The organism is Dehalococcoidales bacterium, assembly GCA_041656115.1.
In the GTDB taxonomy this organism is placed as follows: Bacteria; Chloroflexota; Dehalococcoidia; order Dehalococcoidales; family UBA5627; genus UBA5627.
The window spans coordinates 1-52,805 of the sequence record JBBAED010000007.1; the positions used below are offsets into that span (position 1 = coordinate 1).

Annotated in this window: 51 protein-coding genes; 20 read left to right on the plus strand and 31 right to left on the minus strand. The window is 43.1% G+C overall.

The window, feature by feature from the left end:
* The coding region (locus WC958_04945) for an ATP-binding cassette domain-containing protein (GenBank protein ID MFA5629576.1) at positions 1-381 on the minus strand (381 nt) is incomplete at its 3' end.
* Between the two features lie 184 nt (positions 382-565).
* Here WC958_04945 and WC958_04950 point away from each other — a divergent pair.
* From WC958_04950 to WC958_04980, 7 genes are all read left to right on the plus strand, one after another.
* Positions 566-1,480: an alpha/beta fold hydrolase gene (locus WC958_04950; protein MFA5629577.1), complete on the plus strand. Its 915-nt coding sequence runs from the start codon at positions 566-568 to the stop codon at positions 1,478-1,480.
* 26 nt (positions 1,481-1,506) lie between these two features.
* A complete protein-coding gene (gene recN / locus WC958_04955; GenBank protein ID MFA5629578.1) occupies positions 1,507-3,237 on the plus strand; it encodes a DNA repair protein RecN in 1,731 nt (576 codons plus the stop codon).
* A 513-nt stretch (positions 3,238-3,750) separates the two neighbouring features.
* Complete coding sequence (locus tag WC958_04960) at positions 3,751-5,040, plus strand: hypothetical protein (GenBank protein MFA5629579.1); 1,290 nt, start codon at positions 3,751-3,753, stop codon at positions 5,038-5,040.
* 190 nt (positions 5,041-5,230) lie between these two features.
* Complete coding sequence (locus WC958_04965; protein ID MFA5629580.1) at positions 5,231-5,842, plus strand: NAD(P)H-dependent oxidoreductase; 612 nt, start codon at positions 5,231-5,233, stop codon at positions 5,840-5,842.
* A gap of 396 nt (positions 5,843-6,238) precedes the next feature.
* Positions 6,239-7,444: a glycine betaine/L-proline ABC transporter ATP-binding protein gene (locus WC958_04970; GenBank protein ID MFA5629581.1), complete on the plus strand. Its 1,206-nt coding sequence runs from the start codon at positions 6,239-6,241 to the stop codon at positions 7,442-7,444.
* Positions 7,431-8,351, plus strand: a complete 921-nt coding sequence (locus tag WC958_04975; GenBank protein ID MFA5629582.1) for an ABC transporter permease subunit — start codon at positions 7,431-7,433, stop codon at positions 8,349-8,351. The genes WC958_04970 and WC958_04975 overlap by 14 nt, the downstream gene beginning before the upstream one ends.
* 87 nt (positions 8,352-8,438) lie before the next feature.
* Complete coding sequence (locus WC958_04980; protein MFA5629583.1) at positions 8,439-9,302, plus strand: glycine betaine ABC transporter substrate-binding protein; 864 nt, start codon at positions 8,439-8,441, stop codon at positions 9,300-9,302.
* A 221-nt stretch (positions 9,303-9,523) separates the two neighbouring features.
* On the opposite strand, the gene WC958_04985 is transcribed toward WC958_04980, so the two are convergent.
* The 8 genes from WC958_04985 to WC958_05020 all read right to left on the minus strand — a co-directional run bounded on the left by WC958_04985 (position 9,524) and on the right by WC958_05020 (position 19,028).
* On the minus strand, positions 9,524-10,057 hold the full coding sequence (locus tag WC958_04985) for an NADH-quinone oxidoreductase subunit B family protein (protein MFA5629584.1): 534 nt from the start codon (positions 10,055-10,057) through the stop codon (positions 9,524-9,526).
* Between the two features lie 13 nt (positions 10,058-10,070).
* On the minus strand, positions 10,071-11,651 hold the full coding sequence (locus tag WC958_04990; protein ID MFA5629585.1) for an NADH-quinone oxidoreductase subunit C: 1,581 nt from the start codon (positions 11,649-11,651) through the stop codon (positions 10,071-10,073).
* A gap of 9 nt (positions 11,652-11,660) precedes the next feature.
* Complete coding sequence (locus WC958_04995) at positions 11,661-13,142, minus strand: proton-conducting transporter membrane subunit (GenBank protein MFA5629586.1); 1,482 nt, start codon at positions 13,140-13,142, stop codon at positions 11,661-11,663.
* Positions 13,143-13,820: a hydrogenase subunit gene (locus WC958_05000; GenBank protein ID MFA5629587.1), complete on the minus strand. Its 678-nt coding sequence runs from the start codon at positions 13,818-13,820 to the stop codon at positions 13,143-13,145.
* The gene (locus tag WC958_05005) at positions 13,817-14,758 is read right to left on the minus strand and encodes an NADH-quinone oxidoreductase subunit H (protein ID MFA5629588.1); all 942 of its coding nucleotides are present in this window, start codon (positions 14,756-14,758) and stop codon (positions 13,817-13,819) included. Before WC958_05005 ends, WC958_05000 begins: the two co-directional genes overlap by 4 nt.
* Positions 14,755-16,692 (minus strand): proton-conducting transporter membrane subunit, encoded by a 1,938-nt coding sequence (locus tag WC958_05010; protein ID MFA5629589.1) that lies wholly within the window; start codon positions 16,690-16,692, stop codon positions 14,755-14,757. Before WC958_05010 ends, WC958_05005 begins: the two co-directional genes overlap by 4 nt.
* A 215-nt stretch (positions 16,693-16,907) precedes the next feature.
* Positions 16,908-17,816: a trypsin-like peptidase domain-containing protein gene (locus tag WC958_05015; protein MFA5629590.1), complete on the minus strand. Its 909-nt coding sequence runs from the start codon at positions 17,814-17,816 to the stop codon at positions 16,908-16,910.
* 168 nt (positions 17,817-17,984) lie between these two features.
* Positions 17,985-19,028: a hypothetical protein gene (locus tag WC958_05020; protein ID MFA5629591.1), complete on the minus strand. Its 1,044-nt coding sequence runs from the start codon at positions 19,026-19,028 to the stop codon at positions 17,985-17,987.
* A 279-nt stretch (positions 19,029-19,307) separates the two neighbouring features.
* Between WC958_05020 and WC958_05025 the strand changes: the two genes are divergently transcribed.
* The 4 genes from WC958_05025 (at position 19,308) to WC958_05040 (ending at position 23,339) form a co-directional block, all read left to right on the plus strand.
* Positions 19,308-20,093 carry a winged helix-turn-helix transcriptional regulator gene (locus WC958_05025; protein ID MFA5629592.1) on the plus strand — a complete coding sequence of 262 codons (786 nt, stop codon included), beginning with the start codon at positions 19,308-19,310 and terminating at the stop codon, positions 20,091-20,093.
* 185 nt (positions 20,094-20,278) lie between these two features.
* Positions 20,279-21,364 (plus strand): helical backbone metal receptor, encoded by a 1,086-nt coding sequence (locus tag WC958_05030; GenBank protein MFA5629593.1) that lies wholly within the window; start codon positions 20,279-20,281, stop codon positions 21,362-21,364.
* A gap of 91 nt (positions 21,365-21,455) precedes the next feature.
* Positions 21,456-22,523, plus strand: a complete 1,068-nt coding sequence (locus WC958_05035) for an iron chelate uptake ABC transporter family permease subunit (protein MFA5629594.1) — start codon at positions 21,456-21,458, stop codon at positions 22,521-22,523.
* A 15-nt stretch (positions 22,524-22,538) separates the two neighbouring features.
* Complete coding sequence (locus WC958_05040) at positions 22,539-23,339, plus strand: ABC transporter ATP-binding protein (protein ID MFA5629595.1); 801 nt, start codon at positions 22,539-22,541, stop codon at positions 23,337-23,339.
* Positions 23,340-23,568: 229 nt separating this feature from the next.
* Here WC958_05040 and WC958_05045 read toward each other — a convergent pair whose 3' ends face one another.
* From WC958_05045 to WC958_05085, 9 genes are all read right to left on the minus strand, one after another.
* Positions 23,569-24,036, minus strand: coding sequence for an Hsp20/alpha crystallin family protein (locus WC958_05045; protein ID MFA5629596.1), 468 nt, complete (start codon positions 24,034-24,036; stop codon positions 23,569-23,571).
* 240 nt (positions 24,037-24,276) lie between these two features.
* Positions 24,277-25,635, minus strand: a complete 1,359-nt coding sequence (locus tag WC958_05050; GenBank protein ID MFA5629597.1) for a PFL family protein — start codon at positions 25,633-25,635, stop codon at positions 24,277-24,279.
* Positions 25,636-25,679: 44 nt separating this feature from the next.
* Entirely contained in the window at positions 25,680-25,949 is a 270-nt protein-coding gene (locus WC958_05055) for an ACT domain-containing protein (protein MFA5629598.1), read from the minus strand.
* A gap of 162 nt (positions 25,950-26,111) precedes the next feature.
* Complete coding sequence (locus WC958_05060; GenBank protein MFA5629599.1) at positions 26,112-27,125, minus strand: acyl-CoA dehydratase activase; 1,014 nt, start codon at positions 27,123-27,125, stop codon at positions 26,112-26,114.
* An 11-nt stretch (positions 27,126-27,136) separates the two neighbouring features.
* Complete coding sequence (locus tag WC958_05065; protein ID MFA5629600.1) at positions 27,137-28,219, minus strand: hypothetical protein; 1,083 nt, start codon at positions 28,217-28,219, stop codon at positions 27,137-27,139.
* A complete protein-coding gene (locus tag WC958_05070) occupies positions 28,210-29,214 on the minus strand; it encodes an acyl-CoA dehydratase activase-related protein (GenBank protein ID MFA5629601.1) in 1,005 nt (334 codons plus the stop codon). The genes WC958_05065 and WC958_05070 overlap by 10 nt, the downstream gene beginning before the upstream one ends.
* 27 nt (positions 29,215-29,241) lie before the next feature.
* Entirely contained in the window at positions 29,242-29,880 is a 639-nt protein-coding gene (locus WC958_05075; protein ID MFA5629602.1) for a TetR/AcrR family transcriptional regulator, read from the minus strand.
* A 115-nt stretch (positions 29,881-29,995) separates the two neighbouring features.
* A complete protein-coding gene (locus tag WC958_05080; protein ID MFA5629603.1) occupies positions 29,996-30,343 on the minus strand; it encodes a cupin domain-containing protein in 348 nt (115 codons plus the stop codon).
* Positions 30,344-30,435: 92 nt separating this feature from the next.
* Positions 30,436-31,842 carry a metallophosphoesterase gene (locus WC958_05085; GenBank protein ID MFA5629604.1) on the minus strand — a complete coding sequence of 469 codons (1,407 nt, stop codon included), beginning with the start codon at positions 31,840-31,842 and terminating at the stop codon, positions 30,436-30,438.
* A 236-nt stretch (positions 31,843-32,078) separates the two neighbouring features.
* Here WC958_05085 and WC958_05090 point away from each other — a divergent pair, with 236 nt between their 5' ends.
* On the plus strand, positions 32,079-32,240 hold the full coding sequence (locus tag WC958_05090; GenBank protein MFA5629605.1) for a rubredoxin: 162 nt from the start codon (positions 32,079-32,081) through the stop codon (positions 32,238-32,240).
* A gap of 31 nt (positions 32,241-32,271) precedes the next feature.
* Entirely contained in the window at positions 32,272-33,462 is a 1,191-nt protein-coding gene (locus WC958_05095; GenBank protein MFA5629606.1) for an MBL fold metallo-hydrolase, read from the plus strand.
* Between the two features lie 77 nt (positions 33,463-33,539).
* Here the strand turns inward: WC958_05095 and WC958_05100 are convergent, their stop codons facing one another.
* The 4 genes from WC958_05100 to WC958_05115 all read right to left on the minus strand — a co-directional run bounded on the left by WC958_05100 (position 33,540) and on the right by WC958_05115 (position 34,970).
* A complete protein-coding gene (locus WC958_05100; protein ID MFA5629607.1) occupies positions 33,540-33,710 on the minus strand; it encodes a hypothetical protein in 171 nt (56 codons plus the stop codon).
* A gap of 131 nt (positions 33,711-33,841) precedes the next feature.
* The gene (locus WC958_05105) at positions 33,842-34,306 is read right to left on the minus strand and encodes a hypothetical protein (protein MFA5629608.1); all 465 of its coding nucleotides are present in this window, start codon (positions 34,304-34,306) and stop codon (positions 33,842-33,844) included.
* Between the two features lie 29 nt (positions 34,307-34,335).
* Entirely contained in the window at positions 34,336-34,611 is a 276-nt protein-coding gene (locus WC958_05110; protein MFA5629609.1) for a hypothetical protein, read from the minus strand.
* A complete protein-coding gene (locus tag WC958_05115; GenBank protein ID MFA5629610.1) occupies positions 34,608-34,970 on the minus strand; it encodes a DUF2089 domain-containing protein in 363 nt (120 codons plus the stop codon). The genes WC958_05110 and WC958_05115 overlap by 4 nt, the downstream gene beginning before the upstream one ends.
* Before the next feature lie 220 nt (positions 34,971-35,190).
* Between WC958_05115 and WC958_05120 the strand changes: the two genes are divergently transcribed.
* The 5 genes from WC958_05120 (at position 35,191) to WC958_05140 (ending at position 41,085) form a co-directional block, all read left to right on the plus strand.
* Entirely contained in the window at positions 35,191-35,451 is a 261-nt protein-coding gene (locus WC958_05120; GenBank protein MFA5629611.1) for an AbrB/MazE/SpoVT family DNA-binding domain-containing protein, read from the plus strand.
* Between the two features lie 306 nt (positions 35,452-35,757).
* Positions 35,758-37,980 (plus strand): ABC transporter ATP-binding protein, encoded by a 2,223-nt coding sequence (locus WC958_05125; GenBank protein MFA5629612.1) that lies wholly within the window; start codon positions 35,758-35,760, stop codon positions 37,978-37,980.
* Positions 37,980-39,878 carry an ABC transporter ATP-binding protein gene (locus WC958_05130; protein MFA5629613.1) on the plus strand — a complete coding sequence of 633 codons (1,899 nt, stop codon included), beginning with the start codon at positions 37,980-37,982 and terminating at the stop codon, positions 39,876-39,878. Before WC958_05125 ends, WC958_05130 begins: the two co-directional genes overlap by 1 nt.
* 250 nt (positions 39,879-40,128) lie before the next feature.
* On the plus strand, positions 40,129-40,428 hold the full coding sequence (locus tag WC958_05135; GenBank protein MFA5629614.1) for a zinc-ribbon domain containing protein: 300 nt from the start codon (positions 40,129-40,131) through the stop codon (positions 40,426-40,428).
* A gap of 234 nt (positions 40,429-40,662) precedes the next feature.
* The gene (locus tag WC958_05140) at positions 40,663-41,085 is read left to right on the plus strand and encodes a peptidylprolyl isomerase (GenBank protein MFA5629615.1); all 423 of its coding nucleotides are present in this window, start codon (positions 40,663-40,665) and stop codon (positions 41,083-41,085) included.
* Here the strand turns inward: WC958_05140 and WC958_05145 are convergent, their stop codons facing one another.
* The 6 genes from WC958_05145 to WC958_05170 all read right to left on the minus strand — a co-directional run bounded on the left by WC958_05145 (position 41,086) and on the right by WC958_05170 (position 48,350).
* Positions 41,086-42,006 carry an alpha/beta hydrolase gene (locus WC958_05145; protein ID MFA5629616.1) on the minus strand — a complete coding sequence of 307 codons (921 nt, stop codon included), beginning with the start codon at positions 42,004-42,006 and terminating at the stop codon, positions 41,086-41,088.
* 470 nt (positions 42,007-42,476) lie between these two features.
* Positions 42,477-43,172, minus strand: coding sequence for a phosphoribosyltransferase family protein (locus WC958_05150; GenBank protein ID MFA5629617.1), 696 nt, complete (start codon positions 43,170-43,172; stop codon positions 42,477-42,479).
* Between the two features lie 10 nt (positions 43,173-43,182).
* On the minus strand, positions 43,183-44,418 hold the full coding sequence (locus tag WC958_05155; GenBank protein ID MFA5629618.1) for an exonuclease SbcCD subunit D: 1,236 nt from the start codon (positions 44,416-44,418) through the stop codon (positions 43,183-43,185).
* Between the two features lie 75 nt (positions 44,419-44,493).
* Complete coding sequence (locus WC958_05160) at positions 44,494-45,843, minus strand: glycine--tRNA ligase (protein ID MFA5629619.1); 1,350 nt, start codon at positions 45,841-45,843, stop codon at positions 44,494-44,496.
* A gap of 32 nt (positions 45,844-45,875) precedes the next feature.
* The gene (locus WC958_05165; protein ID MFA5629620.1) at positions 45,876-46,487 is read right to left on the minus strand and encodes a hypothetical protein; all 612 of its coding nucleotides are present in this window, start codon (positions 46,485-46,487) and stop codon (positions 45,876-45,878) included.
* Between the two features lie 153 nt (positions 46,488-46,640).
* A complete protein-coding gene (locus tag WC958_05170; protein MFA5629621.1) occupies positions 46,641-48,350 on the minus strand; it encodes a multiheme c-type cytochrome in 1,710 nt (569 codons plus the stop codon).
* Positions 48,351-48,710: 360 nt separating this feature from the next.
* Between WC958_05170 and WC958_05175 the strand changes: the two genes are divergently transcribed.
* Positions 48,711-49,088, plus strand: coding sequence for a sigma factor (locus WC958_05175; protein MFA5629622.1), 378 nt, complete (start codon positions 48,711-48,713; stop codon positions 49,086-49,088).
* Between the two features lie 239 nt (positions 49,089-49,327).
* Here WC958_05175 and ccsB read toward each other — a convergent pair whose 3' ends face one another.
* Both ccsB and WC958_05185 read right to left on the minus strand, forming a co-directional pair.
* Positions 49,328-50,161 carry a c-type cytochrome biogenesis protein CcsB gene (gene ccsB, locus WC958_05180; GenBank protein ID MFA5629623.1) on the minus strand — a complete coding sequence of 278 codons (834 nt, stop codon included), beginning with the start codon at positions 50,159-50,161 and terminating at the stop codon, positions 49,328-49,330.
* Positions 50,162-50,187: 26 nt separating this feature from the next.
* The gene (locus WC958_05185; protein ID MFA5629624.1) at positions 50,188-51,498 is read right to left on the minus strand and encodes a cytochrome c biogenesis protein ResB; all 1,311 of its coding nucleotides are present in this window, start codon (positions 51,496-51,498) and stop codon (positions 50,188-50,190) included.
* 116 nt (positions 51,499-51,614) lie between these two features.
* Between WC958_05185 and WC958_05190 the strand changes: the two genes are divergently transcribed.
* Positions 51,615-52,238: an MBL fold metallo-hydrolase gene (locus WC958_05190; protein ID MFA5629625.1), complete on the plus strand. Its 624-nt coding sequence runs from the start codon at positions 51,615-51,617 to the stop codon at positions 52,236-52,238.
* Positions 52,239-52,242: 4 nt separating this feature from the next.
* Here WC958_05190 and WC958_05195 read toward each other — a convergent pair.
* On the minus strand, positions 52,243-52,805 hold a 563-nt coding region (locus tag WC958_05195; protein ID MFA5629626.1), incomplete at its 5' end, for a sodium/proton-translocating pyrophosphatase.

Sequence of the window (52,805 nt, forward strand, 5' to 3'; positions counted from 1 at the left end):
GGGCTCCCGGTCACTGATTTTGTTAAGCTCTAAGGGCAACATTATATTTTCGAGCACCGTAAGGGTCGGTATTAAATTAAAGAATTGGAAGACAAAACCGATGTTTTTACGGCGGAAAAGGGTTCTTTTTTGTTCGCTGAGGTTGGTGATATCAATTCCGTCGATAATAATTTTACCGCTGTCCAATTTATCGATTCCGCTGATAACGTTTAACAGGGTTGATTTTCCCGAGCCGCTGCGCCCTAAAAGCGCCACGCATTCGCCTTTGGCAAAATCGGCGGTAATGGATGTAAGCACGGGGTGAACGGTAAGCCCCCCGAAATAACTTTTACTGGCCTCTTGCAGAGAAATTAGCGGAGGTGTTTCCGTTTTTTTATTCATAACTTACTTCCTGTAATATTTTACTTCGGTCGGAATTAACAGCAATAAAACAAATATTGCCATATCATTGTAATTTGAATACGTTTTTCTTTCAACAACAAAGCATAATAATGTATAATCAAAGTGATATTGACAGGTCTTTTACGGCATGACCGTTGTGTGGTTTTATCGGAGGAGCTACAAGATGGTAGAGCGCGAAGTAGAATTTGAGGTCGCTGATGTTAATTTCTCCGCTACCGTTGCTTTACCGCAATCGGAAGGCAATTTCCCGGGTGTGGTTTTGATTCCCGGTTCCGGTCAGGTGGACAGGGATGAAAACGCCAAAGGATATCCGATAAATGCCTTTAAAGAAATTGCCCATTTTCTGGCGGAAAACAATATAGCCAGTTTGCGATACGATAAAAGGGGGGTGGGGAAGAGTGAGGGGGATTACTGGGGAACCGGATTCTACGATAATATTGCCGATGTTTCTGCAATTCTTTCATATTTCAGGGATTATAAGAGAATTAATTCCTCCAAATTATTTTTACTGGGGCACAGCGAGGGAGCAATTATCTCATCAAGGATGGCAGGAACCGGAACCGACGTTGCGGGGATAATTCTGCTTGCCGGAAGCTGCCAAAAGGGTGAAGATTTACTGAAGTGGCAGTCCCGGCAAATAGTAAAGGGGCTGAAAGGCTTTAACGCTTGGTTAATTAAGACCTTTCGCATTGATGTTGCCAAGGCGCAGCAGAAACAAATTGATATAATCAAAAAATCAACCAAAGACAGTTTTAGGATTCAGTTGATAAACAAAATAAATGCCAAATGGATGCGGGAGTTTTTGGAATACAACCCTGCCGATGACTTCCCAAATATCAAATGCCCCATACTGGCAATAACAGGTGAAAAAGATATACAAGTTGACCCCGCGGATTTGGAAAAGATGGCAAAACTGGCAACAACCGATTTTGAAAGCCATATCCTGCCCGATATTACCCATTTATTAAGAGCGGAAAAGGGCGAACCATCGATAGCTGCCTATAAAAAACAGCTGTCTATGCCTGTTGATAAAGAGATATTAGATTTAATTCTCGATTGGTTAAAAAAGAGGGTTTAAGCTGTAATTATTGCGGAGTAACGAATTTGCTGATTGAATTGAGAGTAAAAGATTTCGGAATTATTGAAGATATAAGCTGGAATCTGAGCGAGGGGCTAAATGTTATCACCGGCGAAACCGGTGCCGGCAAATCGCTGGTAATCGATGCCGTAGAGGCGTTACTTTCAGGGAAAATCGAAGAAGAAAATATCCGCTACGGCTCCGAAACCACTTTTATTGAAGGCCTTTTTGCTCTGCCCGCCAAACAATCCTCGCTTGAGGGTTTAAAGACCTTACTTACCGAAAACGGTCTGTCTGCCGACGATGATATGCTCGTAATCAGCTGCGAGCTTAAACGGCAGGGGCGCAGCGTAATTCGTATCAACCGCCGTGCCGTCCCGCGCAGTCTTTTGGCTCAGGTGGGGGCTTTTTTAATTGATATCCACGGTCAAAGCGATCATTTGTCGCTCCTTAATACCGATTACCATATCGATTTTCTGGACGGTTACGCCCATGCGCTTGATTTAAGAAGCAAATACTTTGCGCTGTTTAGCGAGCTTTCACAGGTGGAGTCGGAGCTGAATTTATTGGCAAAAGCCGATAGGGATACCCTGGCTCAGGAAGAACTGCTGCATTTTCAGGCCGATGAAATCCAAAAAGCGAAATTAAAGGAAGGCGAAGACACCGAGCTTGAGCAAGAACTTAAAATTATTTCCTCTGCCGAACAGTTAAAAGCATCCACCCGTGAGGTTTATGCGATGCTTAACGGCGATGATTCCGCGTCGGATTTGGCGGTACTGGATTCCTTAAACAACGCCATCGGTATTATGAGTAGGTTAGTTGACCTTGACCCCGCATTAAAAACGGAACTGGAGATGCTTGAAAATGCCCTCCCCGAAGTGGAGGAGGCATCACGCGGTATTCGCAATTATTCGGACAATACGGAATTTGATGCGGAACGCCTTGCCGAAGTTGAAGAACGGATTGAACTTATCAGGAATCTTAAAAGAAAATACGGGTCAACTATTCCCGATATATTGCGTTACTTGCAGGAAACGGAGAAAAAACTGGGTAAAATTTCGAACTCCGCAGAGCGTATCGAAGAGCTTAAAAAGCAATCGGAAGCGCTCCGGCAAGAACTGGAAAAAGCGGCATTGGAATTATCTTCAATGCGCACCCAAGCGGCACAAGAACTGGCCGTGAAAGTTAACACCGAACTTGCCGATTTAAGAATGGAGCAGGTCAAATTTGAGGTTTCCGTTAAACAAAATAAAGCCTCGGAAAACGATAATTATAAGTTTACGCGCAGAGGCATTGATACTGTCGAGTTTATGGCTGCCACCAACCCCGGCGAGCCGGTAAAACCGCTGGCAAAAATTGCTTCTACCGGTGAAATATCGCGCTTTATGCTGGCATTAAAAAGCGCGTTTTCAACCACGGATGATATCCCTATTTTGGTTTTTGATGAAATTGATATTGGTGTCGGAGGGCGCTGCGGGGAAGTAATCGGTGAAAAATTATGGGCGCTTGCGCGCGGCAGGCAAGTTTTGTGTATCACCCACTTACCGCAAATTGCCGTTTTTGCCGATGTTCACCATACCATTCGCAAGAATACCGACGGTTTGCACACTTCAACCACGCTTGAAAGCCTCAAAGGTGAAGACTTAATCCGCGAGCTTACGGTGATGTTGGTCGGTTCCGACTATTCGGAGGCTTCGGTCAGGAGCGTTCAAGAATTACTGCAAAAAGCAGACGATTGGAAAAAAAGGCTCGGTTAGCTACTTATCTGAAACGGCTGTCTGACAACTCAATCAGCTTTTATTTTTGCAAATAATCCACCCATAAAGAGATAAATATCAGCGGCTGGTCTTCTTTTTTATAATCATACGTAAAAGGCAGATAATGATACGAGTCCGAATTTTCTCCAATACAGTAATACAGTTTTACCCTAAAATACCTATGTTATATATACTTTAACTGCAATAAAGTGTCAAACGTGTTACAATGTAATATACAGCAGAGTGTTACAAAAACAGCTTTCTTGCCTGCTTGCTGCTTGTTATTGGTTCAATCCTTTTGATTATCCGCTGTAAAAAAGCTTTTGTTCTCTGAATATCTGATTAAAATCTCTGTTCGGACGAACTACATCGATAGTAATAATGCTATTTAAATAACCTTTATTGGGGTCGTCGTTTGCTTTTTTAATTTTAAAAACCGAAATATGGTATTTATTGTATTCCATCGGATATTTAAAGAAACAAACCGACAAAAAATAAAAAAGGAGGTAATGTATGGTACAAATTTATTTTGTTAGTCCATATAAGCCAATAATGTGCGGCATTGCCGATTACACCGAATATGTCATAAAAGAATTACCGGACAGTAACCGGGGGGTGTTATCTTTTGATTTAAAAAAGCTTAACTCACCATTGTTACTTAACCGAACGGAAAATAATGATTGCGTTTGGTACGGTATTCCCGGCGCGCAAAATATAAGTGCTTCCACGCTGATAAAGGGTTTACAGGCGCTTCAATATCAGCCGGATAAATCCGTTTTATGGTTCCAGCATGAATTTGGGATATGGCCTGACAGCAAGAGGCTCATAAATACCTTAAAAAAGATTGATATCCCCAAAATAATTACGTTTCATACGATTCATTTCCAAAGCAAGGAAACAGTGTCGGGAATGCGTAAAAAACAATACAAATTCTTAAAAGAAATACTCCCGTTGGTCGATGCCGTAACGGTTTTTAGCCGAGGTGCGTTTGAAGCGGTGGTTTTCGCGTTCCCCGATTATGCTGACAAGGTGCATATACTGAAACACGGTATTCACTTATACCCCGGAATTAACCAAATGAGTACCGCGGAGGCAAAAAATCGGTTTAAAGATTACATTATTCATGATTTGGTTGCTGATATGGGGGTTAAAAAACGCCTTCTGCGTGAACGTGTTTTCCATGAAGACGGTCCGATAGTGATCGGACAAGCGGGATTTTTGGGGAAACACAAGGGATCCGAAACTCTTTTTTCTTTCCGAGATAAACTGCAAAATACCGTGCCGAAACAGAGGATAGTCGGCGTTCGTATGGGAGGCTTGAGAGATAAAAGACAAAAACAACATGTTGAGAAGCTCAGAGCATCTCATAGCGGTAAGAATAAATTTATTGTTGAAGCTTGGTTACCGCCGAACATTCTACCGTTGGCGCAACGTGCGTTCGATATTAATTTTTACTGGCCGGAGCACTGCACTCAAAGCGGGGTGGCGGCGCATGCCCTGGGGGCGGGGGCGCTAATGGTGGGGCGTGATTTGGAAGGATTTGGTGAGGTTTTAAAGCAAGCCGGAGGTATAGTAGGGCAAGATTTATCATCCGTTACGGAAAGAAGCAGAGAATTATTGCTGCAACCGGCATTAAAAGAAGAAATGGCTGAAACTTCACTAAGCTATGCTCAAACGTACTCTTGGAAAAAGCAAGCCAAAAAACATCTGCAAATTGCCGCTAAAGCATTGTCAGCATATAAACCGCTGAAAAAACAGCGCGTGTTTGACCAAGTATTATCCGCGTTTAAAAACGGGCTGTAAGGCTTATATCGGCGGATAGGGCTGCGGTTTGTTTAAATATGAAAATCGCAGCTCTTCATTTACTATAATATTGCAACAAGTAGTCTGTTTTCGTTTTAAAACCTCAGAAAAATTGACAAGGCGTTATCCTAGATTCTATCATCTGCGGGTATCTAACCAAGTAAAATTAATGAAACAAGGTGTATTGAAAGTGACTGAAAAGCAAAAACCATCGGCAGTTTTATGTGTCGGAGGCAGCCCCAGGGCAGGCGGGAACTCCGATATCCTGATTCAGCACTTTCTTACCGGTATTCGCTTAGGCGGGTCGGTTGCGGAAACGGTGCAGTTAAGGGATTATAACTTTCAATCGTGTACCGGTTGTGAACAATGCCGCAAGGATAAAACTTGCACCGGTCTTTCGGATGATATGGGGCTTATTTATCCCAAGTTTGAATCCGCAAAAAGTTTGGTTTTAGTTTCTCCGGTGCACAACTATAATATAACCGCCATAATGAAAGCGTTTATTGACCGCTTGTATTGTTATTACGACTTTGCGGCTAAAAGGCCGGGCGAATGGTCCACTCGACTGCAAGGCCAAGGCAGGAAGGCCGTAATTGCCGTTGTGGCGGAGCAAAAAACATTTAAAGACAGCGGGGTAGATCCGGCTTTGCAAGCGCTGAGGCTTCCCTTTGAAGCCTTGGGATATGAAATTGTCGCAGAACTGCCGGTTACAGGGGTCTTTCATAAGGGCAGAATCCGTAATTACCCCGAAATCCTCGAAAAGGCCCGCCAAATCGGTATAGAACTTACCTCTTCGGTTTGAACTAAGGTTGTTTCTTTTAGGTTTACTCCTCTTTATTAAGTCCGCGGCCACTCATATGTTTTACATAATATCACAAATTATAGTTCATTTTTAATCGTAAAACCTTAAAAAGGGTTGACAATGCATTGTCGGCGGGTCTATCATAAGGACCAATTAAGGGGGAAAGTATAACAAAAATTATATTTAAAACTTAATAATTGTATTTTTAATCTTTTTTAACTTCTTTTTTCCGAAATAAACTCGGTGTCCGTTCAATATTCCATCCGATATTAAGGGTGGTGATTCAAAGCGATTTTTCGTTCACTGTTTCTGATTTCAATGGTTTTAAAGCCGGTCTTTTTGCCGTGATGGGGTTTTTTGCAGTATTCCGAGTAGTTTTTAAAGGGTATGTGTATTATGACTGCAAAAATAAAAGCCAAAAATTTGGTCAAAATTTACGGGGATAAAACCGATAAGGCATTGGAATTACATAACCAAGGCCTCTCGCGGAGCGAAATTATTCAAAAAACCGGTTTGACCGTTGGGGTCGCCGGAGCAAATTTTGAAATTGCCGAAGGTGAAATCTTTGTTCTTATAGGCCTTTCCGGCAGCGGAAAATCCACACTGTTGCGTTGTATCAACGGCCTGCTTATGCCAACATCCGGTTCTCTTTTGGTAGACGGCAGGGCGGTGGATAAAATGAAGCCCGAAGAGTTACGCAGGCTTCGCGGTGAAAGAATAAGCATGGTTTTTCAACATTTTGCTCTTTTGCCGAATCGTACCATTACCGATAATGTCGCTTTTGGGCTTGAATTAAGAGGCGTTTCCCCGGAAGAAAGACATAAAAGGGCTCGGGAGGCATTGGCTGTGGTTGGATTGGAAGATTGGAAAGATAAATTCCCCGACGAGCTTAGCGGCGGTATGAAACAGAGGGTGGGGCTGGCACGGGCGCTGGTGATGGATGCCGATATCTTGCTAATGGATGAACCGTTTAGCGCATTGGATGCCCTTATCCGCGCCGAAATGCAAGAGGAATTAATTACTCTGCAAAAAGAAATCAAAAAAACCGTCGTTTTTGTTACCCACGATTTGGATGAAGCGTTAAGACTGGGTGACAGAATTGCGATTATGCGGGAAGGTGTAATTGAACAAATCGGGACAGCAGACGAAATACTTTCGGAGCCGGCCAACGAATACGTTGAAAAATTCTTACAAGGAATTGACGTTTCAAAAATACTTGATGCCAACAGTATTTCCGGCTGGCCTCGAGAAATAATTCGCAAAAGCGAAAGCGTTTCGGTGGCTTTGCATAAAATGAAGAAGGCCGACAAAGAATACCTTTTTGTATTGGGTCCCCGAAATAAACTGATGGGAATAATCTTACGTGACGATATTTTAAGGCTCTCCAAAGCAAAAAAGATTAACTTTGAGGAAGTGATTAAAGAAGCCAGCACGGTATTATCCGATACAATTATGAGAGATGTATATCACGATTTGCGTAATGCCGAACAAGATTTAGCGGTTGTTGATGAAAACGGTCGGTTTTTGGGCGTTATTACCCACAATATACTGCTGATGACCTTGGATGAGCGGAAGGGAGGTAACGGAATTGCCGAGTCTTGAGTTACCTAAATTGCCGTTAGGTGATGCTATCGAGTGGCTTGTCAGATGGATTATCAAAAATCTGGGCGTAATTTTCGATTTGATGAGGGTAGTGCTGGATGCCATTACCGGTGTTTTAAGTTCAGGCTTATTATGGGTCTATCCTTTACTGCTTATTATCATATTCTCCTTACTTACTTGGCTGTTTACCAACAAATTAACCGCCGTTTTTAGTTTAATCGGTTTGTTACTGGTGTGGAATATGGGGCTTTGGCCGCAAATGATCAACACTTTGGTTCTTGTGGTTGTTGCCGTTGTGATTGCGCTGTTTATCGGTATCCCCACTGGAATAATGATGACACGCAGCCGTAGACTTGAAGGGACAATGACCCCGATTCTTGATTTTATGCAGACTATGCCCGCATTTGTTTATCTTATTCCGGCGGTGATGTTATTTGGTATCGGGGTGGTTCCCGGTCTTTTTGCTACGGTTATATTTGCCGTGCCGCCGCCTGTGCGGCTAACTTATCTTGGCATAACACAGGTACCGGAAGAAACAAAGGAAATGGCAATTTCATTTGGCGCTACCGATCGGCAGGTGCTAACAAAGGTTGAATTACCGCTTTCGCTGCCCAGTATTATGGCAGGCGTTAACCAGTGCATCATGCTCGGTATTTCAATGGTGGTTATCGCTTCGATGATTGGCGCCGAAGGGCTTGGTGCAGTGGTAATGCGTTCGGTTAGCCGGCTTGATTTGGCACTCGGTTTTGAAAGCGGGCTTGCCATTGTGGTTTTAGCAATGGTTCTTGACAGGGTTAGCCGCAATATCGGCTCGGGTAAGCCCACTCCTTTATCCGCAATAATTGAAAGATATAAAGACCGCAAAAAGGGTCAGAAGGAAATAGAGCAATCGGCTGAAGAAGCTTAATTAAATGATTGCATAGAAAGGAGGGGATGACGAATAGATAAAGTTTCCGTAAGGATAACCTAAAACTATTAGAAAGAGGAGGACAACATGTTCAAAAAAATCGGTTATTTAATGGCAGCAATGTTTGTTGCCTTGTTTTTATCGGCCGGAATGTTAGTCGGCTGTGATTCAGATTCAAAAACTATCAAAATCCCCTATGTTCAATGGGCTTGTGCCGAAGCTGAAGCCCATCTGGCTCAAGTAATTTTAGAAGAAATGGGCTACAAAGTGGAACTCAGTGTCGTCCAAGCCGGCGTGATGTGGACATCAATTGATACGGGCGATGCGGACGTAATTACAACCGCCTGGCTCCCTTTTACCCATGCCTCTTATTGGGAAAAGTACGGTGATAATTTAGAAAAGCTTGGAGTTTTATTCGATCAGGCCGTACTGGCTTTGGTGGTACCGTCTTATGTAGATATCGATTCAATTGCCGAACTGAAAGATCATAAAGATCAGTTTCAGGGGCGCATTGTCGGAATTGACCCCGGCGCCGGCTTAATGGAAGCAACGCGCAATGCCGTTATGCCGACTTACGGGCTCGAAGATTGGAATCTTATTGAATCCAGCGAAGCGGGAATGATTTCCGAACTCGAACGTGCGATAAATAAAGGAGACTGGGTGGTTGTAACCGGCTGGGCTCCGCATTGGAAGTTCTTTGCTTATGATTTGAAAATGCTTGAAGACCCCGAACTTGCTTTGGGCAGTAACGAAGACATCGCTATTATTGCCAGAAACGGATTTAGTGCGGATTTCCCCGATGCGGCGGCATTTTTATCTAATTGGCATATTACCGCAGATCAGCTTGGCGAAGTCATGTACATGATCAATATCGAAAAGATGGATCCTGCGGAAGCTGCAAGTATTTGGGTTGAAGACAACCGTGCCGTTGTTGATAGCTGGTTACCGTAGAGTTGTTATTATTTTAGAGAGTGATTTTAAGAGGGAGAGCTTAGAGCTCTCCCTCTCTTATTTTAATTTTTCATAAGGCTTTTTGGCGATATCGTTTCTCTATTTGCCAAAGCAGACTGAATCGGATTTTGTAAGCTTTTTATCCGGGAAATTCCGACCCATCAATAATCGGAAATACTTTCTAACGGTATTATAAATTCACTAGTCTTACAGTGAACGTCCTAACTCTTTTTTCGATTTTGTTGTTTAATTGCTTCTGTTAGAGCCAGTAATCCCTTCATAATTTCGAGTGGGGTGGGGGGATTACCGGGGATTTTAATATCAACCGGCAGTATTTTATCGGCACCGCCAAGAACGGCATAGCTGTCTTTATAAATACCGCCGTCGCAAGCATCATCCCCGACGGCGATTACAAAGCCGGGTTGCGGCATGGCATTGTAGGTCTTTTTTACGGCCTGTGCCATGTTGTGTGTAACCGCTCCGGTAATTACAATTACATCAGCATGCCTGGGAGAGGCAACAAAAGATATTCCGAAGCGTTCAATATCATAATGGGGTGTTCCAAGGTTATTTAATTCGATTTCGGCGGCATTGTCGCTGCCCGAATCAAGCTCACGGATAGCAAGGCTCCGCCCAAAAATGGAATCTATATTTTCTTTAAGCTCAAACCCCGTTTTTTCAAAATCGATTTGTTCCGGGCTGATATCTTCCGCTACTTTGCGTCCGAAAAAGTTTTTAACAATATTTAATGTCATGTTCGATTACCTTTTATAAATCGTTTCCGGCATAAGATAAATTCATGCTCTTATTGATTACCGGGAAATCGGGAACGATATCTCCGATTACGGCATGCTCAATCGCCCACCAGTTGCAAAAAGAGGCGGTGGAAACCTTGTAACGGTTGATAACACCGTTTCTGATATTTACCCAGTGTAAGTTTTGACCTCTGGCAGCTTCTACGGCAGTTAGAGAAAAACCGTCTTTGTTGGAACATCTTTCCCGGATGGGGCCTTCGTTTAAATTATCCAATACGTTATTGATAATATTTAAAGAACTTTTGATTTCATCGGCTTTAACCGTAAACCGGGCCAGCACATCCCCTTCTCTTTTCGAAGGTATTTCAATTTTTACTTTGGCGTAGTTGGCGTAAGGGTGATTGCGCCGCGTATCGATGGCGGCATCCGAGGCGCGGGCTATCGGTCCGCTTAAGTTAAGAGAGTTTACCAGTTCGTGCTTAACAACGCCGGTTGTATCAAAGCGATCAATTACCCATGATGAATCATAGGCTGTTTTGAGAGCTTCATTAAAATCTTTTCTGAATTTAACCAGAAATTTCTTAAAGTTGTTTAGCTTGGCGCTCTCAATATCTTTTTTAAGCCCGCCGGGGATAATAAACCCTTTCAAAAAACGCGAACCGGTCATTAACGAATTATAACGCAGTATTTGCTCCCTTAGAATAAAAAGCAGGTTGGCGCCAACCGGATAAGCCACATCAACCTGCATTCCGGCCATGTCTCCGAGGTGGGAATAAATGCGTTCCATTTCAAGCAGCATCATTCGCAGCCATACCGCCCTTTCGGGAATCACACATTCGTTGATTTTTTCTACAGACATTGCAAATGCGGTTGCGTTGGCGGCGCTTTCATCGCCGCTGATACTCTCGGCAATTGCCATGCAATCTGCCGGGTTTTTATTTTCAGCCAGTTTCTCAATCCCGCGATGTTTATAGAAATGGCGAATTTCCAAGTTGAAAATTGTTTCACCCATTGCCCCAAAACGAAAATGCCCCGGTTCGATAATGCCGGCGTGTACCGGCCCGACCGGAATTTGGTAAACACCTTCTCCGCTGACTTCTTTAAAGAGGTATTCTGTTCCTTTCGGCTCGTTATAATCAAGCTCAAGCGTTTGGTTTTCAAAAGATTTTAACAGCGGATGAAAACTGTCGGGATAAACTTCGTGCAGGAACAACCTTCTGGTATCAAAAGCCCCGTCGAATTCAATCCCGAATCCGTCTTTGATTTCACGTTCAAAATAGCAGGCAATCGGGAAATCCGATGCAATTGAAGTGGCGTGTTTATCCGGCAGATTGATTGCAAGGATTAAAAATTCATGCACGTTATGATTTTCAAAGGTATAAAAGAGGGTCAACCCGTTATGTTCATCAAAGTTTTCCGCCGCCCAAATTGCGGTAAGCCCCAATAATTGCTGGCTTTTAATAACTTGCATCGTTTCGTCAAACGACCCGGCATCCATAATAATGTAATCTTCGCCGGGTATAGCCTGCCTTAAAACGCACTTTACGTTGCGCGCTTCTAATGTTCTTTTTAATATTGTTCCCAGTGTATTCATATATTCTCTTTAAAAACCAAGAATTCCGCTGATATCCAACAGTATATTATTTAACCACGAAGGAATATACAAACCCATTGCGATAATCAGACAGATTGTTATTACTATCGGCACCTTCATATTGCTTGGAACTTGGTATGGTTGAATCTCCTCCTCCGTTTTTTGGTTGAAAGCCCTGATGAAAAAGAGCACAAATCCAACCGCAACCAACAGGAAGCATACCAATAAAACAACAAAAGCCGGGAAAGAAGCCGAAACAAGAACACTTAAAATATTCCATTTGGCCAAAAATATGGGAAACAAAGGAGTGCCGATAATCGCAGCGCCTCCCAGTATTAAACCCCAGCTTGCCAGGGGCTGCAGTTGGAACGGTTTCTTAATCATATCAAATTTATTGCTTTTATACTGGCGGCGGAATATGCCGGCACAGAAAAAGAGCAGGGTTTTAACAAGCGAGTGGGTGAATTGAAAAAAGAGCATCCAAAACAGGGCCACCGGAGCCCCGATTCCAATTGATACAATCATAAAGCCCATGCTTTCGATACTTGAAAAGGCCAATAACTTTTTGGTGTTTGTGCGCGCAAGGATACTAAATGCAGCGATTATTACCGTAAGAAGCCCAATAACCAATAAAAAGTTCTTTAAAAATTCACCGGCGCCGGCTAAGTTGCCGATGGCATATAACCGCAGAATACCGTAAACGCCCAGGTTTAAGACTATCCCCGATACAGCGGCTACAATAGACGGAGCTCGAGCGTAGGCAATCGGAATCCATGTGTGGAACGGCACTAACCCTGATTTAGCGGCAAATCCGATAAATAAAAAGATAAAGGCAAAACTAAGAATTGAAGGATCAACGGAGTGTGCGATATCCATTAGGGTCGTCCAGTTTAGGCTGCCTCCGTCAATCACTTTTTGGCTTAGCGTAAACAGAATAATAATTCCGATAAATCCGAAAATCATCGCGGTAGAAGCTATAAAGATATATTTTAATGCGGCGAGGATATTCTCCCGGGCATTTAAAGTTACTATTAAAAAGGCGGTTATGATTGTACTTAACTCGATAAATATCCAAAGCAAAGCGATATTGTTGGACATAAAACCAAAAACAAGCAGCAGTTCAAGCAGGCAAAAGGCGGCATAGAAAAACTTTAAAACGATTGCATCGAGGTCTCCGGCTTTAATTAAACCGGAAACATAACCGCGTCCGTAGAGTGAAACAAGCAAAAAGACAATCGTTGTAATCAGTATTTCGTAACCGGAGAGCGCATCAATATAAAAATATTCGTTATCAAATAAAGTTATCGGAAGGTCGGCGGCAAAAATTAACCATAAACTTATCCCGAAATAAATTACAGTGTGGATAATTGTGAACAGGCTCAAAGAGCAGTTATCCGCTTGATCGGTTTGTTTGCTTTTCCAAAACGATAACAAGATACCGATTATTAACAGGGTCGGAGCGGCAAACAGAACCGGAATCCAGTTTTCCATCTAGTCCTCAAACTCCAATCCGAATTTAACCAGCCTGCGGTGGAAGGACTCAATGCTTGAATCAATCCCGAAAGCCATAACCGTCGAAATAAGAATAACTATAAAAAGGTCAATCATTACCAATAATTCAATTATAAAAGGCATTTCCGCCATAAAAAGACTAAATAAAAGAACGCCGTTTTCCATAGTCAGATACCCTGTAATTTTGGTGAGGATTTTTTTACGGCTGAAAATTATCATCATTCCCATCATTACCAGCGATACGCCGATAACTCCTCCAAGTAAAAACAGGGAATCTTCAAACAAGGTTGCGGCAAAGTTTTTAAAAACAAAATAGACCGTAAACATCAGTAAAGCACTGATTATTATCGAGCTTGCGGGGGTAAGGTAATAAAATTGAATATCCCTTTTGACTGCCATTTTTTTGAGGCTTTTATGCAAAAAGAGGGGGATAAAAACCGTTTTTACAATAAGGGTCAGCAAGGCTATAAAGAGCAGGTTGAGCGTTCCCGTATCGATAAATAAAACAACCGCCATTATTGCCAATATAAATGATTGGATGGCATAGATTTTGAAAAGAGAGGTGAGCGACCTCTGGGTAATAATTAATACTGCCGTTCCCAATACGAAAACGAACAACCCTCGAACTATATCATTAAAAATAAGTGTATCTATCATGTCAGCAACTCAAAAACTATAATAGCAAACGACAGGAAGAAAACGATCATAAAGAAATCGGGCAAACGGAAAAAACGAATCTTGGCAAAAGATGATTCAAATACCCCGATTAGCACCGACAATATTACTGCTTTTAATGTAAAAAGAGCTATTGATATCAATATTCCGATCGGTGTGATTTCTACGGCCAGCCCCCACGGGAAAATGATATTGATTAACAAAGCCATTAGTATTAATTGTTTAATACCGTAAGAAAGTTCGGTTAATGCCAATTTGGGGCCCGTTTGCTCCAGAATCATAGCTTCGTGAACCATTGTAAGTTCTAGGTGTGTTTCGGGGTTATCGACCGGCACCCTGGCGGTTTCCACAATCAATATAATAAATAAAGAGAAAGCAACCAATATTAACGTCGGATATTGGGCCACGGAATTATCAAGTACCGTTTCAAACATCAGCGGAATATCAGTGCTCTTTAAAATAAAAGCCATTGCGGCGCAGGCCATTAGCATCGAGGGTTCAATAATGGATGCAATTGTCATTTCGCGTGAACTTCCCATCCCGCCGAAAGCGCTGCCTGCATCAAGACCGCCGAGCGCCATAAAAAAGCGGGCGCATACCATCAGGTATAGGAATAAAATAATATTGCCGAAACCGCTTTCCTGTGCCGGAATAAATACAATCGGCACGGCTATCGATGCGACCAATAAAAAGGCGATATTCAGATAAGGGCTGATGCGCATAATAAAAGAAGACGTATCGGAATAGATAATTTCCTTCTTAAAAAGCTTAAACAATTGGAAGTACGTTTGTAGTAACGGCGTCCCCCGGCGCCCCTGGCACATTGCCTTCACCTTTTTAATAAGGCTCATAAATAAGGGTGCCAAAAGCAATACGAATGCGGTATTTAAAACGATGTATAAAATCATATTCCAGCTCATAGCCATACCCCCGCCGTGATAAGCACCAAAACAATTGCAACAAAGGCATAGACTATAAAGGTTTCCAGATCTTTATTATGCTTTTCCGAAATAAACGAGGCAATTCTCATTACAAAACGCGCAAACGGTAAATAAATGCGTTCTTCAAAAAATTGCAGGGTGCTGATATGCGCTTTTGTACTTTTTGTAATACTTTTTGCTTCATCAAAATATTCTTTGTCGTTCGTTTTTCTTGTGCGGAATATTAAGCGAAAAATGGTAACAATCGGCTCCGAAAAACCGGTGGCGGTATATTCCATCGCCTCAGTTTGTTTTCGAATGCCGCAAGCCCAAGTTTCTTCGATTCTTACCGGAACGCGGGCAAGTTTAAGGAACCCGATTAGTATCAGCGTAATTAAGAGTAAGAGAATACTTACCGGCAGCAGGTTAGGTATCGGGATATCAAAACCGATGCCTTGAATAATCTGGTAAGAAAATACCCCCAAAACAATACAAATAAATGCCAAAACAGCCGGTCCGCCCAGCATATTACGCGATACTTCGGTTGCTCTGCCGGCTTCCCTTGAGCGCGGTTTGGCTAAAAATACAATTCCGAAGGCCTTAACAAAACATGCGGCGGCCAGTGCGCTCATTAGTGCAAATGCAGCCAGCCCGACAACCATTGCAATTTCAACGACCGCATTATTTAATTCGAACGAACCGAGATACGCCTGGAAAATCATAACTTCGCTGGCAAACCCGTTCAAAGGCGGCAGGGCAGAGATGGCGCAAGCTCCAATCAGGAATAAAACAGCGGTAAACGGCATTGTTTTGGCGAGCCCGCCCATTTCCTCAATATTGCGTGTCCCCGTTGCCTGTACTACCGAGCCGGCGGTCATAAATAAAAGGCTTTTAAAAACGGCATGGTTAAATGTATGGAACAGGGCGCCGACCAGGCTTAAGTTGGCTTGTATTTCCAGCCCGTAGTAATTGAAAATGATATACATTCCCAACCCAAGGACAATAATTCCGATGTTTTCAATGCTGTGATACGCCAGCAGCGTTTTGAAATCATGCTCTTTGAGGGCATAAATAACACCCAATACCGCCGAAATTGTACCGAAGGCAAGGAGAATGAACCCCCACCACAAGTCCGGTTGCAGGACATCAAATGTAAAGCGGCATAATCCGTAAATAGCAACCTTAAGCATTACCCCCGACATTAGCGCCGAAATGTTTGAAGGGGCTGCGGAGTGGGCATACGGCAGCCATTTGTGGAACGGAATAAGCCCGGCTTTGGTTCCAAACCCGATAAAAAGCGCCGCAAAGGCAAGCCCTTTAGCGGCATCCGGTAAAACGGCGGCATTTTTAATATCAAAAGTCCCGCTGTATTTATAAATAACCAAAAAGGCGATAAATAAGAAAAGGGTGCTAAATTGGGTCATTACAAAATAAAAGATGCCGGCTTTTTGTGTTTCGGCTTTTTCTCTTTCGTGCATTACCAGAAAGAACGATGAAATCGACATTATCTCCCAAGAGAAAAGGAACCCGAACATGTTATCCGAAACCACGACCATAATCATGGCAAGGATAAAAAGAGGCAGCAGTGCGGCAAAGATTTGTCTTCTTTTACCGGTAGCCCCGTGCTCTATGTAACTGATTGTATAGATAACCGTGCAAAAACCGACGATTCCGATTAAGCCGGTAAACAAAGACGATAACTTGTCCAAATGAAAGCCGAAAGAGAGCCCTTCGGTAATCGAATAAAAGGTTCTGCCGCAATCAGTGTCGTTTAAAAAGCATAAAACGGAGGAAATTGTGATACAGATAAGCCCTGATAACAATATAAAAAAACCGATACGGCGGTTGTTCCTGCCCGATTTTTTAATTGTAACAAGCGAAAAAACGCAACACAAAAGTAAAATAGCGCATCCGCTTAAAAAAAGAGTTTCCATTAATTACGTTATTTGAACCAATCAAAGGGGGAGGACTAATCCTTGAGGTCTCCTTTAGTCATTCAATTACAAACTTCACGTCCTCGCAATAATTCTAAGCAAAGCCAATTACGTTGTCAAATGCATTTGCGATGCGGAATATTTTTTATTCCGAATGTTTTTAAATTTGCGGTAACCCCTTTTATTTTTAGCGGCAAAAGGCCGAAAAATTATGATTATGCTTGTAACAGCTCATTTATAACGGATAAGGCGTAATCAATGTTAATGGCATAACCCATCCCCTCCACCCCTATGGCGGATATTTTGGCATTTGTAATCCCGATAACTTCTCCGCTCATGTTTACCAGCACCCCGCCGCTGTTACCGGAATTGATTGCCGCACTTGTTTCAATCAATTCTTCCAATGGTTGCCCGTCAACATCGATTGAAACATGAAGCTGCCCGATAATCCCTTCCTTGGCACTTACCCCCATATCGAGGGAATTACCCATTGCAACCACCCACTCGCCGACAGCCAGCTTAGAGGCGTTGCCGATTTTTAAAGCCTTAAGAGATTCGGCATCTATTTTGAAAATAGCGATGTCGGCCGATTTATTGTAACGAATTGTAGTAAGATCAACATCGTAAACGGTGCCGCTGTCAAGCGTAACCTTAATGGTATCCATTCCTTCGATAACATGATAATTGGTAACGATAATCCCGTTATCGTTAAATATCCAACCCGAACCGGCGCCGGTAACAACATAATCATAAGTGAAACTGCCCCAGCCGTATTTGTAAACCTTGGTTGTATTGATAGCTACAACCCCCGCCCTCACGTTTTTAACAACATCGGCAATGTTTTCAAGTACGGGTTTGGTGGTAACCTGTTCGCCCAGATTATCAATTACGGTTTCCAGTTCGGAGATACGGTCGTAAAGTGATGCTAACTCTGAAATTTCACTTTGAATTGCAGATAACTGCCGATTAACTTCCGTTAATTGTTGTTCCAGCGAGCTTATTTGTGTTGCTTTGTCTTTAATTTGCTCGCTTTGATTCGAAAGCATTGAAATTCCGATTAAGCTAACGATAATCAGTGTAATTGTAATCGGTAAAAGCAGCCATTTAATAACAGAATTATTCATATTTAACTCCCTTGGATTAAAGACGAATCGGTGTTTTCGATTAAAAAAAGTCGCGGTTTATTGCCTGTTTATGATTAAGAGCAGGCTAAAACTAAAGGTTTTAACTTCAATCGTACTGCCTTAATTATTATAACAGAGGCAAAGCAAGTATTGAATTTAAATGGGTAATCAGATTACCAATAATAACCCGATAAGTGATAATGCCGCAATAGGCGGCAGCGCCGGCATCGGTTTACCTTTGAGTATAAACGATTGAATCAGATAGGCGCAGATAAGGCCGACCAGCGCAAATGCGGAAACCAAAAAAGCGGAATTTAGGCCCAGAGCAAAATAGACCGCCGAGGTTAAAAGAAGCGGGAAGCCGATATCTCCGCCGCCAAGAATTGAATGATTAAAATGTTTAGGTGTCTCGGAAGCATCAATCTCCTTGCTTTTGGGGCTTCGTAAACTGTCTTTCCATTCTTTGATTGTTGCCGGCAGGACAAAAGCCGGTAAAGTTTCGGACATTTCCATTTTTTTGGCCATCCAAGTCATAAAACCGAAACGGACAGCCAAAAAGTCGTAAAGGGCAATTACAAGAATTATAATCATTGCCGTCCACGGGGATACAAGGCGTCCGAAAACGGCGCCGAGGCTAACCATTGTCAGAATTAAAATAATGTTATGCAGCCAAATGCGAGGCATAAAGAACCATAAAACGCCGATTAAAGCGGCAATGATAATCGATGGAATCAGCGGCATCCAAAAAACTTGTACAATAAAGATGCCCCAGCTAAACAGGAACGCAAAGATTGCCCTAAACAGCATTTTAAGCGCCGATAGGGGAATTACAAAAAGGATTACCGCCAGTACAACTACCACCGCAAAGAAATAAATTAAAATTGCTCCCAGCGACGAAAAAAGAGGTGTTTCGCCTTCTATAATCGTTATTATTTCGGTTACTTGCGTTTGGGTGGCGGTGGTGGTGATAACGGAGTTTGAAACGGTAGCGGTTGTTTCAACGGTTGTTACATTGGTTGTTGTTGAGGTTGTTGTTGAGGTTGTTGTGGTCGGCCATATTATTATGTCTTCAGGTTGGCTGGGGATAATTATATCGTGTTTTTCGAGGTAGGCTTGCTGCTGCATAACAACACCAAAGGTAATCGCTTGGGCGACAATAAATATAAAAATACCCCAGTAAACGGGTTTGATTTTCAAGTTTTTCAAATTCATTATGACCTCATTCTAAATTAGCGGTATCAAAAAGTCCATTTTTACAAATAAAAAGACCATGGATAAAAATCCATCGGTTAATTTCCGCTCCAAGTAAAATTAAAGAGTTACCCTTACGGACTTTGTCGTTTTAAAAGGGAATAAAGGTAAAATATACACAATTTATTGCATTTATTCCAAAAATGCGTTGTTTTTTATAAAAGAACCGTTATAATAAAAACGGATTGTTTCTCAAAAGGTTAGCCGTTTTTTATAAAATTGAGACAGATGGGGTAATTTATGATGATAGAAGTACTGCGCAGTAAAAATCAAACCACTAAACTCCAAATTCTGGTTGAAATAGCTGATAAAGGCCCCGATATCCAACAGCGCGAGATTGCCAAAGAGTTGGATATTACCCCGCAGGCAGTCTCCGATTATATCGCGCAGATGGTAAATGAAGATCTATTATTAGCGCTCGGACGTTCCAGTTATCGGCTTACAAACGAGGGTGTCAACTGGGTAATTAAGTCGTTAAAGGAATTGAATGCGTACAACCAATATATTCAAAAAGCGGTTAACAACATATCGATTTGTGCCGCTTTGGCGGAAGTTGATTTGGCACAAAACCAGCAGATATCATTAAAAATGAAAAACGGGCTGCTTTACGCATCTTCCGGGGAAACCGGCGCGGCAACCGGTTTTACGGTGTCGGCCGCAAAAGCAGGGGAGGATATCGGAATATCCGGAATTGAGGGCATTGTTCCGTTGGAAGCAGGGGAAGTTGTTATTTTTAAAATCGCGGATATTTCCCGCGGCGGATCACGTAAAGTCAATTACGAAACATTAAAAAAATATGCCCAAGAAAACGATATTATTGCCGGGCTTGGCATTGAATCTTATGCGGCTCTTTCCAAAATAAATGCCGACTATTGCCGCTACGGCGTTGTGGAGGCGGTTGTCGAAGCCGCTAAAACAGGGCTTAATACACTTGTTTGCTGTGTGGAAGGCGAATTGGATGGGCTGGTGATTCGGTTGGAAAAAGAAAAAATCCGTTATATTTTGGTTGCCGAATCAAGTTTGTAAAAAAACTCAATTAACCGTGTTGGCCGTCGGTTTATATCCCATAAACAGACGATAGGTTTACCCTAACAATATCTGTTTGCCTCTCTTTTTTGACCCTCCGCCGGAACTTGACAGCTGCTTTGCTTCCCTTTATAATCAAGTGCAATTGATAATTATCAAAATTTCTTTATTTCCAGGAGCCTAATTTGAGAAAGTTTACCAAGTTTTTTGTCGTAATCGGCCTTATTGCCGTTATGGCAATGTCTGTCCCTTTCTTTACCGGCTGTGAGGCGGAAACGGTAACCACAACCAAAACCACAACGGTAACATCAACATCTGCTGCAACCGTAACTTCTGTATCTACCGAAACCGTTGAGAACACTGTTACATCTATATCAACTGTTACCGAAACATTGGTTTCGACTGTAACCGGGGTGGTGCAGTTAATTTCCGTTATCGACGATGCCGGTGTAACTTACACGTTTGAAAAGCCCGTTAATTCAATTATTTCGCTTTCTCCGACGATTACCGAAATGGTTTATTTTGTAAATGCCGGAGATACGCTTATCGGTCGGACCGATTATTGCAGTTATCCCGAAGGAGTAAATCAAGTTGAAAGTATCGGCGGATATTTCGACCCCAATAAAGAAAAAATCCTGCTGTTGGATGCCGATGTGGTTTTAGCCGACAGCATTCAATGTACAACCGGTGACGTGGAATGGCTGCAGTCACAGGGGGTAACGGTTATTGTTCTGGCGCCTTCCGATATCGAAGGTGTTATGCGAGATATTATATTAATCGGTGAGATTACCGGTAATAAAACCGTTGCCACAGATGCCGTAGCAGGGCTTAAGGCAAGAATAAACGCCGTTACCGATGCAATTAGTAATGTTAACGAAGAGGATAAACCCTCGATTTTACATATTACATGGCACGATCCTTTATGGACAGTTGGTGAACATTCGTTCTTGGATGCCATTATCAATATGGCCGGCGGAATTAATATTTTTGCCGATGTAGAATGGGATGTGATGGTAGATTTGGAGCAAGCGGTAGCGCGTAATCCGGATTTTATTACTATAGTATCGGACCAAGGCAGCCGAATTTCTTATGATTATGTTACTGCCGAAGATTCGCCTTTTAAAGCAACCAATGCCTATCTTAACGATTGTGTTTTTATGGTGGATGCCGATATTGTAAGCCGTGCAAGCCAGCGTATTGTAGATGCCTTGGAATTTTATGCCAAGCTTTTCTATCCGGAAATTTTTTCTAATATCTTAATAACCGAGTAAAATTGAATTTGTTAAAATACCCTGTCACCCGAATATCTTTTGCGGGTGGCAGGGATAATCTTTTCGGCTTAAATTAAATCGGCGGTATATTATGGTAACGGCAAATCAAATAAACGCATTAACAACCGCAAAGCGCAAAAGAAGGGTGATTGCCGCTCTTTTGCTGTCGGTTATTTTGCTTTTGGTAATCTTTTTGGCGGTAAGTATCGGCAGTTCTTCTATTCCGTTTTCGACAACCGTCGGTATTATATTATCAAAAATCCCCTTTCTTTCCGTTGAAAAAAACTGGGGCGGAACGACAGAAACGGTGATATTAAACCTGCGTCTGCCGCGTGTGTTATTAGCCGCCCTAACCGGTGCGGCGCTTGCTGTTGCCGGTGCCACTTATCAGGGGCTCTTTCGTAATCCGCTGGCAGATCCTTATTTAATAGGCGTATCACAGGGTGCGGCGCTGGGTGCCGTTATCGGTTTTTTGCTTCCTTTGGGAAGTTCCGCTTGGAGCCTTAACTTTGTTTCGTTATTTGCCTTTGCCGGCGGTCTGGGTGCGGTGTTTTTGGTTTATTCACTGGGGAAAGTCGGTAAAAGCCTGCCGATGACAACGCTTATTTTGGCGGGTGTTGCCCTTGGGGCATTCCTTGCGGCGATTACATCTTATCTTTTAATTACCAGCGGCGAATCTTATCATGGGATGTCGTCGTGGTTGCTTGGCGGTTTTTCATCTCCGAAGTGGGTCCATGTTTGGGTAACACTGCCGATTATAATTTTGGGGGCTCTTTTTATATGCCTCTACGGACGCACATTAAATGTAATGCAGTTTGATGAAGCTCAGGCGCAACAGCTTGGTATTAATGTTGAAAGAACCAAACGAATCTTATTGGTTGTGGCGACTTTAATTACCGCCGCCGCCGTTAGTTTCGGCGGTATTATCGGGTTTGTCGGGATTATAATTCCCCATGCCGTACGTTTAGTTTGGGGGCCCGATTTTCGGTATCTGCTGCCGCTTTCTATCCTGTGCGGCAGTATTTTTCTTATTCTTGCCGATCTTTTGGCAAGAACTGTGATGCCGCCAACCGAAATCCCGCTGGGGATTGTTACCGCATTCTTTGGGGCGCCCTTCTTTTTGTATTTGTTAAAACGTAAGAAAAAGGCTGTTTTTTAGCTTAAGGGAAATATTGTGCAGAAACTACGCTTAAAAAATGTTACGCTAGGGTATGAGAAAAGGGTTGTTTTATCCGCAATCGACCTAGAAGTCGCTTCGGGAGAACTTTTGGGGCTTGTCGGACCCAACGGCTGCGGAAAATCGACGCTTATTAAAGGTATAACGGATGTTATTCCGCTTCAAGGCGGCGAAATTTTCTTTGATGACAAATCGGTTAGTAATATGGCGCGCAGTGAGATTGCCCGTATAATGGCCGTTGTTCCCCAATCCGCCTCTTTGCCGGATGCGTTTACCGCTTTTGAGGTAGTGCTAATGGGGCGTACTCCGCATATGAAATTCTTGGAATACGAAGGCCCGAAAGATATTGAAATTGCCGTAAAATCAATGGAGATTACGGATACCCTGCATCTGGCGGAACGCAGGGTCGGAGAGCTTTCGGGGGGCGAAAAACAGCGCCTCACGATAGCAAGGGCTTTAACACAGCAGCCGAAAATAATCCTTTTAGACGAACCGACATCCAATTTGGATATTAATTATCAGGTTGAAACCTTAGAACTGATTTTGGGGCTTTGTAAAAAAGAGGGGATTGCGGCGCTTGCCGCTTTGCATGACCTCAATTTGGCGGCACAATTTTGCAACCGAATTGTAATGCTGCACAAGGGGGGCATATTTAGTGCAGGAACCCCCAAAGAAGTTGTAACCGCCTTGAATGTTAAAGAGGTTTACGGCGCCGATGTCTATATTTCGGAGCATCCCGTTAATAAATTACCGGTTACGCTTATTACCGGTAACCGCTCAAATAACAACAACCTCTAAGATATTCCGCTCAGCTCTTACTTTTCCTAACAAATCGCCTTCATCTTTCAAAGTAAGCGCTCTCGAATTATCCTAAATCAATTGACATAGCCGATATAACCATCGTAAGTCTCGGAACCGATATTTTTAACCGATTACAGGTGGGTTTTAGAGGGCATTAAAAAAATCAGCCCGGCTTATCGTCGGGCTGATTTTAGGGAGGAATTAGGAAAAAGATCTGCTTGCCTGATTATTCAGCGCTTGCTTCAATTGTTTTCGGCTCGCTTTCAACTTTAACCTGAATTTGCTTCTTCTTTTTCTCTTCGGCTTTGGGCATTACGATTGTTAAAACCCCGTTGCAATAAGAAGAAACAACTTTTTCGGTATCAACGGTATCGGGGAGTCTGAGCGCTCTAAAGAACGAACCGAACGGCCTTTCTTTAACAAGATACTCAACCTCGCTGTCCGCTTCGGGTTTTCTCTCGGCTCTGATAGTCAGAACGTTATCCTCAATCGCCACATCGATTTCTTCGGGTTTAATCCCCGGTACGGCGGCGCTAACAACAATATCGTCGTCCTTTTTGAAAACATCAATCAGTATGTTCCAATCTTCCGCCTCTTCACGGTAGGCAGGTAATCCGCCGATTCGCCATAATCTGTTCATCATGTCCTCCGCTTGTTTTAATTCCCTGTAAGGGTTCCATCTTTGAAGTGCCATATCTAAAGCCTCCTCTTGTTTAATCGTCTCAAAATTAGCAATCTCAATCATCGATTGCTAGAATTATTATACAGTACTGATTATGATTTGTCAATGCTTTGATAAACAATTATTAAGTATTAGAGGCGAGAAATGCGTTGTGAACAGCAAAAGCGGATGGTTTGCGGTGGGAAAAATAAAAAATGTAAGCAGCTCTTACGGAGCTGCTTACGCTAATCTCTGATGTAAATCCGGTTTGTTTTAATTCCTCAGGCTGTGGATGGGGGCGGGGATTCGTCCGCCTCTGGCAATAAACGCCTCGCTCGAAAACCTGTTAACAGCCATTACCGGACCGCCGCCCAAAAGACCGCCGAATTCAACAATATCGCCTACGGTTTTACCGGGGGCGGGAATGATTCTGACTGCTGTGGTTTTGGTATTAACCATACCGATCGCGGCTTCGTCGGCAATAATGGCGGAAATAGTCGATTCGGGGGTATCTCCGGGAACAATAATCATATCCAAACCTACGGAGCAAACACAGGTCATCGCCTCCAGTTTTTCGAGGCTAAGGGCTCCGACTTTAACGGCTTCAACCATTCCGGCATCTTCGCTTACCGGAATAAAGGCCCCCGAAAGTCCGCCCACCTGAGAGCTGGCCATCGTACCGCCCTTTTTAACCGCATCATTTAGCAGTGCCAATGCGGCGGTAGTTCCCGGTGCGCCGCATCTTTCCAAACCCATATCTTCCAAGATATTTGCAATGCTGTCGCCGATAGCCGGTGTCGGGGCCAAAGAAAGGTCAACAATGCCAAAAGTAACCCCCAAGCGTTTTGACGCTTCGTTGGCGACCAGTTGTCCGACACGGGTAATCTTAAAAGCGGTCTTTTTAATAGTTTCGGCAATCTCGGTGAAATCGGCGTTCGGTGAAATCTTTTTTAAGGTATTATGCATAACGCCCGGTCCGCTTACCCCGACATTGATAACGCACTCCGGTTCTCCGATTCCGTGAAAAGCCCCCGCCATAAAGGGGTTATCTTCCGGGGCGTTACAAAAAACAACCAATTTAGCACAGGAAATCCCCGAATCTTTTGCTGAAAGCTGAGCTGCTTTTTTAATTACTTTGCCCATTTGGGCGACGGCATCCATATTAATCCCGCTTTTAGTGGTGGCAATATTTACCGAAGCGCAAACCCTTTTTGTTTCCGATAATGCTTCGGGGATAGAATCAACAAATTTTCTGTCTCCGTCGGTGTAGCCTTTATGCACAAGCGCGCTGTAACCGCCGATAAAATCAACCCCTGTTGTTTCGGTGGCTCGGTCCATCGCTCTGGCAATCTTAATATAATCGTTTCCCGCACCTTCGCCGATAACGGAAATAGGGGTTACCGAAATACGTTTGTTGGTAATGGGAATCCCGTATTCCTTTTCGATATCTTCGCCGGTTTGCACTAATTTTTCGGCTTTACGGGTTATTTTGTCGTAAACGCGTAAGGCCAGCGCATCCATATCGTTATGAGCACAGTCCCTTAAAGAGATTCCCATGGTGATGGTCCTGATATCCAAACTCTCGTTGGATATCATTTTAATTGTTTCCAAAATCTCGTAAGTATTTATCATCCCTTACTCCCTGTCGGCTTGCTATCCTTTTAACTTGGACAGTATTATATTTCGTGCATTGCCTTAAAGATATCTTCGCGTTGAATCCTGATTGAAAGCCCCATTTTCTCACCTTGATCATCCAGGTTTTTTGATAACCGGTCAAAGGTGATTTTGGGATTGGATAAGTCTACCAGCATAATCATTGTGAAAATATCTTGCAGGGTCGTTTGAGTGATATCCAGGATATTGACATTGGCCTCCATCAGAATATTGCTGACGGCGGCAATAATGCCGACTCGATCTTTCCCGATTACCGTAATAATACCGCGCATTTCTTTCTCCCCACAATGTTGATGGATTCAATTATACACTAAAGAGGGGATATTCGGCGATGTGCCGGCCATATTGGGGCAATCGAAAATAATCTAAAGGAATGATTTTCCCCAAAAAGAATGCCTTGGCGGTTAAAATCTTATCGCAACGGGAATAAAACACTAATTGGTGATTGCCAAATCTTCCAATTCTTCCGCAATATCATCGGCAGCGGGGGCATACTCCCATTTCTCACAGCGGCCGCCCCAACGTGCCAAAACCTTCCCATCCAATTTAAGCTGAGCTATCTCGCACTGGTTCGGGCAACCGGAGCATATAAACGTTGTTGTTTCGTAAACAATATCACCAATCGAAAATCCTTTGAATTTGGATTTTTGGGCGGTAGCTTTATAGTTTTCCCAAGCGATGATTGCCGCGCCGATTGCTCCCATTACTTCATGATGCTTGGGAACCATTATTTTCGTCCCCAATTCCTCTTCAAAAGCGCGGACAATCGCCTGGTTAAAGGCAACCCCGCCTTGGAAGATAATCGGTTCTTCAATCGTTTTTCCGAGCCCGACATTATTAATATAGTTGCGAACAAGCGCTTGACATAATCCGTAAAGGATATCCGAAGAGCTATGCCCCATTTGTTGCTTATGAATCATATCCGATTCGGCAAAGACGGTGCACCGTCCGGCAATACGAACGGGGTTCTTGCTTTTCATTGCCTCGGCGGCAAATTCTTCGATTTTAATCCCCAGCCTAAGCGCTTGGTGATCCAAAAAACTGCCTGTACCGGCGGCACATACCGTGTTCATTCCGAAATCGGTTACAACGGAATCGCGTATAATTATAATTTTGCTGTCCTGTCCGCCGATTTCCAAAATAGTTTTTACATCGGGATAAAAATGAGTGGCGGCAATGGCGTGAGCGGTTATTTCATTTTTAATAACATCGGCGCCGATAATTTCTCCGGCCAGGTAACGCGCACTGCCGGTGGTTCCGGCCCCCCCGATTTCATAGCCCGGAGGAACCTCATCACTCATTTCGCGCATCAGTTTTTGTATCTGAACGATTGGTTTGCCGCTGGTCGGGATATAACGGTGGGCAATAAGCTCCATATCCTCGTTCATTAAAGCACATTTTACGGTTACCGAACCGACATCAACCCCAATAAATAATTTCTTTTGCATTGTTCCTCCAGTTAACGGTTAAGGCGTCCCGCCTTTTTAATTGCTATCATATCGGTAAAAGCCTCAAGCCTGGTTAACATTCCGGCTTGGGACGTTTGTTCATCACAGTAAATTGCCAGAACCGGCAAGTCTTCCTTTGTTGATGGCATTATACACTGGGCGGTACCCTCCGGCATACATGTAAAAGGCGCAAGATGAACCATACCGTCGTAAACCCCGGTGCTAATTACCTTTTCGCCCACCGTTTCCCAACCGTCTCCGCCGATATCTCTTTTGAGATAGGGCATAGCGGCTTTATGGACGTCGCGCCATTGGTCAAGCCCGAGCGGGTTAAATAATAATCCTTTTTTGACCCAGCGTGAAAGATAAAGGCTGCGAGTGGTTGCGACCCCGAGTTTTCCGAGTTCCAGTTCTACGTCCATATTGGCATAGGGGTCAAGCACAACGTATATTTCGCCGACAACAAGTATTTTTAACGGTTCGTAGTCCGCTATTGCTTCGATTGAACTCATTTCTTCGCCGTACTCTTTAACTACCGCTTTAAGCGAGCGGTAATCCGAGGCATCGTCAATTGCCTGCAAGCTTTTTCGGTAAATCGGGGTGGTTGTTCCCTTTACCTTTTCAACGGCGCGCATATTGTTTGCCAGGATTTCCATATCGTCAAGGGCGGTTATTTTGGCTATTCCGAACCCAAGCGCCGCAATAACCTTACGCCAAGGGGCATTGTTGGAGACACTCCTTAAGAGATTTAAAAATCCTTTAAGTTTTTCTTCCGAAAGCCCCGTAAGCATCATTTTAACGTCATAACCCATATCGCGCAGGATTTGCTCCTGAACCTTAAAATAGTATCCCATGCGGCATGTGCCGTGTCCGGTTACGTTTAGGATATGGTCCGCTCCAAGCTCTGCGGCTTCAATCATATTCCCTAAGTTAAGTTTGAAGGGGATACATACACCTTCGGGTGAATATTTGGTTGCCAGAGAAAGCGTCCTTTTATTGCATTTTGGCGGTACCACATAATCCACTCCCAGCGGGTCAAGCATGGCTTTTACGGCTATGTAAGCATTGCCGATATGAGGGAAAGTTATGCGCATTTTTCGTTCCTCGCTTTTGCTCTTTGTATCATATCTAAAAACGCTTCAATTCGGGTTACAACACCGGCCTCTGCGGTGTGTTCTTCTACGGTTAGCCCCATAAACGGGATTCCTTCGTCCCTGGCTTGCCTTTGTACTAAGTTCATCATCAGCGAGTCGGGGCCGCAGGCAAAGGCCATTATGCCGATTATTCCGTCAACTTTGATGCGCGTAAAATAATCGCCGGCGCCGACAACATCTTCTTCGGATTCCCAATAATTTTTGGCAAGCCCGGCAAATTGGGTATGGTTGTTATTATCGGAATTATGCGCTTCATCGGCCATTTCGGGGGTAATAATATTGGCTCCGGTTGCGCGAAGTTTTTTAATTAAATTATGGCTGACTTGCTCGTCATACAGTATGTATGGGTGTCCGGCAATTCCGATAGTTAATCCGCTATGGTTTTTTTGCGTTACTTCAATTGTCTGCTTGTTTTCCAAAAGGCTCATTGCCTCTATTCTTGTAAGGTGATCCTTAGCGGTAATTTCATGATAACGTTTATGTACCTGCCAGGCATATTCGGCGGCTTTTTTAATCTTAAACGGGTTTTTGGTAAAGTGTTTTCCGAGGGAATATATTTGCCGGTACAAATAGCGTTTGCCGCGGCTGTAATCAAATTCAATTTCCAATATTGGGGGTACGCCGGGAACTACCGCCTTGGCCAAATCGGGCAGCGCTAAAAAGCGGGAGCAATTATAAACCTTTTTGGCCGTACTGCGGACGACCGGAATCAAGATTTTATCGCACTTATCGCTTAAGGAAAGAACATGCCCGATAAAGACTTTTACCGGTAAACAGGTGTCGGAAACAACCAGCAAGGCCCCTTGTAAAATCAGTTCTTGGTTAGTTTCTTCCGAAACAACAACCTCGGCTCCGAGTTGTTTTAAAAAAGTACTCCACATCGGAAAATACTTGTAGTAGAGCAAAGCTCTGGGTATTCCTACTTTACAGCTCATTTTTTCCTCTCGATATAATGTGAAAAATTAAACTGTAACAATGTCCGGGCAGGCATCGTTACCTTCTATTCCGTCTAAAAAACTGTCTACCGATTCTTCGATAAACCGTTTATCACTCAGATTGCTTGATTGGAAAGCATCTTTGGTGAAATTAAACATCAATATAATGGCAAGAATGCAGCGGGCAGAAACCTCGGTGTTATGAGGTTTTAATTCGCCGGTCTCGATTCTTGACAATAAAAACTGCTGCAATATTAATGAACATTCGTTTGATAAATTACCCCAAACCCTTTTAACCTCGGCATTCGAGTGGGCTTCCTGTAAAAATATTTTGGCGGCATCGTTTTCGCGTGTAAACATACTTGAGAATTCGATGGCGATATTCTTTAAAACCTTACGGCACGGTTCTTCCGGGTTTGTTAAAATTGCTCTTAATTGCGGCAGAAAACTGTGTTTTTCAACTACCGCTTCCAACAGTTTTTCCTTGCTGGGGAAGTAGTGATACATAAGCCCGTCCGATATACCGGCACTGCAAGCAATATCTTTGACTGTAGTCCCCGCAAAACCCTTGTGCGCAAACACCGAAAGAGCGGTATCCAGAATTTGGGTGCGCCTCTCTTCCGTTTGGATCTTTCTTAAGTTAGGCTTTGTTTTATTCGTTTTCATTGAATTAGCATTCAATGAAAATGTTAGCATTCTAAAGGTGTAATGTCAAGACCGGACGCTTAAAATAGTTATTTACTAAGTTTGTTTGAATTCTGTAAAACTTTGGGGCTGTCTTCTATTCAAAATCCTTGGGAACGCCGCAAATCATTACAAAGTCATCGGTCGCCGAGGTGTTTTTATACTGATGCTTTTCATTCGCCAAAACCAGCGCAAAATCGCCTTCTTTTACGGTAAACTCACCGTTTTCGGTAACCAGCGCACCCTCTCCGCTTATTACATAGTTCATATGTTCGTAGGGGTGGATGTGGTAGGGGGTATGTCCGCCCGGGCTAACCGTAAAAACCCTAAACGAAAAAACGGGAGCGCCGTTTTCCCTCGATAGCGGTATTTGTTTAAATACGTCTTTCGCTCCTTCCATCTGAGCGGCAAACTTTGTGGTTTTAGCAAGGTTGGTTATGTACATAATCCCTCCAAAAGCAGTCGGTGTTTACAAATAAATTATATCGCTATTATCGGTAACAAACAACAGAAAAGGCTTTCGGTCAAATGTTGTGGCTAGCGGTTATTAACAATGGTTAGCTCGTAGAGCGGTCTGAAATCGGGGTCGCGAAAAACTAACGTACATTCATTGTTTTCAATAGTTATATCAATAAATGCGTATTTGTTTTCGGAATTCCAAATACTAAAAGGTGAAATATAGGTAGGCTCAGGCTCCGATAAACCGCCGAAGGCGCCGCAGACGGCATAGGTAACCCCGTTACTTTCCAATACCTCTGTTTTGTGGGCGTGCCCCGAACAAACCAGGTCAACTTTGTATTTATTAAAGATCGGGGTAATTTTATCGATTGTTTCTTCGTTATCGAACCATTCCCATCCGTAGTAAGAGATTCCCGAGGCGTAGTAAAAGCCGTGGCTTAAGATAATAGTCCAATCATCGGCGGATATACTTTCCAGTTCTTCTTCCAGCCATTGCGCCTGTTTAGCGCTAAAACTCTCTGCACTCCATTCCACATCCAAGACAAAAAGATGAATATTTCCCATATCAATTCTATTCCATAAACTCGTTTTTTCGTCCGCACCGATTTTTGAGGGAGCGACATATTTAAAGTGATTGCCAAACCCCGCAAACAGGGTATCGTGGTTGCCGGCGGCATAGACGGTGGGGATATTGGCGGTAACGGAATTAAAAGAATGCAGGGCTTGGTTCCATTGGCTGCTTACAAATCCGTATTCAACAAGATCCCCCAGGTAACAAAACAAATCAAAATTGTTATTCGGGTTAGCAATTGCGCTAAGCATCGCTTCCGTTAAATCGTTGCGCGCATCCGATGCTCCGTAATGCGCATCAGAGGCAACGGCAAAGTGCAATTGTTCGGGCTTTGGTGTTGAAAAATAGATTGGGGTGTTATTATTAAGCCGATAAAAATAATCGGTACCCGGTTTTAAATCGGTTAATTTAAAAAAGTGTTTGTTGGTTCTTTTATCTTCGGTAAGCGTGATAATATTGTCGTCATTACCCCACGTCAGGCTCATTTCGGCGGTGGTTTTTGCGGTTGTGAAATAGATTGCCATATCAGGGATATTGTATTCTCCGTTACTTCCGGTTAAGAGGAGTTGGGGCGGGGTATCAACAAAGCGCGGTGAAAATACCCCGCTTAAAGTTGAAAACAACAGAATCGGTAAAATTACAGCCGGAATTGCAAGTGTTACGGCCGGTATCGATAATCGGAGGAGCCTTCCGCCGTTTTTTCTAACCTTAATCCAGATGTATAAAAGCCCCAATATCGGCAGAATCAGAGCAATTACCCCAAAAACCGCAAAAACAATCTTAAAAAATCCGTTGACATGGTAAAGCCCGTAGGTTCCGTGTTGGGAAAAGGCCCATATAAAAAAGATTATAATCAAAAAAGAGCCGATAAAGGCGATAATTCCGGGGAAAAACTTTTTCAAAACTTGTATCATTTGGTTAATTTAATCCGTTCTGTGTGAGCATATAGTAGGGAGAATTGAGATTTGTGTCAAGAAAAACATTGCCAACGGTAAATTATATTGCATAACTAATAAAAAATTTTTTCTCAAACGTGTTTAAAATCACATTTTACGGGCGCTTATTTTGGTATATTGTTATTAAGGAACAACAAGGGTAAAATATAACCTGCGTAATCAAAATAAAACAGTCTTTAAGGAGTAAGCTTATAATGTCAAAATATGTTTGTATTGCTTGCGGTTGGATTTATGACCCCGCTCTGGGCGACCCCGACAGCGGAATAGAGCCGGGAACGGCGTTTGAAGATATCCCCGACAGCTGGGTTTGCCCTGTGTGCGGTGTATCAAAAGATATGTTTGAAATAGTTGATTAAGAACATCAATTAAAAAACAAGGAGGGATTTGATGGTAACTCAGATTGCGGAAAATGTTTATTGGGTCGGTGTTGTGGATTGGTCGTTAAAACATTTCCACGGGCACGAGCTTTCCACTCATCGCGGGTCGTCATATAATGCTTATCTGATTATTGATGAGAAGGTGGTACTCGTTGATACGGTGTGGACCCCGTTCCAGGACCAACTAATTGAGAATATACGCGAGATTATCGATCCTGAGAAGATTGATATTGTTGTTGCCAATCATGCCGAGATTGACCATTCCGGCGGGCTTCCGGCCATAATGCGCTATGCCAAAAACGCCACGGTTGTAGTATCACAAAAGGGCAAGGAAAGTATCGAAGGGCATTTTCACCAGCCGTGGAATTTCCAAACAGTCAAAACCGGCGATAAAATCAATATCGGCAAACACGATCTCGTTTTTGTTGAAGCGCCGATGCTGCACTGGCCCGATAGCATGTTTACCTATTTAACCGGTAAAAATATCTTGATGCCCAATGATGCGTTCGGTCAGCACTATGCCACTTCGTCGCTTTATAACGATGAAGTTGACCAGGAAGAACTTTACGAAGAAGCCTTAAAATATTATGCCAATATTTTGACGCCTTTCAGTAAGCTGGTGTTAAGAAAAATCGACGAAGTTCTGGCGTTGGGGCTGCCGGTTGATATGATTGCCCCCAGCCATGGTGTGATATGGCGCAAAAACCCTTTACAGATTGTTGAGAAGTATCAGGAATGGGCCTCACAGGTACCTGAGCAGAGTGCCGTTATTGTTTACGACACAATGTGGGAGGGGACACGCCATATGGCTGAAGCTATCGGTGAAGGGCTTGCCGCAGAAGGAGTCCCTTACAAGATATTCCATGCCGGCTTAACCGACAGAAACGATATTGCTACCGAATTATTTAAAACAAAGGCAATCATTGTCGGGTCGCCCACTTTTAACCAGGGGGTTCTGCCGACTTTAGCGCCCGTTTTAGAGGATTTAAGGGGCTTGAAGTTCCAGAATAAAATCGGAGCCGCTTTTGGCACATACGGCTGGAGCGGGGAAAGCCCCAAAATTATTGAAGAACATCTTAATAAGTGTAATATTGCGGTTGTTGCGGAAAGCGTAAAAGCGAAATGGCAACCGAAGCCCGAGGAACTGGCACAGTGCCGCGAAATGGGAGCGGCGGTAGCTAAGGCCGTTAAAGCAGAATAAAATCTCCGTAATAAAAAAGAAGTGTTTAACATTAAAAAAACCGTGCAAAACGCACGGTTTTTTGTTTTCCGGTTGAGTTAAGAATCCATTTTATAAATATTATCGCTTACGGTAACACACTCCTCGGACACCTGATGGCAGTGCGTTGCAACTTGTTGTAAGTGATACGCCTCGGCGTCAAGGCAATTGGCAAGCAGTTTCATTTTTTCTTCGTATTCGGCGAAAGCTTTTTGAATAGTTTCTAACAAGTTAAACCTTCCTTTTACGCTGGTTTGTTTTAATCCGATAAAGCCTTCGGATTAAATAAAAACCCGCCTCCAAAAGGTGGGTTTTTACGATAGTGAACAAATATACAACGGAATATTAAGCGCTGTCAAATTTATTCCGCATAAACCCTTACAACGGTATTTTTTCTTTTGTTTTTACTTTCGACGTTGACTTCAAGATCTTCCAGTGCGGTTATCAGTTCTTCGATGTTCTCCGGTTTAATATTACGCAAGTCAAACTCAATCCCTTTTTCTTTTAAAGAAGAATCTATTTGAGAATAGACGGCCGGCGGAATAATCGAAGTCAGCTTCATGCCTGCTCTGATAAGTGCAATCGGCACACGGATATTAACGTTGTCGTCTGAATCTTCATCGTCTGAGTCTCCGTTATCCGCTGTGCGGTAATTAGGGTTGGGGATAGTTTCAACCTTAACATGTAAATATTTAAGATTTTTAGGCGATTTTATCGGCTCGGCGCTTTCCGTTTCATTATCCACCAGTAAAAGCAGCCTTTCCGCTTCTTCGGCGCTGATTTTATTTGCAGCCAGCATTTCGAGTATTTTTCTTTTATTATTCATTGTTATCTCCTTACTGATTTTATTGTTAATTACCGAAAGTAGAGTTCCAATTCGTCTTTGCCTTTTATATCGATTTTTAAATCTTTGAGATTACATAAAACGGAATATATTCGCGGCCCCAATTGGAGGAGCGGCTTACCCCAACCGAAAGGGTAGAGTACAAGCGCAATAATTAGTACAAGCGGCGACAGTATTAACGCTAAGGGGGCAATAATTAACCACACTAAAAAAAGAGGCAGCCAAAGATTGATATTTGTTTTGTTGTTAACCATTTTAATTTTTATAAACAGCGGCGGGATAATCATTTCTTTAACTTCTCAATGGCCTCATCGGCGGTTATTTCCCCGCGCTCAAGCCTCGCCAGTATTTCCTCTTTGGAAGAAACAGGAAGAGTTACCGTAAATTCAAATTGCGCCGCGATTTTGGTTAAGCGATTTTTAACGGTCGGGTAGCTTATTCCAAATGCGGCTTCCATTTCTTTGATGGAGCCGTGGCATCGTACAAAAGCCATTACAAAAACCTGATCCTCGGCGGATAATTTTGCCAGAGGAGGTAATTCAAACTCACCCGTTATTTTGATGTTTTTGTTGGGGAGTTTTACTTGTTCAACCAAGAACAGATTATTGCCGGTTAACTGTGTTAACTCTATCCAATCCTGTGCCATCTCAACCTCCTTTATTTCGGGGTAAAATTAACTTGTTTAATTATATGTTAGCATAAATATTAAAAAAATCAATACATAAATTAAAAATAACAATAATTTGGGGGTATGTTTTGAAATTATTTGTATTTGCCGGGAAATGTACTTATAAATATGTACAAAATATGAATAATATGATATATTTGATAAATCAAATAATAAGAGTTGTCGAGAGGGTTTTGGTATGGAAGATAAAGATATGAAATGTAAGGAGCATAAATTTTACGGCTCTACAACGGTTGGTGAGCGCGGACAAATCGTAATTCCGGCTGAGGCTCGCCGTGATTTGGATATAGCCCCTTCGGCTAAATTACTGGTTTTTGGCGGGCCGGGAGGCGAAACCTTAATGATTGCGCGTGCCGATTCAATGGCAAAGTACATAACGAATGCCAAGGATTTAATGACGCGTATGGAAGAGCTAATCGCCAAAGAAGAGGGAGAATAATAAATAATTTTGCCGTCCCGGAATCGTTTGATAGTTTTTCGCCGATGGCGCTTACAATATGTCTTTAAGGTTGGGAGTTTACACAGTTCGCTTTTACTGTGCGGGGTGTTTAAAGGCCGATACGATAAACAAATTGTTATCGCTGTTGTTCTTGCCCCCGAAAAGGTTTAGACTGTTTTTTATTCTTCCGTTACTCGAACCGTATTCTTTATTTACCGATTGAAATATAATTTTAGATGACTCAAATTATACATGTGAATCTTCCCTGTACAATTTTTATTTAAAAATAGAGGCTATTTGAAATAAATGTTAAAACTGATTAAGCATCTTAAGCCCTTTGGTTGGGTGATACTTACGATATTCGCGCTCTTATTCGGTCAGGCAATGAGCGACCTTTCATTACCGAGCTATATGTCGAAAATAGTTGATGTCGGCATACAGCAGGGCGGTGTCGAAAAGCCGGTTCCGGAAGTTATCAGAGAAGGCGAGTTTAATAAAATAACCCTTTTTATGACCGACGAAGACCAAGAGTTTGTTGGAAACAACTACATTTTACTCGACAAACAATCACTTTCCGCAGATGATTACAACAAATATCTAAAATCTTATCCCGCGCTGGCCTCGAATCCGCTGTATAAACTCAACACAAAAAATAACATTACAATTGATCAGCTGGGCGCTATCTTTGAGCAAGTTATACCGGTGGTGGCGGCTATTGAACAAGGCGGCACGGAAAACTTCCCCGGCGACGTTTGGCAAATACCGGAAGGCACAGACCCGTTTGAGGTAATTGCCGCACTGCCCCCTGCGCAGTGGGAAGTCATGCGCGATACCATTCTTGATAAGGTCAATACGGCACTTGAGAGCGTGCTTAAGCAGTATGCCATCGCCTATATTTCGGCCGAATATAAAACAATCGGCGTGAACGTTAACAGCATGCAGACTGTTTACATGCTCAAAATAGGGGCTTTAATGCTTTTATTAACCCTTGCCAGCGCAGCTGCTTCAATTGCGGTCGGTTTCTTGTCGGCGCGCGTTGCGGCAGGGCTGGGACGCAATTTGCGCAAGCAGTTATTCGAAAGGGTTGAAAGCTTTTCCGGTACCGAATTTGACAGGTTTTCGACAGCTTCCTTAATTACCAGAACAACCAACGACATAACTCAAATCCAGATGCTGATGGTGCTGCTGTTCAGAATTGTCTTTTATGCCCCCTTATTGGGCATCGGCGGCGTAATTAAGGTAATCGGAACGGATAGCTCAATGCTTTGGATTATCGCCGCGGCGGTGGCGGTTTTAATGACGTTAATGGCAATTATTTTTGCGATAGCATTACCGAAATTCCGTATCGTTCAAAAATTGGTGGACAGGCTGAATTTGGTAACACGCGAAATGCTTACCGGCCAGATGGTGATTCGTGCTTTTAATACTCAAGGGTATGAAGAATCCAAATTTGATGTTGCCAATAAAGATATCACCAAGACCAACCTTTTTATTAACCGCATCATGGTCTTTATGATGCCGGCGATGATGTTTTTGATGAATGCCGTGATGATTCTGATTATGTGGGTCGGATCGCACCAGGTTGATATCGGCTCAATGCAGGTCGGCAGTATGATGGCTGTTATGCAATACGGAATGCAGATTATAATGGCGTTCTTGATGATTTCAATAGTATTTGTGATAATGCCGCGTGCCAGCGTTGCCGCAACAAGGGTAACCGAGGTAATTGAAACGCAGCCGACAATCAATGACCCTCAAGAACCGCAAGTATTTGACGAAGATTTTAAGGGTATTATCGAATTTAAAAATGTATCGTTCCGTTATCCGGGCGCCGAAGATGACGTATTAAAAAATATTACATTTACCTCAAAGCCGGGCCAAACGACGGCCATTATCGGAAGTACCGGAAGCGGTAAATCGACCTTAATTAATTTAATCCCCCGTTTTTATGACGTTACCGGAGGCAGTGTTACCATTGACGGAATTGATGTGCGCAGCGTAACACAACACAATTTGCGGGATAAAATCGGCTATGTTCCTCAAAAGGCGACACTCTTTTCGGGCACCATCGGCAGTAATATCCGTTATGCCGATGAAGATGCCACGGATGAAGAAATAACCAAATTCGCTAAAACAGCTCAAGCCCTTGATTTTATTTCCGAAAGCGAAAGCGGTTTTGAGACTGCCGTATCGCAGGGTGGGGCTAATCTCTCGGGCGGGCAGAAACAACGTTTATCAATCGCACGGGCTTTGGCGAAAAAGTCGCAAATATACCTTTTTGACGACAGCTTATCAGCCTTGGATTATAAGACCGATAAAGCCCTTAGAAAAGCAATGAAAAAAGGAATGTCGAATGCCACGGTTCTGATTGTAACCCAAAGGGTCAGCACCGTTATGAACGCAGACCAAATCGTTGTTCTTAATAACGGCGAGGTTAGTTGTATCGGGACACATAAAGAATTAATGGAAAAGTGCAATATCTACCAAGAGATTGCCTCGTCTCAATTGTCGAAGGAGGAACTTCTGTAATGCCTGAACAGAATCGACAAAACGGGACAAACTATAACAATTCCAAGAGAACACCTCCGATGGGCGGCAGGGGTTTTGGCGGAGGGCCCATGCACGGGGCGGGGATGGGGGGTGAAAAGCCGAAGAGTTTTAAGAAAACCATGAGGACTTTCTTAAGATATTTGAAGCCGTACCGCTTTTCACTGATTTTAGTGCTTATTTTTGCGGTTGCCAGCACCGTCTTTACTATAGTGGGGCCCAAACTTTTCGGTAACGCTACCACCAAACTATTTGAAGGGGTGATGGCTAAGGCAGCCAATATTCCCGGGGCGGCAATCGATTTTAACTATATCGGTAACATTGCCCTTTTGCTGCTTGGTATCTACCTTTTAAGTATGGCTCTCAGCTATATTCAAGGCTATATTTTATCGGGTATATCAATGAAGGTGACTTATAACTTCCGTAAAAATATAGCCGAGAAAATTAAACGGGTACCGTTTAAGTATTTCGATAAAAGCAGTCATGGTGACGTTTTAAGCCGTGTTACCAACGATGTGGACACCGTAAGCAATACCTTAACCCAAAACCTTTCTCAGATTGTAACGTCGGTTACAACGATTATCGGTGTTTTGGTGATGATGCTCTCCATTAGCTGGATGATGACATTGGTTGCTTTAATTGTAATCCCTATATCGTTGGGGTTAATTGCCGTGGTTGTCAAAAGATCTCAAAAATACTTCAGGAAACAGCAAACTTATTTGGGACATGTCAACGGCCATGTTGAAGAGATGTATGGCGGCCATATCGTAATGAAATCGTTTAACGGGGAAGAAAAATCAATTCAACAGTTTGATAAGTTAAACGAAGAGCTTTATGATTCCGGCTGGAAATCACAGTTCTTATCGGGGATGATGATGCCGATAATGAATTTTGTCGGTAACTTATCCTATGTAGGGGTGAGTATACTTGGCGGGTATTTGGCTGCGAACGGAACTATTAAAGTCGGTGATATTCTCGCCTTTATCCAGTATGTCAGATCCTTTAACCATCCTATAGGACAGGTAGCAAATATAGCTAATATATTGCAGTCTACGGCTGCGGCGGCAGAACGTGTATTCGAATTTTTGGATGAAGACGAGGATTTGCCGGATCCCGTTGATTTTACAAAATTAGCGCAAGTTAACGGAGACGTTTCCTTTAATGGAGTCCGTTTCGGATATACACCGGATAAAGAAATCATTCATAATTTCTCGGTTGATATCCGCTCCGGGCAAAAGGTTGCCATTGTCGGGCCAACCGGTGCCGGTAAAACGACACTGGTTAAATTGCTTATGCGTTTTTACGATGTTGACGGCGGTTCTATTTCAATTGATGGCATCGATATCAAACAATTTAGCCGCGAATATTTAAGGGACATGTTTGGGATGGTGCTCCAGGATACATGGCTCTTTAACGGTTCTATTCGGGAAAATATAAGTTACAGTAACCTTGTGGCAACCGATGAAGAGATTGTTGCCGCGGCAACTATGGCGAATGCGGATCACTTTATACGCACTTTACCGCATGGTTACGATATGGAATTAAACGAAGAGTCAAGTAATATCTCACAAGGAGAAAAGCAGTTACTGACAATAGCCAGGGCATTCCTTGCCGACCCCAAAATACTGATTTTGGATGAGGCGACCAGTTCGGTAGATACAAGAACGGAAGCTTTAATTCAGAAAGCAATGGAAGATTTGATGAAGGGTCGTACAAGCTTTATTATTGCCCATCGGCTTTCGACTATCCGTAACGCCGATGTAATTTTGGTAATTAGTAACGGAGATATTATAGAGCAGGGGACCCATGCGGACTTAATGGCTGCCAACGGTTTTTATGCCTCCCTTTATAACAGTCAGTTTGAGGGGGCCGAAGTTTAACAAGCAAGCGGTGTGAGGCGGGTTTTGCTACCGCTTCGCACCGCCGGTTGACAATATAGAATAATTATTATTGACAAATAAAGCGGATTATTGTATTCTGATTTCGGTGGTTATAAGTTAGGTCATTATGTACTATATTTCTATTGCAACAGTTTACTCTTCAAATTTCCCCAACGTACGTTCATTGAATTATTTACAAGTAACGGATGACCATGACCCATGCCAACTAATATAAGGAAGGAGGTCATCCATGAGCTTTACTGAGAAATCCATTGTATGCTCTGATTGCGGCGCTACTTTTGTTTTTAGCGTTGAAGAGCAGGAATTCTTTGAGTCAAAAGGCTACACCAATGAACCGAAGCGTTGTCCTACTTGCCGCCAGGCTAGAAAGCAAGAGCGTCTTGGGAATAGTGGTGGGTTCGGTGGCGGAAGACGTCAGATGTTCCCGACTGTTTGTGCAGAATGTGGTAAAGATACGGAAGTTCCGTTTGAACCGCGTGGCGACAAACCGGTCTATTGCAGCGACTGCTATAGAAAGAACAGAGCCTAGTAACTAAGAGTTGGTTTATTATACAGGGGCATACCTATAAAGTATGCCCCTTTTGAATTTATAACGGCGGTTAAAACAACAAGCGGACAAATAGTTTGCATATACGGTTGTGTGTTATACTTGTCTATTAAATTAAATAATGTCGTAATCCTCAGGTGTTCTTTATCCAAGTATTGCTTTCGGAATGCCCTTAACGGGACGGCTTTGTTTAAAAATATTTTAAGGAGCGATTGAATGGCAAATAACGGCAGTGTTGTAAGAGTTCATTATACCGGAAGGCTTGATGACGGGAGTGTTTTTGATTCTTCCCTAAACCGCAGCCCTTTGGAATTTAAACTGGGCAGCGGTCAAGTTATCCCCGGCTTTGATGAAGCTGTACTGAGTATGAGCGTCGGTGAAACGAAAACCGTTACAATCCCGGCCGAACAAGCTTACGGGCCGAGGCATGAGGAATTGATATTGGTGGTAGAGAAAGAAAAACTCCCCGCCGAATTAAACCCGCAAGTTGGCGATAAACTGCAGATGAGGCAACCCGATGGAGCCCCCGTTACGGTTGTTGTTACTGAAATAACCGAAGATGCGGTTACCTTGGATGCCAATCATGATTTGGCAGGAAAAGATTTAACGTTTGAGTTAACTCTTGTAGAAGAAAAATGACTATATCGTAGCTTCTTGTTTATTGCTTAAAGTTGGCACTTTTTCGAATTTTTCAAAAAAGGATGCGATTCGATCAATATACCCCTCAGGGTCAATCCCAAAAGTCTTGGTATGTCCGGCATTCGGGACGTACCAGACTTCATCCAGGGGGTTGTCGGAAAGCTTAAGCAGCCTTTCCGTGGTATCGACTGTTACCCAATCATCTTTATCGCCTTGGATAAAAAGAATCGGACACTTTACACTGGCAACTTTATCCGCCGGATTGGTTCTGCGGAATCCGTACATTATGCGTGCCATTATCCAAACCCCGACTGCCAGTAATATCACAATCGGGCGCGGCAACTTCAACATCGAAGCCCCTTTTTGAGAAAAGACCCTGACAACGCTTGTAAAGCAACTGTCGGCAACAACTGCATCAACTTCCTCCGCGCTACTAAAGGCGACCGTAGCGGCGGCACCTGCAGAAAGACCGATAAGCCCGATTTGTTCATTGGGGCCGTTTCGTTTCTTAATAAAGTCAATTGCACCGCCGATATCTTCTTCAAAATTAGTAAGGACAATCCCTTGCCCTTCCGATTCCCCGCGTCCGCGCTGATCAAAAAAGAGGACATTAAAGCCCCTTTCCACAAAGCCTTTGGCCATATTAAGGCTGTTGATACGATAGTCTACGCGGTTTTGCCGCATTCCTGTAATTAAGACAATCGTAAAAGCCTTTTTGCCGGGCATATACCAACCCTTTAGCGTCAAATTATCTTTGCGGCTGGGAAAAGATACATCTTCGTATTCAAGCCCGATTTTAGAGGGGTTATCCTTGACGGGCAAGCGCGGAATACGTACAAGAACATATGCTGCCAGTGTGGACAGAATAACATATATCAAAACGACAATTCCGATTGTTGACCATACAGAGGTTTGGCCCATAAATCCCCCTCAGCTATACACAGAGTATTATGAACTTATATTTGAATAATCCTATCATTCGGGCGCAAATATTGTCCGGTTAAAAGAGCCTGAATAGCAGAACCATTATACTATTTTTTAGATAGACTTTCATGTTTTTGCGGTTGAAAAATTATCCGGTTAAATCAAAGCCGTTATGTATCTAAAACCTATCTTTTTGTTGCCTTTTTAAAAGAGAGTTTGAGTTTGTAAAATTATCCGTCTATAAGGATGAAGTTAAGAGTTATCGCAGTGCAGAAACAATCAGGATGTTGGTCGCGATGTTTAAGGTGGTCGTAAGGCATAGCGGATATCGGTTCAGCCGTTAAATATTTACTCAGCGTTCTTAAAAATGCAAGGCGAAGTAGGTTAAGGTTTTTGCTCTTGTGCGGTTTGGATTATTACGGAAAATATCAAAATTTGCTAAAAACCTACTTAAATCCAATCGTTTCTTATTTCATTTGCGGCGGGTTTAATTTGGATTGATAACGCCTCATTTTCCAATCGTTAAAGGCCCTTAACCCTTCATCGTCGCTAAGCACGTTCCAGTATTTGTAATAATCCGAAACGTAGAATTTAGGTGTGTAGGCTGTCTCCACCGTTATAACTTTATCCGCAGTTTTCTCAACGTTTAAGACGGCGGCGGCAGGGGCTGCCGGTACGGCGACAATAATCTGCTTGGGGCGGCGGCGTCTGAGCGATTCAACCGCTGCCAGCATGGTATAGCCCGAAGCCAGCCCGTCATCAACTACGATAATTGTTTTATCGGTTACGAGTGCCAGCGGCTTGTTTCCGCGATAGAAAATACTGCGCTGTTTGATATTACTTCTAACCAGATTGACCTGATAATTAATCTGCTGCTCGTTTAAATTGATATGTCTTAAAACGGGCTCGTTGTAAATAGTTGTCCCGTCATCGGCTACGGCGCCGAAACCGCCTTCAGGTCTTAAAGGAATCGGGATTTTACGAGAAATCACTAAGTCCAGCTCGGCATTAAGAGATAAAGCAACTTGGACGCCGACCGGAATACCTCCGTTGGGAATGGCAAAAACAATTGCCGATTGGTCCTTATAAGCTTGTAGTTTTTCTGCCAACTTACTGCCGGCATCGTATCTGTTTTCAAAGAGAGCTTGCCTGGAAATATGCAATTTTTTCTCCTTACGATTGAATCTCGTTAATAAGTTCTTTCCCGTACCGCATAAGTATTTTAGCACGTTCTTCGGTGACATTAGTAGCACCAAGCCATGATTGCAGTGTATCGGCCACAGAAAGCCCTTCTATGGCCTGAGAGACGGCCCTTGTGCGGGGGTTGCGCTTTACTTCTTTGGCGATTGTAAAATAATCAGCTTCTTTAAGGGCTTCTTTTATTGCTCCGTCCAGAATCATTTTTTCCGACTCTTGAGTGAGTTTTATTTGTAATTTTACAATTGCATTGTCAATTCTATGTGCGCTGATTGCATTTAAGACGGTTTGTGTGGGGTTAATATCCCCCGGTTCTATTTCGGCCTTGATAGTTATAAAGCGCCTGCCTTCAAGAATGTAGAATTCGTATGAAACCTTCCTTTTATCGGATTTTGGGTTGTCTTCTATCTCCACCAAATAAAAACCCTTTTCATCATCCTCGTCTCCAAAATCCAATTTATCGAGGCTTCCGGAATAGGTCATCGGCGGGTTTTCGTTCATAACTTGATGGCGGTGGATATGCCCCAGGGCAATATAATCAAACGCCGGGTTGGCAATGGTCCCCGGGGGTAGAGCATGTTCTTGTCCGATGGTCATCGAATCTTCCGAACCGGTTTTAACCCCGGTTATCCAGATGTGTGAGGCAAGGATTGCAGGTAAGTTAGGATCAATTTGTTTGGCTTGCATATTAATAATGTTTGCCAGTTTTTCTTGCATCTCGTCGTTGATTTCACTAAATGTCAGATCTGATGCTTTTCCTTTACTCATTAGGGGGCTGCGCCTCATCCACGGCAGTGCCGCGATTTGGATATCCCCTTTAGCGGTGTTGATTTTAAAGACTTCGGGGCGATTGGCAACGTAGATATTTTTTATGGCAAGCGTATCAAATATTTCGGTAGAGGTTGCTCTTTTGGTATCGTTGGGCATATCGTGATTGCCGGCAAGGAGGAAAACGGGGATTCCGGCTTCGGAAAGCCTGCGGATGCGTTTTGCAAATTCCCTCTGTTGTGTTTGGCTGGGGTTGCGGTTTTTGTAGGTGTCTCCGCAAAAGAGTATCAAATCAACCTTATTATCAACCGCATAGTCAACCAGCTTGTCAAAAGTGGCTAAAAAATCCAGCAGCCGTGACGACATTCCCGTTTCAGGGTCTGTGCGCCCATAACTTTCAACCCCCAAATGGAGATCGGCAAAATGAATTATTTTCAACGGCATTCTCCGGTTTTTTCAATATGCCCGCACCAAATTGGCAGATAGTCTGATTATTTCAAAACTTTATCTTTACAAAGTTTATAAGAGACGTCCGCCGGGTGGTAATACATCAAACGGTTCGCCGGCCATTTTTGCGGAGATAGTCTTAGTTAGTTCGCTTATGGGGATACGAATCTGCATCATGCTGTCCCGTTCACGTACAGTAACTTGTTTATCTTCCAGCGAATCAAAATCAACGGTTACACAATACGGGGTACCGATTTCATCTTGCCTGCGATATCTTCTGCCGATACTTTGCGAATCATCATAACTTGTCATCCATTGTTTTCTGACATCGTTATGAATTTCTTTTGCCAAATTAACCAGGTTTTCTTTACGGCTAAGCGGCAGAATGGCTACTTTAAAGGGTGCCAGGGCAGGGTGCAATTTCAATACGGTGCGGATTTCATCCTTATCGGGTTCTTCACAGTAGGCGTTGCAAAGGAAAGCCAAAACCGAGCGGTCCACACCCGCGGACGGCTCAATAACGTAAGGAACGATATGTTCACCCGTTTCATTGTTGACATATTCCAATTTTTTGCCGCTGAATTTGGCATGTTGGGTTAGATCAAAATCACAACGATTGGCGATGCCTTCTAATTCTGACCATCCCATTGGGAACAGAAATTCAATGTCGTAACAACCCTTGGCATAGTGCGCCAACTCATCTTTACTGTGTTCGCGGAAATGCAGTTTTTCAGGATCAATTCCGAGGCCGATGTACCAATTCATGCGTTCGTTCCGCCAATATTCCAACCATTCATCGTCTGTTCCCGGCACGCAAAAGAATTCCATTTCCATTTGTTCAAACTCTCGGCTGCGGAATATAAAATTCCCGGTGGTAATTTCATTGCGGAAGGATTTACCGGCCTGTGCGATGCCAAAAGGCAGTTTTTTGCGTGTGGTGTTAACCACATTTTCAAAATTAACAAAGATTCCTTGTGCGGTTTCGGGGCGCAGGTAAACAATGCTGGCTGCATCTTCAATCGGTCCCATAAAGGTTTTAAACATCAAGTTGAACTGGCGTGGCTCGGTCAGTTCTCCGCCGCATGACGGACAAACTGTGGTTTCCAACGTATCCGAGCGCCAGCGCATCTTACAGCCTTTGCAATCGACCATGGGATCGGAGAAGCCGTCAACATGTCCGCTGGCTTTCCAAACATCCGGATGCATCAGGATACTGCAATCCAAACCGACAATGTCATCGCGATTGTGGACCATTGCTCTCCACCAGGCGTCCTTGATATTACGTTTTAATTCTACACCGAGAGGACCGTAGTCCCAACAACTCGAAAGCCCGCCATAGATTTCACTTGACGGAAAAATGAAGCCGCGTCGGCGGCACAATGAAACTATTTTTTCCATGCTAACCTGATTATTTTCAGACAAACCGATACTCCTTGCTTATTGTATAAAGGGATTTATTTATTTTTTATGGTTGTATGCATAAAAGCTTTAATAAAAAAGACAGCTAAAATAACAACCCCGACTATTGCCATTGTAAGAATTATAAACCAAATGGACAAAACATGTTCGCCCACTAAGTTGAAGCTAAAGATATCAAACATCACAACCGCCAGCACGAGTTGCGGCAGGGCGGCAATATTGCCGATAAGGAGCATAAAACGGTCGAGATTTAAGCCGGTATCGGCTTTTGTAATAGTTTTACCAAAGTTTACCACCGACCTGACAACCAAAATTATCGCGACGGCAATTAATGCTTGTACCCCCAGCATAACAGCAGAAATATTTAAACGCCCAATCCAGTTTTCGGGGCTTCCATCCGAATTAAATCGATATGCGACTTGATCCGGGAGTTGGAAGAAAAAGATAGCGATTACCACAAATGACATAAAAAGGATTGTTAACGGTAGGGAAACATACTTCCATTCAAACGTCAGCCCCGCGGTGTCTGCTTGGCAAGTGCTAGCTTTGTTATTCCTTTGTTTAGAGTAGCCAAGATATAAAAAAATAACAATACCGATGCAGAGCCCAGTAATAAAAATAACCCCGGCAATAATTGTTGTTGTCATAGATATAAAAGTTATCAGCTTTAAGAGAATATGTCAAAAAATAACAAGGTCGGTGTTAAAAATCAGATTTCATAGTCTCTACGGCAGCGTTAAAAAAGGAGCCGGTCTTATCGATAAGACCGGCTCCAGCTATTTACTTTATAAACAAATTAATTATTTGGTAAGTACAATATCAGATAATGTATCTAAATCAAAGATGGTATCGGCGGAAACCCAACCGTATTCCACTAAGAAAAAGCTTAAAACATCGTCGTTACCGCCGGGCATGGTGTAAATCTTATCAAGTAAATTTTGCGCATTCCCATACCAAGCTAATGTGTTTTTCTCAAGTAAGTGACATCGTGCACAATCCGAAACAAAAATGATATAACCCGTCATTTCTTTATCCCCGTACGTCTTAACCACTGTCGGCGGCGGGGTTTTAGGTTCATCGTTTATAATTATGGAACTACTGCCGGTTAGGTAGGCGGCATGGAATTCTTCTTCAAGTTTTAAAAAGTCCGCTATTGATGACGGAACGAGGCTGAAATAAATCTTAAAATCAATTGTTATTGGACCGTCGGCAATATCTGCGGGCAGCTTCCAAGTATAAGTTTCGGTTTTTGTTTCACGCGGGCCGAAACGATAATCAACAAGGGTGTTTTCTGCGGTATACCACTGCATTATAGTCATCTCACCCTCAGGGTTAAAGAATGGGCGGCGGAATATTCGAGCCCCGTCAGGAACGTCTCCATCGCGAGAAATTCCCTCGAAGTTAGCAATTTCCATAACAGTCGCCATATCGCTGTAAGCGGTGGCTGTCGAGTCAGCTATCGTAAATTCTTCCCCTTGGAAACCTTTAGGATCAACCGGGATATGATAACGTTTTCCCGCGCTATCGGTTGCCCATACTTCCATCCATAACATTCTTTCTTCGGTTGAACCGCTGGGGAAAGAATGCCCCATCATCAAACAGCGTAAGTCAGTGGTGATTTTTAACGTACCACCGGCTGCAACTTGTTCCGAGTCCACTTTAGGGATTATCTCAATGTTATCTAACATTCTCTCGGGTGAGTGTACAGCAGCAAAGGTATGTACCGCCAAATCATCTCTTTCTTTTCCGTCCAGAGCTGCTTTACCTTTAGTGGTATCCATATGACATGTAATACAAGTTATGTCCATAGCGGGGAACGGTCCTGCAGCCCATTCGCGATAGGTTTCTTTAACCCACGCACCGTAAGGGCTTTGTTCATCATGGCAGAGCCCGCAGTGTTGCGGTGAACCGACAAATGCACTGAATTCACTGTCATGGTAGGTTGTTTCCGAATCGTTTCTTGGACCGTACTTAGTATTACCAAGGTGCATAATTCCCGAAAAGTTAAATGGGGCTGATTCGGTTGAACCGGTTAGTGAGTGGCAGATTTCACAGCTGATACCCTCGTTGGCTCTCGGGTTTTCGGATGAAGGAGCCGGAGGAATATCACCGGCAAGAAATGCCAGCGGTGCATGACACATTATACATCCGGATGCTACTCCTGCAACCTCTTCAACTTGTTGAGATTGCGCATACGCCAATTGGAAGTACTCAACTTGTTTCCACGAGTTCGTATAACCCTTTGCCATCTGGTTTTTAGACCAAGCTGAGTAGATATCGAAATGGCAGTTGCCGCAGGAAGTCGGGGTTTCAAATTCATCATAGGAATACATACCTTCAAACACCGGTTGGTTTATCGATTGTTGTGTGGTAGTTGTAGAGGTTGATGTTGTAGATTCAGTAGTTTTTGTAGTACCGTTGCCGTCTCCGCACCCCAAAAGAGACGAAGCAAACAATGTAAAAACAAGAATCAATGATAACGCAATCGAGCTGGTTTTGTTTTTTAGCATAGTAACTCCTTTCCTAATTGCTCCTCTTGTCACCATATCATTCAAAAATCGAAAAGTCAATAGCTTTAATCGTAATTTTTAATGCCTAAAACAGATGTTAGTAACTGTGCAGTCCGCTAAATGAATAGATGCGGATTTTACTAAATCATCACTTTGATTGGTATCTGATTACTATTGGCAAAAGTTATCCATATTTACCGATATGATATCGTTAATAAGAGTTTATGGATATTGCTAATTAAATATTATAATCTAAATAAGGCCACAATAATCCCACCTGGGAAAGCAATTAAAAACTGCCAAACACGGGAACGATTTAACGATTTTCTGCATCTATATTATCAGCAGGAGATTAATAAAATGGGCGAACAGGAATATTCCGAAGAGAAACTGGTAAAGCGCTGTCAAAAGGGTGACGAAGTCGCTTTCCGTATTCTTGTAGAGAAGTATAAGAACTTGCTGCTCGGTACTGCCTATCTGATACTTAAAAACAGGCAATCTGCCGAGGAAGTCGTACAGGAAACCGTTCTCAAAATGTGGAAAAAGCTGCCATCTTTGCGTGACCGTGGCAGTCTGAAACCCTGGCTGATGCGAATCTTGGTAAATGAAGCAAACCGGCAGTTCAGAAAGAAAAGTATCCCACTGAACGCAGTGAAGGATCTAAGAGGACGGGAAACGAAGGTTATTAGGCATCTTCAGAAACAAAAAAGAGGCATCGCTCTACCGTATAAAGGGTAACTGAACACTACACTATCCGCCAACTCCTAGATTCTTCGGCAAGCTCAGAATGACAATAGTAGTAGCGTCTTTGCGAGGAGCGAGCCGTCAGGCGAATGACGTGGCAATCTCCAAGGAATTTAATCTATATGAGATTGCTTCGCTGCGCTCGCAAAGACAAGGGAGAATTGCTCCGCCTTCCCTACGGGAATGGTCTCGCAAAGACAAGAGGGAATTGCTTCGCTTAGCCAAAACAAATATTAATAGCTGTGCAATCCGCTAAAAATGTAATTACCGAAGAAGGTAAACACGATTGCCACAAATCCGATTATAAGAAGCACACTGGCACGGACGCCCTTCCAGCCTTTTAATAATCTTGTATGTATGTAAGCCGCATAAATGAGCCAAGTAACCAAACTGGCGGTTTCTTTAGGATCCCATCCCCAATATCTCCCCCAAGCGATATCAGCCCATAACGCTCCCAGTACAATTACCAACGTTAAAAAGGGGAAGCCGATAATTACGGATTTATAAGTAATGTTATCCAACACTTCCAAGTCGGGGAGCCACGATACATTGCGTTTATGTTGGATTAGGTGTAATACAGCCGTAACGAATCCGATTGTAAGGGTTCCGTAAGCAACTACCGCCGATGCAACGTGAATCGATAGTAAAGTACTCTGCTGAAGGGCGGGCATAAGGTTATTGGGCGGAATGTATTGTACTCTGGCAAAAATAAGTAACAGCAGCGCAATTATTAAACTGATATTTAGAATTGAGCCGGTCTTATATTTTAAATGAAAAATGAATCCGGCGAGGATTATGCCCCAGGAAAAGGCCAATGCAAATTCGTACATATTGGAGAACGGGCCGTGTCCGGTTTCGATAGCCCTGCCAACAATAGCGACTGTAATTAATAAAATTGTTGTAATTACAGTTATGTTTCCCGCCAAATCGAACGGGGAGCGGGTAAAAAAGGAGCTCTTATATTCCGCGCCTTTACGTCCTTTGGTAAAAGCAATAATGTAAAAAACAATCGACAACAGTACGCCTGCTATAGCTAATGCCAATGCAATCGTTTCAATACTATCCATAATTCACCTCTTCCTGTTTGGATTGTCTAGTTTAACTTATTTTTAATTCCGGTAACATATTCATTTAATGCCGAAGTGCTGTCAAAGGCTCTTGAAGCCATAATTTTAACAAATAACTTACAATGCCCGTTCGGTAACTCTTTAATTAAAATCCATGCTTGGCTATGAGGGAAGTAAAATACCATTGCTAAGCCGATAATAAAAAGCGAGAATGCTATCCATACCAGAATATTTCCCGGGTCACTTTTAACTTGAAACCCCGAGTATTTGGAATCGGCAATAAAAGTAAGCGAAACCTTGTCAACTTCCACGGGGGTGTCCTTTTCAAGCAAATGGACTCCCAATTCTTGGCCGTCTTTGTATGCTAAAACCCCTAAGTGTCCTTGGGGTATCATTGGATCCGGTGCATTATATGAAGGGGTAAAAATCGCCAAAGACAACTTAAACTCATCTATATCAATAAATCCGATGTTTCGATAATAACCGTAACTTTCAAAACTGCTGTATAATGCGATATTGCCGGAATAGATTGTCTGCTCGTTTGCTTTAATTTCTACTGTTACCGCCGGTCCGAAAAAAGATTGAAAGAAACGTACTCCTTCATAACTTAAAGGATAGTTAACCCGTACCGAGGTTCGGGTTACTTCAACGCCGTCCTTGTACAAAATCACTTCACTTTTGTAATCCGAAGGCATTCCGTCATCGTAATACGAGTCGGTAAAGGATATTAACCCCAGCGATAATCCGGTGTCATGACCGACTTCCTGAGTATTCCCTTCGGCAACTATAAAGGCCGGTTCGTGGAAACCGAAAGCCCCGCCGATTATGGCCGCCAGTACCAAAAGAATAATACTTAAATGGCTCAGGTAAGTTCCAAGCAGAAAGAACCTGTTTTTATCCGCTGCAATATGAATTTCATTCTCGTTTTTTTCAATGCGCAATCGATAGCGCTTTTTTTGAAACACAGACGTCACCGCTTTGTATACGGATTCGGAATCGTACGAAAGATTTGCGATAGCTGTCGCTTTTCCGTCTTCGTTAAAAAAGTTCTCCGATTGTTTTATGCATCCGCCGCTTAAATTCTTTTTAATGCTTTTCCAGCGATTGATATTACAGCATAGGATATTTAGCATTAACAGGGCGGCGATAGCGATAAAATACCATGAAGAGAAAATTTTGACGGACGAAAAGATGCCGACCAGGCTTAATGCGGCGATTATCAGGATAAGGGCAAACGCCAGCTTTGCCGAGCTCAAAGCCTTCCAAATTCGTTTTAATCTTGCATCGAATGAACTTGAAGTTTGAGTTACTTCTTGTTGCTTGTCGTTTTTAGTCATTTTCTACTTATACCATTAAAATATTCTAATTGCAAGGCGATATTGCACTAATTTAACATTTACATAACCCGATGCTAAAATGGAGCAATAACGCTTGATAATCAGGAGAAATTGACGTGATTATAAAACATTTGGAAGTGGGTTTACTTGAAGCTAACTGTTTCATTGTCGGTTGTGAAAAAGAAAAAAAGGCGATGGTGGTTGATCCGGGCGGAGATGCCGAGATAATCCTCCGTGAGATTCAAAACCTGGGTTTGGAAGTCAAAACCATTGTACTTACGCATGGGCACGGCGATCATGTTTCAGCGGCAAATGAAGTAAAATCGGCAACGGGCGCCAAAATTGCCATCCATTCGGATGATATCCCCTTAATGCAAGACAGCGCGCTATGCAGTATGTTTGGCCTCGATTATAATCCGGTTAATACCCCTGATATTTTGCTTAGCGAAGGCGATATATTAAAAATCGGAGAGCTGGAGTTTACAGTAATTCACACGCCCGGTCACTCAAGGGGAAGTGTATGCCTTTTAGGGGAGGGGGTCCTTTTTAGCGGCGATACACTCTTTAATGGCAGTATCGGAAGAACTGATTTACCTCGTACGGGCGGAGATTATAACACCATTATAAAAAGTATCCAAACGAAGCTTTTGACGCTTGATGATGAGACAATAGTTTACCCCGGGCACGGTCCCCAAACTACTATCGGAGCCGAGCGCCGGGGTAATCCATTTTTAATTTAACTTCTTATAAAAGCCCGCTAAAGCCAACAAATATCGGTGCGATAACGAGTGCAATTATTGAGGTCAGTTTAATCATGATGTTTAGCGAAGGCCCGGAGGTATCTTTCATCGGGTCACCAACGGTATCGCCGACAACAGCCGCCTTGTGAGCTTCCGAACCCTTGCCGCCGTGAGCCCCGGTTTCCACCCATTTCTTGGCGTTATCCCAGGAACCGCCGGCATTGGCAAAACTGATAGCCAGTACAAGGCCGGTTATGATAGCACCGATTAGGAATGCGCCAAGGGCTATCGGTCCAAGTAATACTCCAATAGCAACAGGTGAAAGAATAGTGATGACGCCCGGCAAAATCATTTCCTTGAGAGAATCTTTGGTACAGATATCAACACATTTGGCGTAGTCCGGCTTTTCGGTATTATCCATAATACCCGGCATTTCTTTAAATTGACGTCGAACTTCGTTAACAATGGAGAAGCTCGACTTTCCAACCGCTTTAAGCGTCATTGCACAGAAAACTGCCGGCAATAAACCGCCGAGGAATAAACCGGCAACAACATGCGGGTCAAGTA

What these genes read in the sequence shown, in the direction of transcription:
- WC958_04950 (MFA5629577.1), top strand. Translation starts at nt 566, where the DNA reads ATGGTAGAGCGCGAAGTAGAATTTGAGGTCGCTGATGTTAATTTCTCC.
- WC958_04960 (MFA5629579.1), top strand. Translation starts at nt 3,751, where the DNA reads ATGGTACAAATTTATTTTGTTAGTCCATATAAGCCAATAATGTGCGGC.
- WC958_04970 (MFA5629581.1), top strand. Translation starts at nt 6,239, where the DNA reads ATGACTGCAAAAATAAAAGCCAAAAATTTGGTCAAAATTTACGGGGAT.
- WC958_04980 (MFA5629583.1), top strand. Translation starts at nt 8,439, where the DNA reads ATGTTCAAAAAAATCGGTTATTTAATGGCAGCAATGTTTGTTGCCTTG.
- WC958_04985 (MFA5629584.1), bottom strand. Translation starts at nt 10,057, where the DNA reads ATGACATTAAATATTGTTAAAAACTTTTTCGGACGCAAAGTAGCGGAA.
- WC958_04990 (MFA5629585.1), bottom strand. Translation starts at nt 11,651, where the DNA reads ATGAATACACTGGGAACAATATTAAAAAGAACATTAGAAGCGCGCAAC.
- WC958_04995 (MFA5629586.1), bottom strand. Translation starts at nt 13,142, where the DNA reads ATGGAAAACTGGATTCCGGTTCTGTTTGCCGCTCCGACCCTGTTAATA.
- WC958_05000 (MFA5629587.1), bottom strand. Translation starts at nt 13,820, where the DNA reads ATGATAGATACACTTATTTTTAATGATATAGTTCGAGGGTTGTTCGTT.
- WC958_05005 (MFA5629588.1), bottom strand. Translation starts at nt 14,758, where the DNA reads ATGAGCTGGAATATGATTTTATACATCGTTTTAAATACCGCATTCGTA.
- WC958_05010 (MFA5629589.1), bottom strand. Translation starts at nt 16,692, where the DNA reads ATGGAAACTCTTTTTTTAAGCGGATGCGCTATTTTACTTTTGTGTTGC.
- WC958_05015 (MFA5629590.1), bottom strand. Translation starts at nt 17,816, where the DNA reads ATGAATAATTCTGTTATTAAATGGCTGCTTTTACCGATTACAATTACA.
- WC958_05020 (MFA5629591.1), bottom strand. Translation starts at nt 19,028, where the DNA reads ATGAATTTGAAAAACTTGAAAATCAAACCCGTTTACTGGGGTATTTTT.
- WC958_05025 (MFA5629592.1), top strand. Translation starts at nt 19,308, where the DNA reads ATGATGATAGAAGTACTGCGCAGTAAAAATCAAACCACTAAACTCCAA.
- WC958_05035 (MFA5629594.1), top strand. Translation starts at nt 21,456, where the DNA reads ATGGTAACGGCAAATCAAATAAACGCATTAACAACCGCAAAGCGCAAA.
- WC958_05045 (MFA5629596.1), bottom strand. Translation starts at nt 24,036, where the DNA reads ATGGCACTTCAAAGATGGAACCCTTACAGGGAATTAAAACAAGCGGAG.
- WC958_05050 (MFA5629597.1), bottom strand. Translation starts at nt 25,635, where the DNA reads ATGATAAATACTTACGAGATTTTGGAAACAATTAAAATGATATCCAAC.
- WC958_05055 (MFA5629598.1), bottom strand. Translation starts at nt 25,949, where the DNA reads ATGCGCGGTATTATTACGGTAATCGGGAAAGATCGAGTCGGCATTATT.
- WC958_05060 (MFA5629599.1), bottom strand. Translation starts at nt 27,125, where the DNA reads ATGCAAAAGAAATTATTTATTGGGGTTGATGTCGGTTCGGTAACCGTA.
- WC958_05065 (MFA5629600.1), bottom strand. Translation starts at nt 28,219, where the DNA reads ATGCGCATAACTTTCCCTCATATCGGCAATGCTTACATAGCCGTAAAA.
- WC958_05070 (MFA5629601.1), bottom strand. Translation starts at nt 29,214, where the DNA reads ATGAGCTGTAAAGTAGGAATACCCAGAGCTTTGCTCTACTACAAGTAT.
- WC958_05075 (MFA5629602.1), bottom strand. Translation starts at nt 29,880, where the DNA reads ATGAAAACGAATAAAACAAAGCCTAACTTAAGAAAGATCCAAACGGAA.
- WC958_05080 (MFA5629603.1), bottom strand. Translation starts at nt 30,343, where the DNA reads ATGTACATAACCAACCTTGCTAAAACCACAAAGTTTGCCGCTCAGATG.
- WC958_05085 (MFA5629604.1), bottom strand. Translation starts at nt 31,842, where the DNA reads ATGATACAAGTTTTGAAAAAGTTTTTCCCCGGAATTATCGCCTTTATC.
- WC958_05090 (MFA5629605.1), top strand. Translation starts at nt 32,079, where the DNA reads ATGTCAAAATATGTTTGTATTGCTTGCGGTTGGATTTATGACCCCGCT.
- WC958_05095 (MFA5629606.1), top strand. Translation starts at nt 32,272, where the DNA reads ATGGTAACTCAGATTGCGGAAAATGTTTATTGGGTCGGTGTTGTGGAT.
- WC958_05105 (MFA5629608.1), bottom strand. Translation starts at nt 34,306, where the DNA reads ATGAATAATAAAAGAAAAATACTCGAAATGCTGGCTGCAAATAAAATC.
- WC958_05110 (MFA5629609.1), bottom strand. Translation starts at nt 34,611, where the DNA reads ATGATTATCCCGCCGCTGTTTATAAAAATTAAAATGGTTAACAACAAA.
- WC958_05115 (MFA5629610.1), bottom strand. Translation starts at nt 34,970, where the DNA reads ATGGCACAGGATTGGATAGAGTTAACACAGTTAACCGGCAATAATCTG.
- WC958_05120 (MFA5629611.1), top strand. Translation starts at nt 35,191, where the DNA reads ATGGAAGATAAAGATATGAAATGTAAGGAGCATAAATTTTACGGCTCT.
- WC958_05125 (MFA5629612.1), top strand. Translation starts at nt 35,758, where the DNA reads ATGTTAAAACTGATTAAGCATCTTAAGCCCTTTGGTTGGGTGATACTT.
- WC958_05130 (MFA5629613.1), top strand. Translation starts at nt 37,980, where the DNA reads ATGCCTGAACAGAATCGACAAAACGGGACAAACTATAACAATTCCAAG.
- WC958_05135 (MFA5629614.1), top strand. Translation starts at nt 40,129, where the DNA reads ATGAGCTTTACTGAGAAATCCATTGTATGCTCTGATTGCGGCGCTACT.
- WC958_05140 (MFA5629615.1), top strand. Translation starts at nt 40,663, where the DNA reads ATGGCAAATAACGGCAGTGTTGTAAGAGTTCATTATACCGGAAGGCTT.
- WC958_05145 (MFA5629616.1), bottom strand. Translation starts at nt 42,006, where the DNA reads ATGGGCCAAACCTCTGTATGGTCAACAATCGGAATTGTCGTTTTGATA.
- WC958_05155 (MFA5629618.1), bottom strand. Translation starts at nt 44,418, where the DNA reads ATGCCGTTGAAAATAATTCATTTTGCCGATCTCCATTTGGGGGTTGAA.
- WC958_05165 (MFA5629620.1), bottom strand. Translation starts at nt 46,487, where the DNA reads ATGACAACAACAATTATTGCCGGGGTTATTTTTATTACTGGGCTCTGC.
- WC958_05170 (MFA5629621.1), bottom strand. Translation starts at nt 48,350, where the DNA reads ATGCTAAAAAACAAAACCAGCTCGATTGCGTTATCATTGATTCTTGTT.
- WC958_05175 (MFA5629622.1), top strand. Translation starts at nt 48,711, where the DNA reads ATGGGCGAACAGGAATATTCCGAAGAGAAACTGGTAAAGCGCTGTCAA.
- ccsB (MFA5629623.1), bottom strand. Translation starts at nt 50,161, where the DNA reads ATGGATAGTATTGAAACGATTGCATTGGCATTAGCTATAGCAGGCGTA.
- WC958_05185 (MFA5629624.1), bottom strand. Translation starts at nt 51,498, where the DNA reads ATGACTAAAAACGACAAGCAACAAGAAGTAACTCAAACTTCAAGTTCA.